The sequence below is a fragment of the Streptomyces sp. A 4/2 genome, assembly GCF_940670765.1.
In the GTDB taxonomy this organism is placed as follows: domain Bacteria; phylum Actinomycetota; class Actinomycetes; order Streptomycetales; family Streptomycetaceae; genus Streptomyces.
This window is the reverse complement of sequence record NZ_CALNVW010000062.1, coordinates 1-57671: the sequence shown is the minus strand read 5'-3', so window position 1 is coordinate 57671 and position 57671 is coordinate 1. Positions and strand designations below refer to the sequence as shown.

Below are 57671 nucleotides of genomic sequence, written 5' to 3'. Positions count from 1 at the left end.
GAACGACCCCTGTTCCCCGGCGGTCCGGACGCGGGCGCCGACCGTCTCGCGCGGGTCGTCGGCCCACAGCCGCCAGGGCCGGGGTTCGTAGGCGTCGCGTACCGCCGCCGCCAGTTCGGCCTCGCCCTGCGGGGTGGCGGGGAACCGGCCGAGTACCGGCTCGGCCAGGGTGCGCAGTCCCGCGTCGTCGTCACGCAGCGCGAGTTCGTCGAGCGCCCAGGCCCAGTTGGCCCCGGTCGCCGCGTACCGCCGCAGGAGCGCGAGGGCGTCCGCCCTGTCGTACGAGGCGAGGTGGCCCAGGACGGCGAGCGCGAGCCCGGTCCTGGTGTCCTCGGTGACGATGTGGTCGTCGGCCAGGAAGAGGTGCTGCTCGATCTCGTCGAGCCCGCCGTCGAGATCGAGATAGAGACGTGCGTAGTAGAGCGAGCGGTTCTCGACCTGCCAGTCGTGGCGGGGGTCGCTCAGTACGCAGTGGTCCAGGGCAGCGAGTGCTTCCTTGCGCGGTGCGGCGAGCGCGTGCAGCGTGCCGTCACCACGGCCCCTCTGGAGGAGACCGAGCAAGGTGCCGCTCGGCGCTATGACTGGATCGATCATGGAAGAAGCCTCACATCAAGCTGTAGACGCGACCGGGAACGTGGATTACCTGGCCGCGCAACAACATGTCCGGCCGCCCGTTGTCTTCTGCTCGGTGCAGTCCATCTTCCTCTGCCTCTCGTCGGTGGCCCGATATGGACCCGCGACGTCATGATGACCCAGTCATTTCGCCACCGCGACCACATTTACGACAGCCCGTTCAGCGGGTGCCGAACAGCTCCACCAGCTCTGTCTTCCCAAACATCCGCGCGGTATCCATCGCTGACGGGGTGCCTGCGGCCGGGTCGGCGCCACCGGCGAGCAGGGCGCGGATCACCGCGTCCTCACCCTTGAAGACCGCCCCGGCCAGTGGGGTCTGGCCACGGTCGTTGGCGCGATCGGCGTCGGCGCCCCGTGCGATGAGGGCCTCCACCACCGGGGCGTGGCCGTGGTAGGCGGCAAGCATGACGAGCGTGTCCCCGCGGTCGTTGGTGAGATTCGCCGGCACGCCCGCGTCGACGTACGCGGCCAGCGCTTCGACCTCTCCCTGCCGGGCCAGGTCGAAGACCTTCGTCGCCAGTTCGACCACCTCGGGGTCCGGAGCCTCGCTCATCACGCGTACCGCCTTCCACACCGTTGACCTCGGGGTACGGCATGACAGCCGTACGAGTGAACCGACAGGGTACTGCCCGGCGGTTCCAGCTCGACGCGCAAGTCGATGTACGCCAGTCCAGTGAAAATGAGGATAATTCACCCATTTGCACCTTTTATCGCATAGATACTTTCTGTGAATCTGGAAGAACTCATGGTGACTGTCCCCCCAACCAGGAGAACACTCATGATCCTTTCCATGTCCGGCGTGGTACTGCTCGGAATCATCGTCTTCCTCTTCTTCCGGAAGGACGGACTCAAGGCGTCCCACGGACTCGTCTGCGCCCTCTTCGGCTTCTATCTCGCCGGGACGGCCATCGCCCCGAGCATCACGGCAGGCGGCGCAAGCCTCGCCAGCATGCTGGGCGGAATCAAGTTCTGACCCTCAGTAACCGCTCTCATCGACCCAGGAGACAGATGTGGCCCGGCGACCGCTCCCCCGCATTCTGAGCAGCAGCAGCGCATCGATCACCCGCAGCCGCGAGATCGCGCGGACGGCCGCCGACAGTGCCACCGATGTCCTCCATCCGCTGATCACCATCGGGCGCGGCCTGCGCAGGCTGGCCTCGACGGGGCGCCGACGGTGGGCCGCGACGCCCAAGGACCGGCGCGGTCCCGTGCTGTTCCTGGTGGCGGCCTGCGTCCTGGTGGTCGCGCTCATCCCGTACGGGCCGCTGCTCGCCCTGATCACGGTGATGGCCGCGGCTGCCTGGAAGGGGCACGAGCGGGCAGCGGTGAAGACCGGGCCCGACGAGGCGGAGACCGCCAGGCTCCAGGCGCTGTACGAGGCCCTGGTGCCGTACTTCTCGGTACCGGACGACCCGGCTCCGCTCTTCGCCCACGGGGGCGAGTGGGACGCCGTGTTCAGTGACTACGCGTTCGACGACGACGGGCGGCTCACCGCGCTGCACGTCAGGTACCCGGCGCACTTCACCGATGGGGAAGCCGCGTCCCGCACCCGGATCGAGCAGTTGCTGCACGCCAAGTCCGGTCGCGGACGCGAGTACCACTTCGACTGGGACGAGGAGGGCAACCGGCTCGCGATGAGCGTGCTGCCCGCCCTGTCCACCTCGATCGCGGCGCAGCCCTTCGTCACCTCCCCCGGCGAGACGGTGCTGGGTTTCACGGACGCGGGCTCGGTGCAGCGCACCGTGCCGGTCCGGTCGGGCGAGGAGAGAAGTGACGCGCCGCCGGTCGTCTGGCGGACCGGAGGCCGTTCGACGGAGCCCCATCTACTGGTCGTGGGCGAGCCGGGCAGCGGAACCACCACCCTGCTGCGCTCCATCGCACTCCAGACCCTCCGGTACGGCGACGTGGTCGTCATCGAGGGCAGCGGCACGGGCGAGTACGCCTGCCTCACCGGACGTACGGGAGTTCTCGCCGTCGAATGCGGGCTGGCGGGCGCCCTGGCCACCCTGGAGTGGGCGGCGCACGAGACCGAGCGCCGACTGATCGCCGCGAACCGCGCGAGGCAGTCCGGGCATCCCGCGCCCGCCGACACCCGGCGCCCGCTGTGGATCCTGTTCGACCGGCCCGGCGTCCTCGGGCATCTGGCCGCGGCCGACGGCCGGACCGACCCCCAGGAACTGCTGCAGGTCCCCCTGCGGCACGGCCGGGCGGCCGGGGTCACGGTCGTCGTGGCCGAGCAGTTCGACACCCTGGACGCACTCACCGAGACCGTCCACCGGCACACCCGTGCCCGTGTGGTGCTCGGCTCCGCGACCCACACGCAGATCGAGGCCGTGCTCGGGGCCCCGCCGCACACCACACCGGCCCCCGGAACCCCGCCGGGCCGGGGCTACGCACGGCTGGGCTCCGGGTCCGTACTGCGGCTCCAGGTGCCGGCCACCCCCGACCCGTACGACGACGCGACCAGCGAGGCGCACCGCAAGGCCGTACTGGACCTGCTGCCCGGCCGCCAGGGCGTGGCCGGGGCGACGCCCGCTCCGGTGGACGCGGTCCCCGGTCCGGTGGAGGCCGAGCCCCGGCCGATGGAGGCGGCGGATCCGGTGGCGGCCGAGAACTGACCGGGGGTCAGGCCACGAAGGTCCGCGGGGTGTCGGCGCCGGTGCCCGCGCCCGTCTCGACCAGCCGCGCGGCAGCCGCCAGCCGCTGCGCCGCCTCCTCGGCCACCGGACCGCCGACCGTGAACGGCAGCCGGACGTACCCCTCGAAGGCCCCGTCCACCCCGAAACGGGGCCCCGAGGGAACCCGGACGCCCACCCGCTCGCCGACCTCGGCGAGCCGCGAGCCCGACAGCCCGCCCGTCCGCACCCAGAGCGTCAGCCCGCCGTGCGGGACCTCGAACTCCCAGCCGGGCAGTTCCCTGCGCACCGCGGCGACCAGCGCGTCGCGGTTCTCCCTGGCCTGAGTGCGGCGGATCCCGACGGCTTCCTCCCATCCCCCGGTGCTCATCAGCCAGTTGATGGCGAGTTGTTCCAGCACCGGGGTGCCCAGGTCGGCGTAGGCGCGCGCCGACACCAGGCTGCGGATCACGTCCGGCGCGGCCCGCACCCAGCCGATGCGCATGCCCGCCCAGAACGCCTTGCTCGCCGATCCCACGGTCAGCACCGTGCTGCCCGCCGGGTCGAAGGCGCAGACCGGGCGCGGCATCTCGGTGTCCTCGTCCAGGCGCAGTTCGGTCATGGTCTCGTCGACGACCAGGACGGTCCCCGCCGAGCGTGCGGCGTCCACCAGCCCGCGCCGCTGGTCCTCGTCGGCCAGCGCGCCGGTGGGGTTGTGGAAGTCCGCCACGACGTAGGCGAGCCGGGGAGCGGCGTCGCGCAGCACCTGCCGCCACCGGGGCAGGTCCCAGCCGCTCAGCCCTTCCGCCATCGCGACGGGGACCAGCCGCGCACCGGCCTCGCGCATGAGCTGGAGGATGTTGGCGTACGACGGCGATTCGACGGCGATGCGTTCACCGCGCCCGGCGAAGAGGTGGCAGATGGCGTCCATGGCCCCCATCGCGCCGGTGGTCACCATGATCTGCTCGGGCATCGTCGGGATGCCGCACCCGGTGTAGCGGTCGGCGAGCTTCTGCCGCAGCGCGGGCAGGCCTGCCGGGTAGTCGCCGTGGGTGTGCGCGTACGGCGCCAGCTCACCCAGCGCGCCCTGGACCGCGCGGGTGAGCCAGGGCTCGGGGGCCGGGAGCGCGGCGGTGCCCAGGTCGATCATCGAGCCGAGGGCCTCGGGCGGCAGTGGTTCGAGGCCCCGGGCGGGCAGCGGGTTGCCGGCCGGAACCGCGGTCCAGCTGCCCGCGCCCCTGCGGGATTCCAGGAAGCCCTCGGTGCGCAGCGCCTCGTACGCCGCGGCCACGGTCGTACGGCTGACCGCCAGGGCCACCGCCAGCTCCCGCTCCGCGGGCAGCCGCGCGGCCACCGGGACCCGGCCTTCGAGGACCAGCAGCCGGACGCCGTCGGCGAGTGCCCGGTAGGCGGGGGGCCTGCGGGTGCCCGGCCCGGCGGGCCGGGACTGCTGGGTGCTGAGCTGACGGGCGAGCTGAGCCGCACCCACCGCCGAAGTCCACTGCGCCATGGAATCCAGTCCACCTTCCTGGAATTGGCCATGGTTGGCTCTCAATTCCACGCCACAGAGTGTCATGCATCAGTCCACTACCACCACCACTCGGGGGAAATTTTGTCCAGGAATCTGATATTTCGACTGGTTCAGCTGTACGTCGGCCTGGCGTTGTACGGCGCGAGTTCGGCCCTGCTGGTCCGGGCGGGCCTCGGTCTGGAGCCCTGGGGCGTGCTGCACCAGGGCCTGGCGGAGCTGACCGGCCTGTCGATCGGCACCGTCTCCATCGCCGTCGGCGCGGTCGTCCTGCTGGTGTGGATCCCGCTCAGGCAGCGGCCGGGGCTCGGCACCGTCTCCAATGTCTTCGTCGTCGGCATCGCCATGGACGGTGTACTGGCCCTGGTCCCGGACGTGCACGGCCTCTTCGGCCGGGTCCCGCTGATGGCGGCCGGGATCCTGCTCAACGGCGCGGCCACCGGTCTCTACATCTCCGCCCGCTTCGGCCCCGGCCCGCGGGACGGCCTGATGACCGGGCTGCACCGGCTCACCGGGCGCTCGATCCGGATCGTGCGCACGGCCCTTGAGATCGCGGTCGTCGCCACCGGCTTCGCGCTGGGCGGGACGGTCGGCGTGGGCACGGTCGCGTACGCCCTGGCGATCGGACCGCTCGCCCAGGTCTTCCTGCGGATGTTCACCGCCCCGCCCCCCGGCGACGACACCGGTCCGGCAGCGGCGCGCGTCCCGGAGCGGGTGATACTGCCGGAGTGACTCGCACCCGACACCCCTATCTGGACCACGAGGGCCCGATCCCGTTCGCCCACCGCGGCGGCTCGGCGGACGGCCTGGAGAACACCGCCGCCGCCTTCGGGCGGGCGGCCCGCACCGGCTACCGCTACTTCGAGACCGACGTGCACACCACCTCGGACGGCCGGCTGGTCGCCTTTCACGACGCGACGCTGGACCGGGTCACGGACGCACGGGGCCGGATCGCCGAACTCCCCTGGAGCGAGGTGCGCCGGGCACGGGTGGCGGGCAGCGAACCCCTGCCGCTGTTCGCGGACCTGCTGGAGGAGTTCCCGGAAGCCCGCTGGAACGTCGACGTCAAGGCCGAGCGGGCGCTGGCCCCGCTGATCGAGCTGATCCGCCGGGCCGACGCCTGGGACCGGGTGTGCGTGGGCTCCTTCTCCGAGCGCCGGGTGACCCGGGCACGCCGTCTCGCGGGCCCCCGCCTCGCCACCTCGTACGGGGTGAGCGGCGTCCTGGCGCTGCGACTGCGCTCGTACGGGATCCCGGCCGCCCCGCGCGCGAGCGCCGTGTGCGCCCAGGTCCCCGAGTACCAGGGCCGGATCCGGGTGGTCGACCGCCGCTTCGTACGGGCCGCCCACGCCCGCGGCCTCCAGGTGCACGTCTGGACGGTCAACGATCCGGCGCGGATGGCGGCCCTCCTCGACCTCGGCGTGGATGGCATCATGACCGATCATCTCGAGTCACTGCGCACGGTTCTGACCGAGCGGGGGGCGTGGAACTGACGATCAGGGGGCGCGGGTTGAGCGCTGATACCGCGGTACGCACGGCTGGAGCGGCCGACCGCAGACGCGAGCAGCACGGCTGGTACTTCTACGACTTCGCGTGTTCGGTCTACTCGACGAGTGTGCTCACCGTCTTCCTCGGCCCGTACCTGACGTCGGTCGCCAAGGCGGCTGCGGACGCCGACGGATACGTCCATCCGCTGGGCGTCCCCCTGCGGGCCGGTTCGGTCTTCCCCTACACGGTTTCGGTGTCCGTCGTCGTCGCCGTGGTGCTGATGCCGCTGGCGGGCGCCGTCGCGGACCGTACCGGGCGCAAGAAGCCGCTGCTCGCGACGGCCGCGTACATCGGCGCCACCGCCACGGCCGGAATGTTCTTCCTGGACGGCCACCGCTATCTGCTGGGCGCGCTGCTGCTGATCGTGGCCAACTCCTCGCTGGCCGTGTCGATGGTGCTCTACAACGCCTTCCTCCCGCAGATAGCCGAACCGGACGAGCGCGACGCGGTCTCCTCGCGGGGCTGGGCCTTCGGATACACCTCCGGCGCCTTCGTCCTCGTCCTGGACCTGGTGCTGTATTCGGGTCACGCCCACTTCGGGATCCCGGAGTCCACCGCCGTACGGATCTGTCTGGCATCGGCCGGGGTCTGGTGGGGCGCGTTCACCCTCGTGCCGCTGCGCCGGCTGCGTGACCGGACGGCGACCACGGGCGGCGGGCGCGCCACGGTCGGCGCCGGGTGGCGGCAGCTGACGGCGACGCTCCGGGACATGCGCAGATATCCGCTGACGCTGTCGTTCCTGCTCGCGTACCTGGTCTACAACGACGGCATCCAGACGGTGATCTCGCAGGCCTCCGTGTACGGATCCGAGGAGCTGGGCCTCAGCCAGACCACGCTGATCACGGCCATCCTGCTGGTGCAGGTGCTGGCCGTGGCGGGCGCCCTGGGCATGGGCCGGCTGGCCAGGACGTACGGCGCCAAGCACACCGTCCTGGGCTCGCTCGCCGTCTGGACGCTGATCCTCGGGGCGGGGTACTTCCTGCCCCGAGGCGCACCGGTCTGGTTCTTCCTGCTGGCCGCGGCGATCGGGACGGTGCTCGGCGGGAGCCAGGCGCTGTCCCGCTCGCTGTTCTCGCACCTGGTGCCGCCGGGCAAGGAGGCCGAGTACTTCTCGGCGTACGAGATGAGCGACCGCGGACTGAGCTGGCTGGGACCTCTGGTGTTCGGGCTCGCGTACCAGCTGACCGGCAGTTACCGGGTGGCGATCATCTCATTGCTGATCTTCTTCGTACTGGGTTTCTTCCTGCTGGCGCGGGTACCTGTGAGGGAGGCCGTGACAGCGGCGGGAAACGCGGTACCGGACCGGGTTTAGGCATTGAAGTCAAAGGCCGGTAGTGTACGCCTTTGACTTACCAGGCGGACCGTTACTGCGTGATCATCAATCGAAAACGCAGGGTGACGTCTTTGACCAGATGTGACAAACAGGGCACTGGTGGGTACAACAAGGGGCGGCACGACGGGCGACGCATGACCCGCAACGGGAATCTTTACCGCCGACCGGACGTTGACCGGATGACGACGACAGCGACACCTGTCCTGTGGGCGACAAGCCCGGGAGGCACGATTCATGAGTGAGCGAGCTCTTCGCGGTACGCGCCTCGTGGTGACCAGCTACGAGACCGACCGCGGCATCGACCTGGCCCCGCGCCAGGCGGTGGAGTACGCATGCGAGAACGGACATCGCTTTGAGATGCCGTTCTCTGTAGAGGCGGACATTCCGCCGGAGTGGGAGTGCAAGGCGTGCGGCGCCCAAGCACTCCTGGTAGACGGGGACGGCCCTGAGGAGAAGAAGGGCAAGCCTGCGCGCACACACTGGGACATGCTCATGGAGCGGCGCACCCGCGAGGAGTTGGAGGAGGTGCTGGCCGAGAGGCTGGCCGTTCTCCGCTCCGGCGCCATGAACATTGCTGTGCATCCGCGGGACAGCCGCAAGTCCGCGTAACGCCCAGGCGTTTCGCGTACTGCTACAGCACGGACAAGAGCCACGGGCTCCGGCACACTTCAGGGTGTGCCGGAGCCCGTGGCTCTCCGTGTTGTACGCGTGGCCCGCTTCCGCCGGTACGGCGGGGCGGGCCACGGTTTTCGTCGCTACGACGGGCAGGTCACGGGGTGAGCGGCGGGCGCGGACCGTCGTCCTTGCGGGGCTCCGGCTCGTGGTCGTGGATGACTTCGCCCTGGACGACCTTGCCGTCCGGACGGTGCATCCGGGCCTGCTGGAAGGCGCCCCCGAGGGTGCCGGGCGCCGCCTTGTTCATCCGGCGCTCCAGGGAGCGCTCCGCGTACCGGCTCAGCAGTGAACGCACCGGCGGTACGAGCAGCACCAGCCCCACCACGTCGGTGATGGGTCCGGGCAGCATGATCAGCAGGCCGGCGAGCATCAGGAAGCCGTTCCCGTCGCTTCCCCGGTCCTTGGCGGGCTCCGCCCCCGACTGCTGCTGCTGAAGCGTCTCGGTCAGATTGCGGAAGGCCCGGCGCCCCGCCCGCTTGATGACGGCGGCGCCGAGCACGACGCCGCCGACCAGCAGGAAGAGCACCGTGAGTCCGCCCGCCGCGCCGGCCACCAGGATCAGCAGCCAGATTTCGAGTACCAGCCAGGCAGCGATGCCCAGCGGTACGTAGGTGCGCGCGCGGGAGCGCCTGGAAGCAGTCGGGGGCTGTGTGCCGGTCGTCATGCTCCCAGTGTGCCTGGCGGCACGCGCGGGCGGCGGACGGAGGGGTTCAGGAAGGCTGCCGTCCCAGCAGACGGCCGGCCCGGGAGCCGACGCCCCAGGCCGTCACCCGCCACAGCGCCTCGACGACGATGTCACGGCTCATCTTGGAGTCGCCGATCTCTCGCTCGACGAAAGTGATCGGAACTTCCACCACGTGGCAGCCCGCCTCGACGGCGCGGCGGGCGAGGTCCACCTGGAAGCAGTACCCCTGGGAGGACACCTCATCGAGTCCCAGCTCTTCGAGGGTCTCCTTGCGGAAGGCGCGGAAACCGCCGGTGACGTCGCGGATCGGTACGCCCAGAAGCAGCCGCGAGTACGTGCTGCCGCCGCGGGAGAGCATCTCGCGGGACTTGGGCCAGTTGACGACACGTCCGCCGGGCATCCACCGGGAGCCGAGCACCAGGTCGGCGCCCTTCAACGCGGTGAGCAGCCGGGGCAGTTCCTCGGGCTGGTGCGAACCGTCCGCGTCCATCTCCACCAGAACGCCGTACTCGTGCTCGATGCCCCAGCGGAAGCCTGCGAGATACGCGGCGCCGAGACCTTCCTTGCCCTGCCGGTGCAGCACGTGGACCTGGTGGTCCTCCGTGGCGATCTCGTCCACGATCTTTCCGGTGCCGTCCGGGCTGTTGTCGTCGGCGACCAGAATGTCCGCCTCCGGCACCGCGGCGCGCACCCGGGCAACGATCGGCTTGATGTTCTCGGCCTCGTTGTAGGTCGGAATGATGACCAAGGCCTTGCCGAGCGGACCGAAACGCCGCTCACCGCCGTCGTTCACTACTGCCCCTCACTGTGTCCCAACGCAGAGACATCACCCTATCGACCGCGCGGGCAGCGAATTGCAGCCGACTCGGTCGGTCGGACTGCCGCAGGAGGGAAGGAACTTCGGATCGGGGCCCGGTGTCCTTCGGGCCGACCTGGGGCCCGCTGGCTGCGGGTCGACCGAGAGCCGTTGTCTACTGAACGTCCGGGCCCCACCCGGGTCACACCTTCCGGCCGGGCGGAATCTCCCTCGCCCCCGAGGCGCGGGCGCTGAACCTGGCTCCCGGTGGCGGCGCACCTGCCGGCGCGCCGCCCCATGACCCAGCGGCGTTCGACGACTGCGTGGAGGTTTCCCGGTCGGACGTCCTGTGGTGGACTCGGCCGAACCTACCCGCCGGTGGCCGCTTTCTGTCAACAGTCGTCCGACCTGCGGTGTTCTGACGAATCAGCAGGTCAGTGCCGAAGATCCGCAGGTGACGGGAGAGCCCTCGGCGCATCGATCGGCGGCAAGAAATGCCCGGATGTCATTCGTTCGGCCTCACGTAGACCGTTCGTCCGAGGACCACCGTCCGCAGACAGACCGGGAGTTCGGCTCCGGGGGTGAGGTCCGGCAGTCCGGGGGTACCGGAGCGCGGGTCGGTCGACCAGCGGGCCACCCGGTCGTCGGGGGCCTGCACCACCAGGTCCGCGGTACGCCAGACCGCGTAGTCGGCGGGGGCGCCGGGCGCCAGAACCCCCGCGTCGTCCCGGCCGATGGACCGCCAGCCGCCCCGGGTGTGGGCGGTGAACGCGGCCCGTACGGAGATCCGGTGGTCCGGGGTCCGGTGGAAGGCCGCGGCGCGCACCGTACCCCAGGGGTCGAGCGGGGTGACGGGGCTGTCGGAGCCGAAGGCCAGGGGGACCCCGGCGCGCAGCATGGCCGCGAACGGGTTGAGGGTGCCGGCCCGTTCGGCGCCCAGGCGCTGTGCGTACATCCCGTCCGGGCCGCCCCAGGCCGCGTCGAAGGCCGGCTGCACGGAGGCGGTCAGCCCCAGCTCGGCGAAGGCGGCGATCGTTTCGGGGGTGAGCATCTCGGCGTGCTCGACACGGTGCCGGGCGGCGCGCACCCGGGCCGTACCGAGCTTTTCAGCGGCGGCCCGGACCCCGTCGACGACCGCGGACACCGCGGCGTCACCGATGGCGTGGAAGCCCGCCTGGAGCCCTTCCTCGGTGCAGGCGGTGACATGCGCGGCGATGTCGGTGGCGTCCAGGTGGGCGGTGCCGGTGTGGGCGGCGTCCGCGTACGGTTCGTGCAGGCAGGCGGTGTGCGAGCCCAGGGAGCCGTCGACGAAGAGGTCGCCCGCCGCACCGATCGCGCCGAGTTCCCTGATGCGCCGGGCGTCCTTGGCGTCGGCGACCCGGTCGGCCCAGTAGCCGAAGACCCGGGGCCCCTGCTCCTGTTCGGCGAGCCGGAGCAGGCCGGTGAAGTCCTCCTCGTCGGAGATGTCGGGACCACCGCACTCGTGGAGCGCGCCGATGCCGAGGGAGGCCGCCCTCCGGCGGGCGGCGCGCTGCGCCTCCGTGCGCTGCTGCGGGGTGATCTCCGCGTAGGCGGCGGCGCGGACGGCGTGGTGCTCGGCGCCGGTGAGCGGGGCGTCCGGGTGGTATCCGGCCATCGAGGTGATCCGGGGCACCAGATCGAGCATGGCGGTGGAGGCCACGGCCGAGTGGACGTCGACGCGCGGCAGATAGACCGGCCGGCCGCCTGTCGCCTCGTCGAGTTCCGCGCGCGACAGCGGCTGCTCGCCGGGCCACCGCGCCGCGTCCCAGCCGTGGCCGAGCAGCACCCGGTCGCCGGGGCGGTCCGCCGCGTGGGCGCGTACGAGCGCGAGCGCCTCGCCCGGTGTGCGGGCGGCCGACAGGTCGAGGCCGGTGAGGGCGAGACCGGTGGCCGTGGTGTGCACATGCGCATCGGTGAACGCCGGGGTGACCAGGGCGCCTTCGAGGTCGACGACCTCGTCGACCCCCTTCGCGAAGGCGTCCGCCGCCCCTTCGGAGCCCACCCAGGCGACGTGCCCGCGTTCCACGACCATTGCGGTGGCGAAGGGGTCGGCGGGGCTGTGGATGTCTCCACCGCGCAGCAGTACGGTGCGGTGTTCGGCCTGGGGGGCGGTGCTCTCACTCATGGGAACAGTCTCCCGCCTGCGGGCCGGTGCCCGGCGCAGGGGGGGCCGGTACGGCGTGGATCAGGGACCGGGAGCAGGCGGGGAACGCGTCAGATCTGCGGTGGCCGGGCTTCGTACGGGGTGGACAGGACGACGGTCGTACGGGTCGAGACTCCGGCCAGTGACCGGATCCTGGTCAGGAGGTTCTCCAACGCCAGCGGGGTGGGGACACGCACCTTGAGGATGTAGTTCTCGTCACCCGCGACGCTGTGGCACGCCTCGATCTCCGGGACCCCGGCGAGCCGTTCGGCGATGTCGTCGGGGGCGCTGGGGTCGAAGGGCTTCACCGAGATGAACGCGGTGAGCGGCAGCCCCACCGCCTCGGGGTCGACGACCGCGGCGTACCCGCGGATGACACCGCGCTGCTCCAGCCTGCGTACACGCTGGTGCACCGCCGATGTGGACAGGCCCGTGGCCTTGCCCAGGTCGGTGTAACTCATCCGCCCGTCCTTGACGAGCAACTCCACGATCCGGCGATCCAGCTCCTCCATACGGATCAACCTATGGCCCCAGGTCACTCCAGGCACAGCCGGAGCGGCCGGTAAGGGGGAACTGCGGCAGCCATGTGACGAAGACCACAGGCCTGGAGCCGTGTCTGCGGGGAACGCGCGATTACCGCGCGGACGGGGCGGGAAGTGCTTGCTGTGGTCGAGACCACAGTTTCTGGTCGGCCCACCCGAGGGGGAGATTCTCCATGCAGAAGCTTAAAAGCGTTGATTCCATCGAGCCCGCCGAGCTCGCCGCCATCGAGGACGGTGTCGGCTCCGACGCCTACGACACCTGTGAGATGTACCGGGTGATCTGCCCTGACTGTGCCCAGCCGATCGCACTGCTCGCGGACGAGGACGTCCTGCCGGAGCACGCGCTGTGCGCCAGCCCCTGGAATCCGTTCGGACTCACCGTGTGCGCGGGAACCGGCCGCGCGGCCTCGGAGGCCGTGCCCGCCGACGACTCCCTGGATGCCCAGGAGCAGGACACCGCACTGCTGTTGACGCTCCCCCAGGGCCTCGACTGGCGCAAGCAGCCCTTCTCGCATGTCGGCGGTCCCGGCTCACGTCCCGTCAGGGTCCCGCGGCTGGGCCGCGAAGCCGCCTGACCAGTCGTACGTTCCCCGCACCAGGGCGTCCAGAGAGGCGCGGTGCAGGATCAGCCCATCCGGGTCCTCCGGGACCCGGACCTCACCGAAGTACACCTGGCGGTAGGCGATCCGCAGCATCACGATCGCGTGCCGCAGGGCCGCGTAGAGCAGATGGAACTCCATGTCGCGCGGTGTGTGGCCGGTGAGTTCGGCATAGCGCCGCTCGATGTTCTCCCGGCACAGGAAGTCCGGCAGTCCGCGCTGTCCCGTCCCCTCGGTCAGGTCCTGGAAGAAGCGGTGCAGATAGACGGTCCAGCCGAGGTCCAGCTCGCACGGGCCGTATGCCGCCATTTCCCAGTCGAGCACGGCGGCGGGCGCGAAGCCGTCGTACATGATGTTGCCGATCCGGGCGTCTCCCCAGCAGAGCACCGCCGGGCCCTCGTCCAGCGGCCACAGCGACTCCAGGCGGTCGAAGGCGCTCTCGATCAGCGGTGAGCGGGGCAGCCCGTCCACCACCCAGGCGTAGTAGGCCCGTTGCTCCTGTACGTGCCGGCGCAGCGGGCTGCCGGTGCCGTCCGGGAGCAGGAACTCCGCCTCCGCCGCGGGGAACTGCCCGTGCAGCCCGGACAGGACGCCCAGCGTCGCCTCCTCCAGGGCTGCCCGGTCGGCGTCCGTGGCGGAGTGCAGCCAGTTCCCCTCGTACGTGTAGGGCATGACGTCGGGAGGGACCCGGCCCTGTGCCTGCTCCATCACGAAGAACGGCGCACCCAGCGGGCCCGGATCCGTTTCGAGCCAGAGCGCCCGCGGCACCGGGACGCCGGTGTGCTCGGCGACCAGGCGCATCACCCGGTACTGACGCTCCATGTCGTAGGCGGGGAAGACCGTGTACGCGGCCGGGTCGGCGGCCAGGCGCAGCGCGCAGGCGCGGACCGGCGCCGCCGGGTGGTCGACGGTGAAGAGCAGCGTCTCGCTCGACATGCCGTTGGAAGCGGGCGTGGAGAGGTCCGTGACCCGGACGCCCGGCAGCCGGGCGTCGAGCCACCGGGTGATCCTGCGGCCCAGGTCCTGCGGATCGCGGGTGGTGGTGCGGGGGCGTGGTGCCGTGGTCATGGCGGTGCTCCTCGCTCGGGGACGGGTGCCGCGGCTCCGCTCAGGGCGCGACCGATTCGTATCCGGTGAATCCGCTGGGGTCGTGGCGGCCGAAGCTGCCGTGCTCGAAGATGCCGTGGCCCACCTGCCCGTCGAGGGTGAAACGCGCGGCGTGATCGGTGACGCCGAAGGCCGCCGCCGGGTGGGCCGACGGGTCGCTCAGGTCGTAGGCGCGCCGGTCGGTCCAGCCGCGCCCCTGCCAGGTGCCGTGCTGCCAGTCGGTGGCCGGCGGGTAGCCCGCACCGAGCGCCAGCGGCGAGGAGCAGAGGATCTCGACGCCCAGTTCCAGTGGTTCGCGGCCGGGGCCGGTGAGATGGATGACAGCGCGTTCGGGGTGGCGGGTGCCCGGCCGGTAGCCGATGTCGGCCTGTGGCCAGCCGAGTTGGACGTCGCGCCGGCCGTTCCGTACGAGCAGTGCCTCGCTCAGGGTGCGGTAGCCGTCGGCGTCCTCCTGGGCGATGACCATCATGAATCTGTCCTCGAACCGGACCGGGGCCCAGATCCAGTGGAAGCCTTCGGGGCGCTGCTCGGCGGCGGCACGCCCGCCCTCCTCGCCGGGGATGGGCCGCACGCCCCAGCTCCGGTCGCGGGTGCCCGTCCACTCCCCCGCCGCGAGCCGGATCTCCGTACCACCGGCCCGTACGGTCCCGGTACAGCTGCCCGCCTGGACGAAGCGGCGGCCTTCGAGCATCAGCCGCTCGCCGCGCCGCTGGACGTGGTGCGGCTCCCAGACGGCGGGGAAGTCGGCGGTCCACTCGATGTCGAACGAGAGCGAGTCCGGGTCGGCGGGATCGGCGTCGCAGTGCAGGGACAGCCGGCGCAGCGGGGTGTCGACCGTGATGCGCAGCGGGCCCACGGCGAGGTTCGTCCGGTCGTCGGTGAGGGCGTCCGACGCGCGCACCGCGAGGAGCCGGTCGCCGCTGCGCAGCGTGGCATAGGCGTCGATCACACCCGTGTTGGGGTAGACGCCGAGGCCCACGATCAGGAGCGCCGTGCCGTGATGGTCGAAGACGTGGAAGATGCACCGGTCGTAGGCGTTGCGGTCGCCCGTCGCGACATGCTTCATCGACAACGGCACCTGGTGGACGGGGTATTCGTCGAGCGCTACCGGACGGTCGTCGGTCACGGCATCCTCCTGGCGGCAGGGGAGATGACGGTACGTCAGAAAGCGTGCGGGCGGCCATACCCGGACCGCCACCGGAATCACCGGCGCGGGCGTGGGCGCCGGATCGCGCGAGGGCGGACGGGTCGCTCCGTCGCGCACCCTCACCGCGCGAACAGACGCCCGACGCGGGCGGGCGGTGACCCGGCGCCGCCGTCCCCCGTTGACCCGGCATGACTCTTCTGCACTACGGGGCCGGGGCAGGACGGCGCCGGCTCGTCGCAGCCGCGCCTGAAGAATCGCTTCCGCAGGTCGTGGACGCGCCCATCTACCAGGCGCTGGTCAGCCAGTGGGGGCGCGCGGGCAGGACCCTGCCGGGCCGCCGGGACCAGGAATGGGCACGCCTGACCGCGGCCGGTGTGCGGCCGGGGCAGTTCAGTGCGACTCCGGACCCGCGAGATGGCGGGCGATGACCATCCGCTGGATCTGATTGGTGCCCTCGACGATCTGCAGCACCTTGGCTTCCCGCATGAACCGCTCGACCGGGAAGTCCGCCGTGTACCCGTAGCCGCCGAGCACCTGAACGGCGTCGGTGGTGACCCGCATCGCCGCGTCCGTACAGAAGAGTTTGGCCATGGCGGCCTGCCGGGAGAAGGGACGCCCGGCGTCCCTCAGCCGGGCCGCGGCGAGGTAGAGCGCGCGGCCCGCCTCGATCTGCGTGGCCATGTCGGCGAGCATGAAGCGCAGGCCCTGGAAGTCCGCGATGGGGCGGCCGAACTGCCGTCTCCCGGTCGCGTACTCGACCGCCTCGTCCAGTGCCGCCTGGGCGACGCCGATGGCGCAGGCGGCGATGCCGAGCCGCCCGGAGTCGAGCGCGGACAGCGCGATGGCGAAGCCCTGGCCCTCCTCGCCGATCCGCCGCGCATCGGACACCCGGACCCCGTCGAAGTGCAGTTGGGCGGTGGGCGAGCCCTTCATCCCCATCTTCTTCTCGGGAACCGCGGCGTCCAGTCCGTCGGCATCACCCGGCACCAGGAAGGCCGAGATGCCCCGGGCCCCGTCTCCGCCGGTACGCGCCAGGACCGTGTAGAAGTCCGCGATTCCGCCGTGGGTGATCCACGCCTTGGTCCCGGTGATGATCCATTCGTCGCCCTCGCGCACGGCCTTCGTCCGCAGCGAGGCGGCGTCGGAACCGGATGCGGGCTCGGAGAGGCAGTACGCACCGAGGAGCCCGCCGCCGAGCATCGCGGGCAGCTGGGCGGCCTGCTGCTCCTTGGTGCCGTACCCGGCAAGCGCGTGGCAGGCGAGGGAGTGGACGCTGACACCCAGACCGATCGTCAGCCGCGCCGAAGCCAGCTCTTCGAGGACCTGGAGGTAGACCTCGTACGGCTGGTCACCACCGCCGTGGGCGGAGTCGTAAGGGAGGCCGAGCAGCCCGGCTTCGGAGAGCAGCGTGAAGATCTCACGCGGGAACCGGCCGGCTTCCTCCTCGGCCGCCGCACCGGGCGCGATCTCCCGCTGGACGATGTCGCGCACCAGCGCGATCAGGTCTCGGGACTCCTCGGTGGGCAACTGCCGGTCCACCAACTGCGGGGCGCGGTCGGACATGGCGACGCTCTCCTCCCTGTCGGGCACTGCGGCGTACGCGCGGCCAGGGTGTGGCGACGCCGCCGGGTCTCACCTTCGGCCGATGCTGCCCTCCCGGATCGCGGAAGGGGCTGACCAGAGGCTGTGGCGGCTTGAGTATGCCCGATCGGCGGACTTCCGTCACGGGGGCCAGATTGGTCCGAACCATTGACCTCACTGGTCTAGTCCTTCTACCTTCCCCCTAGCGGCTTTTCGCGTTCATGCCAAAACGGCGCTACCGCTCAGTTCCCCCACCTTCCGTTCCCCTCCCCCACGAGGAGACAGCATGTTCGGACGATTCCATCCACGGGCCCGGTTCCGGGCCCTTCTCGCCGCCACCTGTACGGCGGCTCTCGGCTTCACCCTGCTCGCGGGCGCCGGCAGTGCGTCGGCCGGCGAGAACACCGCACCGGTCGCCGCCAAGGCCCCCGCGGGCAGCAAGGTAGCCACAGGCAGCAAGGTCGTCGGATACTTCGCCGACTGGGACGTCTACCAGCGCAACTACCAGGTCAAGAACATCCAGACCTCGGGCTCGGCCGACAAGCTCACGCACATCAACTACGCCTTCGGCAATGTGACCGGCGGCAAGTGCGCGATCGGCGACGCCTACGCCGACTACCAGAAGACCTACGACGCGTCCTCCAGCGTGGACGGCACCGCCGACACCTGGGACCAGCCCGTCGCGGGCAACTTCAACCAGTTGCGCGAACTCAAGAAGCTGCATCCGAACCTCAAGATCATCTGGTCCTTCGGCGGCTGGACCTGGTCCGGCGGCTTCGCACAGGCAGCCCAGGACCCGGCCGGCTTCGCACAGTCCTGCTACAACCTGGTCAAGGACTCGCGGTGGGCCGATGTCTTCGACGGCATCGACATCGACTGGGAGTACCCCAACGCCTGCGGTCTCACCTGCGACACCAGCGGGGCAGCCGCCTTCAAGAACGTGATGGCCGCCCTGCGCGCCAAGTTCGGCTCGTCCAGCCTGGTCACCGCGGCCATCACCGCTGACGCCTCGGACGGCGGCAAGATGGACGCCGCCGACTACGCGGGCGCCGCGCAGTACGTCGACTGGTACAACCCGATGACGTACGACTACTTCGGAGCCTGGGACGCCCAGGGCCCCACGGCCCCGCACTCCCCGCTCACCTCCTACACCGGCATCCCGAAGGAGGGCTTCAACACCGACGCCACCATCACCAAGCTCAAGGGCCTCGGCGTCCCGGCGGACAAGCTGCTGCTCGGCATCGGCTTCTACGGCCGCGGCTGGACCGGCGTCACCCAGGACGCCCCCGGCGGCACGGCCACCGGACCGGCCCCCGGCACGTACGAACAGGGCATCGAGGACTACAAGGTCCTCAAGAACACCTGCCCCGCCACCAGCACCGTCGCCGGTACCGCGTACGCCAGGTGCGGCTCGAACTGGTGGAGCTACGACACCCCGGCCACCATCGCCGGGAAGATGGCCTACAAGAACCAGCAGGGCCTCGGCGGGACCTTCCTCTGGGAGCTCAGCGGTGACACCTCCAACGGTGAGCTGATCCACGCCATCAGCTGACACCGCTCACGCAGAACGAGGGGGTGGGGAGCCCGACGGCTCCCCACCCCCCTTCCGCTCACGCCGTGCGCGGCCCGTCACTCCGCGGGTGGCGGCGAGGGGCACTCGGGGACGAACTCGCCAATGGTGTCGAGGGTGTTGCGCAACATCCTGACCAGCAGTTCACGGACCGTCTCCCGGACCATGTCCGGCTGCCCCAGCCAGTCGAGCGCGATTCCCTCCACCGCGTTGAGCCAGCCCAGCAGCGCCAGCCTGGCCAGCGGCGGGATGTTCCGGTGCCCGTACGCACCCTCCGCGATGGTGGCGATCAGCTCCTCGCGCACCGCGCCGCGCAGCGCCTGCACCTGGGTGTCGAAGCCGACTCCCCCGGTCACGATGGTGCGGAAGGCCGCCTTGTTGTGCTGGGCATAGAGCAGATAGCCCTCGATGGTGCGGTGCACGCGGTCGGCGCGGGGAAGGTCGGTGCCGCCGGCCGCGCGGGCCACCAGATCGGCCACCGAATCCTCGACGATGGCGAAGTAGTAGCCGCGTTTGCTCTTGAAGTAGTAGTAGATGAGCCCTTTCGCGACTCCCGCGTGCTGGGCGATGTCATCCATCGACAGCACGTCGTAAGCCGTGTCGGCGAACAGTCTCCGGCCGATGACGATGAGCTCCTTGCGGCGGAGCTGGGACCGCTCGGTCGGTACGCGCTGTTGAAGGGGGAGTCCACTCTGCTTCACATTCGGCCCCAGTCTGCCGCCGTCTCGGAATCCCGAAGTATGGCAGACCTCACCTCTGGCCAAACATGCACGTCCGCAGGGCTGTTGGCCGGGATCCCCGGGCGTTCCGACGAGCGAGCAGCACCTCACATCCGAAGAGGCGGCAACGGGAAGGCATACCCCGCCCGTGAGCGAATCTGTTGGAAAGTATTGAGATCAGTGCGGATCTGCGCTTCAATTTGCGCGCGACGAGTCCATCTCATGTGCCGCGGACCACTCATCCCCTGAGGGTGTAGGGCCGCAGGCCCGCGGCGACGACGGGAGCGTGCACATGCGGATGATCCACGGATCGACGCGGCCGGGTGCGTCGATCAACGCATCCTCGCCGTAACTGCTCACGGAGCAGGGCGCGTTGTTCGCCACCGGCGTCTCGCCGGCGTACGCCTCAGCGTTCGGCTCTCTTTCGTCGCCTTTCCCACGTACCGCGTCGACGAACTCTGATCGCTCCTGATTCCGCGGCACCCAAGCAGGGGCGCTTCACCGTGTTGTGACCCATCTAGTGGAGGTTCCCATGAGCTCGAGAGGTATAAGACGCCGGCTCCTGCACCGCTGTCTGGCAACCGGTACGGCCGTCGCCCTGCTCGGCGGCCTGAGCGTGGCCGCGGGTACGACGGCGGCGTCGCAGCCCACGGCGGCCCCGACCGGCCGGTCCGCGAGCCCTGCGGGTGCGGCGCATTCGGTGACGTACGACCGTTACTCGTATCTGATCGACGGCAAGCGGACCTATCTGTGGGCCGGTGAGTTCCACTACTTCCGGCTGCCCAGCCAGGGCGAGTGGTTCGACGTGCTGCAGAAGATGAAGGCGGCCGGCTTCAACGCGGTGTCGCTGTACTTCGACTGGGGCTACCACTCGTCCGCGCCCGGGGTCTACGACTTCACCGGCGTGCGTGACGTGGACAAGCTGCTGGACATGGCGGACCAGCTCGGCATCTACGTGATCGCCCGTCCCGGCCCGTACATCAACGCCGAGGTGGACGGCGGCGGATTCCCCGCCTGGCTGCACAACAAGGTCGACGAGACCCGTACCACCGACCCGAAGTGGCTGAAGTACTCCGACGAGTGGATGACGAAGATCGACCGCATCATCGCCCGCCACCAACTCACCAACGGCACCGGCACGGTGATCCAGTACCAGGTCGAGAACGAGTTCTACGACAGCGGACCCGGCGACCGCGCGTACATGAAGCACCTGGAGGACAAGGCCAGGGCGGACGGCATCAGCGTGCCGCTGGTCGGCAACAACAACGGCACGTTCAACTCCGGTACGGGCGCCCTGGACGTGGACGCGGTCGATTCCTATCCGCTGGGCTTCGACTGCTCCAACCCGTCGCACTGGGAGGGCGTGCCGGACATCAGTTACGACCACCCGGCCGGAAAGCCGCTGGTGACCGCGGAGTTCCAGGGCGGCGCGTTCGACTGGTGGGGCGGCCCCGGCTACGACAAGTGCGCGCAGCTGGTCAACGACAAGTTCGCCGACGTGTTCTACAAGCAGAACCTCGCGGTCGGCGCGACCATGCAGAACCTCTACATGACCTACGGCGGCACCAACTGGGGCTGGCTGGGCATGATGAGCCACTACACGTCGTACGACTACGGCGCCGCGATCCGCGAGACGCGCCAGCTCGACCCGAAGTACGACCAGGACAAGCTGATCGGCTACTTCACCCAGGCCGTCGCCCCGCTCACCAAGACCGACGCGCTGCCCGCGGTCCCGACCGACAATCCCAAGGTGCTGGACACCGCTCGGGCCAATCCGGACACCGGTACGCAGTTCCACGTGCTGCGGCACACCGACTCCACCGCGACGAGCACCGACAGCGCGCATCTGAAGCTCGACCTCGGTGCGCACACGTACACCGTCCCGCAGCAGTCCGGCACGTCCCTGACCCTGAACGGCCGTGAGTCCTCGATCGTCGTCGCGAACTACGACCTCGGCAGCAACAACCTGATGCGCTACTCCACCTCTCAGATCATGACGAACGCCACCATCGGCGGGCGCGAGGTCGCGGTCCTCTACGGCGACCACGACTCGGACGGCGAGACGGTCCTGCACTACGACACGAAGCCCACCGTCACCTCCACCGGCGGCAGCGTCACCTCCACCTGGGACGCGGACACCGGCGATCTGCGGCTCGACTACCGGCACACCGGCCTGACCCGGGTCCAGATCAGCGGCGGCGGCCGCCCGCTCCAGCTGCTGCTCGCCGACACCGCGACCGCCAAGACGTTCTGGCGGCAGGACACCGCGGCCGGCCCGGTCCTGGTCCGCGGTACCCACCTGCTGCGCGGCGCCTCGCGCGAGGCAGGAACCCTCGCCCTCAACGGCGACATCGGCAGCGACGGCTCCGTCGAGGTCTGGTCCACGGCCAACTCCCTCACCTGGAACGGCCGGAAGGTCCACACCGGCGTCGGGAAGGACGGCAGCCTCACCGCCACGCTCCCCACCGCCGCCGATGTCTCTGTGCCCGCGCTCACCGGCTGGAAGCACACCCAGGAGTCGCCGGAATCGCAGCCCGGCTTCAACAACTCGTCCTGGCAGGTGGCCGACAGAACCACGTCGAAGATCACCACTCCGGCCACCCTTCCGGTGCTGTCCGCCGACGACTACGGCTTCCACACGGGATCCACCTGGTACCGCGGCCGGTTCACCGGAGACGACGGGACGACCGGCGTCACCCTGTCCACCCGGAGCAGCGGCGCGGCGGCGGCCTCCTCCGTGTGGCTCAACGGCACCTTCCTCGGCAGCTCCACCGCCGACGGCCCGAAGACCTACACCTTCCCGCCGGGCACCCTCAAGAACGGGGGCGACAACGTTATCTCCGTCCTCACCGTGAACATGGGACATGACGAGAACTGGGGACGGTCCGACCCCAGTACCGTCCGCGGGCTGACCGGCGCCACTCTGGTCGGGGACGCACCGAGCACCATCACCTGGCGGCTGCAGGGCGTACGCGGCGGGGAGACCCCGGTCGACACCGTGCGCGGCCCGCTGGCCACCGGCGGTCTGTACGGCGAGCGCGCCGGCTGGATGCTGCCCGGCTACCCGACCGACCAGTGGAAGCCGACCACCCTGCCCGCCAGCGACACCACCCCCGGCGTCTCCTGGTACACCACCGACGCGAACCTGCACCTGCCCAAGGGCCAGGACACCTCGCTCGGCCTCACCCTCACCGACGATCCGTCCCGCAAGTACCGCGCCGAGATCTACGTCAACGGCTGGCACATGGGCAACTACGTCAACTACCTGGGCCCGCAGCACAGTTTCCCGATTCCCAACGGGGTGCTCGACCCGAACGGGAACAACCGGATCGCCATCGCCGTGTGGAACCTCGACGGGAGCACCGGCGGCCTGGGCAAGGTCGAGCTCACCAAGTACGGCAGCTACGCCTCCTCACTGGCCGTCGGGCAGAACGACAGCCCCCGCTACGACAAGACGCGGTACGCCATGCCCTCCGCGCACCAGCCCTCGGTCGCCCTCCAGGTGCCCGGGTCGGTGGCGGGCGGCCAGTCCTTCACCGCGACCGCGACCGTCAGCATGCCTGCCGGCGCACCCCCGGCCACCAAGGTGACCGCCGCGCTCGCGGCGCCCGACGGCTGGACCGTCGGCCCGCCCAGCGCGGTCGCCGGCCCCGTACGGATACCCGGCGGGAAATCGGCCACGTACACCTGGCACGTCACCGCCTCTGCCTCCCCCGGTCAGGTGAACCCGCTCATCGCCACCGTGCGCTTCGTCCGGGGCGGCCGGTCGCAGACCGTCACCGACGAGCGGATCATCGGGCCGTTTCGGCTCCCGCAGTCGAAGATGTCGGTGGTCCACGCGGACAGTCAGGAGACCTCCGGCGAGAACGCCCCGGCCACCAACGTCCTCGACGGCGACCCGGGCACCTACTGGCACACCCAGTGGTCCGGCACGGTCGCACCGATGCCGCACGAGATCCAGCTCGACCTCGGCGGCGACAACACCGTGTCCTGCCTGTACTACCTGCCACGCCAGGACGGCGCCAACGGCCGCATCGCCACGTACGAGGTGTACACCAGCAAGGACGGCGCCACCTGGGGCAACCCGGTCGCCACCGGAACCTGGACCAACACCTCCGCGGAACAGAAGGCCTGCTTCACCCCGGTCGGCGCGCACTACATCCGGCTTCGCGCGCTCAGCGAGGTAAACGGCAATCCGTACACCTCGGCGGCCGAGATCAACGTCGGCTGAGCGGGTCCTCCTGGTAGATCCAGGGGCTGCACGACGACGGCCTGTACGACCCCGCTCGGGTCGTACAGGCCGTCGTCGTCCGTGGTGGGTTCCGTGTCGTCAGGGCCGGTGACGGCCGGCCCGGACAGACACCGGTCTAGACACCGGTCTAGACACCGGCCGAGACCGGATCAGCTCGGCGAGCCGTACAGGGTCACCTCGGCGATGCCCGCGACCGACTGCGCGCCGCCGCCGACGACGTCGGTGATGTTGATGCGGACGTACCGTGCGCCTGGTGCGGTGAAGGTCTCCGGCAGCGTGTACTGGCCGCCGCGGGTCAGCCCGGGAATCACCGTTGTCCATGCATTCCCGTCCCCGGAGACCTGCAGGTCGTACGTGTACCAACTGCTGTCCTTGCCCCAGTGGATGAGAGCTCCGACCAGGTCGTGGGCGGCCGACAGCTGCGCGGTCAGCGTCTGCGGCAGCGCTGCCGACTCGGCGACCCATCCCGTACCGAAGGTGATGTCGTCGTCGAACGCCTTGGCGGGTTCGAAGCCGCTCGCGTGACTGGAGGCGCTCACCTCACCGATCTGGCCGCGAGGAACCTTCGGCCCGGGGTCAGCCGGCTGACCCCCGCCCGTGCCACCCGGCGGAACGACACGGAACTCGCGCATGCTCGGCCACCACCCGCCGCCCGACAGCACGTTCACCCGCACGTACCGCGCCTTCACGGACACGCGGTGGTCGGCGGTGCCGCCCGTGGTGGTGTTCGACTCCTCGTCGACCACCTTGGTCCAGTTCGTCGCGTCGTCCGATGTGAGGACGGCGTACCGGTAGGTCGCCTGGTCGGACTCCCAGACGATCTGGAACTCCGAGATGTCCGACGGCTGACCGAGATCGACCTGCCACCAGGCAGGAATGTCGCCGCTCGCGACCCACTTGGAATCCGAGTCGTCGTCGACAGCGTTGCCGGGGATGTTGCCCTCCTGGAAACTGGAGGCGGTGGCCGGCATGTTCAGAGCGATGTTCTGCGCACCCTGGGACTCCAGCGTCGAGATGTCCTTCCACTCCGGATGACGCCCGTCGGGCATGTACCTGCCGGAATAGCGACTTGTCGCCACCGTCCAACTGCCGGACTCCAGCCCGTCGGCCGTCGCGGTGAGCGTGATGTCGCCCGGCTCCGTGTCCACCGCGAGCAGGGCGTAGCCGATGCCGGCCCTGGCCTTCTGGGTCTGTACCGCGAGACGGGGGATGTCGTGGCCGACGAGGCTGCCCTTCCCGGTCACCGCGAGCTCGATTTCCGCGGTCGACGTCGGAATGACGGTGCCGTCCACGTCAACGACCTTGATGTATACGGGGATCAGGTCCGAGCCGTCGGCCACCGGTTGGATCCGCGGGCGCGCACGCGCATAACGGCGGAGCGTATCGGCCGCCACTGCGGGCAGCGGACTGCCACGCTTCGCGCTCAGCTTCCCGATCAACGATTCGACCGTACCGGGCTGCACTTCGTCGGCCAGCGCAGCAGCGGCCTTCACCGCAACCGGTGACACGTTCCCCAGGTAGTACGCGAGCAGGTCTCGCAGTGCCGACCGGACACCCGCGTCGTCGATCTCGATCTGGATGTGGTGCGGGGCTCCGGGGGTTTTCACGATCTGAGTGGCGGCCGGCTTTCCGTCGATGCAGCCCTCCGCCCTCAGCTCGCCCGCGACGAACGAATCCAGCGAGAAGGAGTAAGAGGGACTGCCGCCTTTCGCGGCGATGTTCTTGGCGGTGCCGGCGTTCTGGCTCCGGCTCTTCTCACCGACCAGGGTGCCGTTCTGGTACAGCTTCACGTGATCGGTGTTGCTGAAGACCGTTACCTCCCGGCTGGATTCCGCCGAGTAGCTGCTGGCGATGAACACCATCGGGCCGCCGTGGTTGGGGTTCTCCGGCGACTGCATCCCCTTGAGCCAGTAGTAGCAGTACTTCGGGTACCGGTCGATGTCCACGGCCCCGGACTTCTGATAGGGCGAGTTCGTTCCGTAGTCCTCGAAGACCCAGAGAAAATAGCCACCGATCCGGGGGTTGGCGTCCAGCCCGCCCCAGTCCCAGTACCCGGAACCGTTGAGGTAGCGCTGCCGGGTCTCCACCTGCCGGACGAGTGCACCCTCGCCGCTCTCGCGGCCCACCCGGCCGGGGTCCTCCCAGTCGCCCCATTCCCGTGTGAAGAAGGGCTTTTCCGGATCGGGGTCCGAACCGTCCGAGTTGACGACCTTGTAGTTCACGTCGTAGTACTGCTCACCCCACAACCCGTAGTCGGCCGCGGTGAACATCTGGTCGTTGGGAATCTCCGCGTGGGCCAGCGCGGTGACTTTCTTCGACCACCACTCCGGGTACTGCGTCTCGTTCAGCGCGGTTTCCCAGAGAATCATCGACGGACGGTTGCGGTCCCTGCGGATCATCTGCACGGCGTCCGCGTAGGTGCGATTCACGAACGTCTCGTCATCGCTCCAGAACTGCCAGCCCGGTGCGCATGCGACGACGAGCAGTCCGAGCTCGTCGGCGGCGTCGAGAAATGCCGGATCGTGCGGATAGTGCGCGGCACGTACCGCGTTGAACCCGCCCAGCTTCAGCCTGAGTGCCTCGCGCCATTTCATCGAGGCCGGTGCGGCGTCGCCGACGTAGGCATAGTTCTGGTGGATGTTCGCCCCGCGCAGGAAGAGGCGCTCACCGTTGATGTAGAGACCGTCCGCCCGATATTCGATGCGGCGGATCCCGATGCGCGTGGTGAGTGAATCCAGCACCTGGTCACGGTGGAAGACCTCGCTGACGAGCTCGTACAGGTGCGGTCTGTCCGGGTGCCACAGGTCCGGACGGATCACCTCCAGACTCTGCTCGAAGTCGTGAGGGGCGCCGCTCGCGATCGTCGCGGTCCGGCTCTCCCGGGCGACGATCTCTCCCCGAGGATCGCGGATCGTCGTCTGCAGCCGGATGACGGCAGACGCATCGGAGCTGTTCACCAGGTTGGTCCTGGCCTGGACGACAGCCCGCCCGGTGTCGGCATGCGGGTAGGTGACGAACACCCCGCCACCGGCTACGCGGTCGGCCTCCAGTGGATCCGTGATGTGGATGCGCCCGGTCGTCTCCACCGTGACGTTGCGGTAGATGCCGCCGTACGTGAGGAACCCGAGCTGGTTTCGGGGTTTACCGGGGGGCGTCTGCGGATCATCGAGATTCGAGACCCGCACGGCGAGAAGATTGTCGCTGTCCCGGTGGAGCTTGTCGGTGACGTCCACGGAGAAGCCGAGATAGCCACCGTGGTGTTCGGCGAGCTTCTCACCGTTGAGGTACACCTGGCAGTTCGTCTGCACGCCATCGAAGCGGATCACCACCCGGCGGTCCCTGTCCCCGGGATCCGGGCGGAAGTACCGCCGGTACCAGCCGATACCGGCGAAGACGTCGTAGACGACCGGCTCCTTGCGCTCCAGCCGCATGGTGTGCGGAATCGACACACCCGCCCAGGCGGAGTCGTCGAAGGACAGCTCCTGCGCGCCCTGGACATCGTCGCGCCAGAATGCCCAGTCCGTGTCGAGGTTGAGGGTGCGCCGCCCTGGTGCCCTGTTCGCACTTCCCCGCGATGCGGCACTCGCCAACCCACCGGGTACCAGCGTCATGCCGGCGCCGGCGAGGCCCGCTATCAGTACATTGCGGCGTCCGGGGCCGCCCGTGTTCCCGCCCATCTGCAGTGACCTCTTCCGTCTCGTGAGGCGCGTCCTCCGCGACCTCATCTGGTATTCGATCCAGTTGCAGCGGTTGTTCTGACGGCTGTCCGGTTCGGAGCAGTTCGACTCGAACGGCACTGTGCTGCCGACGGCACTACCCGAGCCCCTGAAGAAGCTGACATCGTTGTCCGTCGTCGTCCCGGCACCCAACGGGCCGGAGCGGGCCCGAGGCAGGGCGAGGGACCACATCAGTCAGCAGAAATGAGGGCGAACTGCTCGCCGCCTGGCGAGAGCCCGGAATCAGGTGGCGCAATCGGAACAGCGAAAGAAACGGAAACTCCCAGAAACCGACATCCATTTGCAACGTAGGTCAACAGGTGTCACGAGTCAACATCCCGTCAGCTACTCGGTATCCGCCGGATCCATCGGCCTTCCGACCGCATGGAAGTCAGAAGGGAGAAGTCCAGAACCTCCAGAGGTCCCGAGCTTCCGAGCGGGCCTGCAACTGCGGGCGCTGTCCCCTCCGGCGTCCGCACAACGGCCCTGGACGGAGTCAGGACCGGTCGTACGTGGCGAGGCCCCCGCCGAAGGACGTAGCCCTCGTCTGACGGCGCCACGCCCAGCCGGTGAGTACGGCGGCGGCAGCGACCGCGTAGGCGGTGGTACTCACCGTCGCCCCGTCGTCGAAAGCGTGGCTGGTGACGTACGTGACGGCTCCCGCCGCCGCGACGGCCAGCCACTCCCAGCGGCCGTCCAGGGCGACCAGGGCGACGAGCAGCAGTGCGTACCAGGAGTAGGCGGGGGTGAGCAGCAGGAACGCGGTACCGGTGACGAGGAGAGCACCGCTCCAAGGACGTTCGGGGTCGCCCCGCCACAGTACGTACCCGGTCACGAGCAGCATGATCACCACCAGGGCCGGGACGGTCCACGCCTCGGGCAGGAGCAGGCGGAGCACCGCGTAGCGGTTGCGGGCGGTGGCGTCCTCGTAGCCTTCTTCCTGGACGTAGCCGCCGAGGTAGCCGAAGACAGAGGCGTGGGAGGCCAGGACGTACGGGACGTAGGCGAGGACCGTGACGGCGGTGACGGGCACGAGCACGGCGGCTGCGTCTCGCACCCTCCGCACGCCGGACAGCGCCCCGGGCAGGACCACGGCGGGCATCAGTTTGGTCGCCACGGCGGCGCCCAGGAAGGCACTGCCGGAGAGTCGGCGTCCGGCGGCCAGGAGTCCCAGCCCCACGACCGTCAACAGCACCCCCAGTACGTCCACGTGTGCGTTGTTCACCGCCTCGACCGGCACGGCCGGGCACCAGGCCCAGTAGGCGGCAGTGAGCGGACCGACGCGCCGCAGCCGGGTCGAGATCAGGACGAGGGCAGCGGTGACCGCGACCGAGAGCAGCGCTCCCGCGATCTGGAAGAGCTTCAACCGGGCACCGGACGGGGAGAGTTGCTCGACTCCGTAGAAGTACGCCTCGGCGACCGGCGGGTAGACGGTGTGCACGGCCGGGCGGTTGAGACGGGTGCAGTGGGGTGTGTCACCGGGCGACGGGACAGGTGCGCGGTCGGGGCCCGCACACGCTGGACCGGTGGGGAAGAGCCAGCTGTCCCGGAGCCGGGCGAGAGCCGGATCCGCCGGGGCGTGGTCGTACGGCGAGATGCCAGCCGCCTGGACCCGGCCGTCCCACGCGTAGCGGAAGGCGTCGGTACTGGTACGTGGCGGCGCGACGAGTCCAGTGGCTGCCACCATCGCCGATCCCGCGAGGACGAGAGCGGCGGCCTGGCGTCCGGGGACCTTGCGCAGCGACCCGACGGCGGCGGCGAAGAGCAGCCAGGACGCCGCGTACCACCAGGACAGTCCCGCCGGGTCGGCGTGGTACCCGTCATAGCCGATGGTGAACACCAGGGCCGCGGTGAGGGCTGCCAGCAGGAGTCCCGCGCGTACGGTGCGGGGGCAGAGGCTGCGAAGTCCGGCGGTACGGGGGGTGATCACGCTGCTCAGCCTCTCAGCGTCCCCGGCCATCAGCGGTGCGACGCCCCGACGTCCGCGTACCGCAGGAATCCGCATGCCCTGGCGGTACTCCCTGAGACCCGGCTCACGAGGGCCGCCGGCGCTTCAGCGGGGCCGCAGTTGAAGGAAGGTGCGGCCTGCCGCCCGCCACTGGTCCTCGGCGATCCAGCCGGTGGCCTCGGCGTAACCGAGCAGCGCCGGGGTGCCGACCCTCGCCCAGGGGAAGGCCGTCGTGCCCCGGGTGACGCGGCCGTCGCAGAAGCGGACCTCGACGCGTTCGTCGATGTCCTGCGCCACTGTCTCGACGATCAACGTGCCGTTCGGGTCGATGAGTTCACAGACCCGGCCCAGCAGGGCCTCGGGGGCGCCTCCGATACCGATGTTGCCGTCCATCAGCAATACGGTCCCCCAGCGTCCCTCGTCCGGCAGCGGATCGAAGACGGAACGGCACAGTGCGGCCCCGCCCTCCCGCACGGTGCGGTCGACTGCCTCCTGGTTCACATCCATGCCGAGTGCGGTGGTGCCCAGCGCGGCGAGTGCCGCGACCAGACGTCCGGGACCGCAACCGATGTCGAGCACCGGGCCCCGGCAGCGTGCCAGCACGGTGACGTCGGCGCTGTCCGGCGCGGCGCACCAGCGCTCCACCTCCAGAGGCAGCAGCCAGCCGTCGTCCCGTCGAAGGAAGAGCGGCCCCTGCCCGGTCAGCAGCGCCTCACGGTACGGATCGGCCCGCCAGGCCCGCACGCTCACCGGACCCCGGCTCCCGCCCGGTCCGTGGTGAACACGGCGTGCAGGGCGCCGAATCGGCTGCCCGGGATCACGGAGGCCACAGCGGCGGCATCGGCAGCGGTGTCCACGTCCCGGAGCACCGGCAGATCGCGGACGGCGAGACCCGCCGCGGTCAGCCGCCTCCGCTGGACGGCTCCCGTGTGCGCCGTCGACATGGGCACGCCGCGCAGGAGCTCCGGGTCGGGGGCCGCGAGACCGAGCGCCCAGAAGCCACCGTCCTCCGCAGGCCCGAACCAGGCGTCCGACCCGCTGAACTCCAGCCCCTGCGCCAGGAGTCCGGGTGTCACTTGCGGGGTGTCCATGCCGATCAGCAACGCGGGCCCGGTGCAGATCGCGAAGGCCCCGGCCAGTCGGATGTCGAGGCCGCCCGCGCCTTGTTCGGCCACCTCGAAGCCGGGTGGCAACCAGGGCCCAGGAGCCCCTGCGAGCACCAGAACCCGACGATCGGCCGGCGTGGCCAGCACGGCCTCCAGGGTGTCGGCGAGGGCGGCCTCGGCCAGCCGGGCCGACTCTTCCGGCGTGAACGGCGGGGTGAGCCGAGTCTTCACCCGACCGGGCAGGGGCTCCTTGGCGATGACGAGGATCGTGGTCGCGCGGGTCACCCCACGGCCGCCCGGGGTGCCTCGGCGAGAACCTTGCGCATGTCCCTCACGGCCTGCCAGGTGCCCCGCCAGGTGCCGGTGACCTTGGACTTCCCGGTGCGCGGCAGATACGGCACGTCCCTCTCCCGCACCCGCCAGCCCGCGTCGGCCGCCCGGACCACCATCTGGAGCGGATAGCCGCTGCGCCGGTCCGTGAGGCCGAGGCCCAGCAGCGCCTCGCGCCGGGCGACCCGCATCGGCCCCAGGTCGTGCAGCCGCAATCCGGTCCTGCGCCGCAGCATTCCGGCCAGCGCCAGGTTTCCCGCTCGGGCATGCGCAGGCCAGGCACCGCTGCCCTGCGGGCGGCGCCGCCCGAGCACCAGGTCGGCGTCCCCCGAGGCGACTTGAGTCACGAAGGGGACGAGCAGCCCGGGGTCGAGCGAGGCGTCGCAGTCGCAGAAGCAGAGGAGCTCCGCGTCCGACGCGAGCAGCCCCGCATGGCAGGCCGCACCGAAGCCCCGCCGGGTCTCGGTCACCACGGTGGCACCGAGCGAACGGGCGAGGTCCGCCGACCCGTCGGTGGAACCGTTGTCGACCACGATCGCGCGCCAGCCGGCCGGGACGCGCTCCAGTACCCAGGGCAGGGCCGCCGCCTCGTCCAGACAGGGCAGGACGACATCCACGGAGGCCGGCCGCGGTACCACTGAGAAGTTCAGATCGGTCACAGCTTCACCATACGAATCAAAAGGCGACAAAGGGGTACAGGTGCCTTGCGAAACGCGGACGCCGCCCCCCGGGTGCGCTCCGGCGTCAGCCCGGCGGGCGTACGGGACACGGCCGGGTGCGGCGGGCTGAAGGCGTGCACAGCCGTCGGACGGCTGCCCTTTCGAGCTCACCTTCCCGGCAGGTGCGGGAGCACGCCCGGCCCGTCACATCCCCCGGACGTGTGGCCGGGTACGACGGCGCCGGCGGACCGTGTTGATGAGCGCGGCAAGAGCCGAGGCAGCGAACAGGCCTGCCGTGATCAGTAGCCATCGCCCCAGATAGACGTGGTCCGAGAGCCCCGTGTCCCCGTGGTACGGGGCCGACTTGCGCAGGATCAGCGGAAACCAGACCAGGAACAGCAGCGCGGACAGCGCGACGGGCGCACGCAGATAGTTGATCCAGCCCGTGCCCGGCGCACGCCCGCTGCGGAGCGGCATGGCTGCCTGGGCCGTGCGGTCGGCACCGCTGTAGAGGGGCAGCAGAACCAGGTCGTGCAGGAGCGCGGCGCCGATGAACCACACGGCGACAGCGACGGTACGGCCGTTGAGGAGCTGGACCGCTGCGTAACCGGCGACCAGGAAACAGCAGGCCATGGCGAGCAGGTGGAAGGGGTGGGCGCCGTAGCGGCGGGAAAAGAGGCTCATGGTCACGTCCGGAAGGTGAGGCGGCGGACCCATTTGGTGTTGTTCACGCCTGGGTTGGCGGGAACGATGACGCGCGCGGGATAGCCGTGGTCGACGGAGAGTGGTGCCCCGTTGACGTGCAGGGCGAGCAGGGAGAGCGGGTTACGGATCTGGTTGCCGGCCAGGAGCACCTGGCGGAAGGAACCCTGCCGCTGCACCGACTCCACCAACACTCCGGCGGCACGGGGCACTCCGGCGAGCGCCGCGAGGTCGGACAGCCGAAGGCCGGACCAGCCCTGATCGTCGGTGGACCAGCCTTCCACACAGGCGATCGGCAGTTCCGCCGTGTGCTGAGCCATGGCGAGCAGCTGATCGCGGGTGAAGGAGAGTTTCCGTGCCCCCCGCAGTTCCAGGCGCCAGTCGGGACCGATGTCGGTCGCCGTGATGCCGACGGCCGTGGCGCTCTTGTTGATCTGGAAGCCGTTCGGGCCGGAGCCGGGGTTGCGGTTGTGCGGGGCGAGCAACGCGGTACGGCGCAGGGAGCCACCGATGCTCTGCCCTGCGGTGACGACCAGCAGGGCCAGCGACCCGGCACCGACCAGACCCAGCGCACCACGTCGGCTCACCGTCGCCCGGGCCGGGGCGGCGGCGACGAGACCGTACGGATCGCGAGGTTCCGGCTCGGTGTGGGCGGTATCGGTGGCCAGCACCGAGCGAAGGCTGCGCGAGCGCACCGCCCGCCACATCCGGCCCAGGCGCAGCGCCACATGGGCGGCGAAGGCGGCGATGAACACCCAGGCGCCGTAGAAGTGCAGGGTGTAGAAGGAACCGGGAAAAATGTAGTCGAGCTGGATGTTGAGCACACCGGTCGCGAACTCGAACAGGACGCCCCCGACCAGCAGGATCAGCGACAGCCGCTCCAGGGCGTGTGCGGGGCTGCGTGCCGGCGGCCACTCGAAGAGCTTGGGGACCACCGACCACAGCTTCGCGAGCAGGACGGGGATGAGGACGATCCCGAGGGTCACATGCACGCCCTGGGTCAGGCGGTAGAGCCAGTACGGGTGAGTGGGCCAGGTGAACAGGTAGAAGCCCAGCAGGCCCTTGTCGGGGGTCTTGTCGTTGAGTACGCCCAGGTTCGGGTTGTACGCGGCGTACGACAACAGCCCGGTGACGAACAGGATCGTGATGCCGAACAGAAGGATCAGACCGAGGACCGCGGTCAGCCACGCTCCGCGGATCGGACTGCGCCAGAACCCGGGCCGGAACGGGCCGGGCGGCGCGACGGCGGCCAGGGACCTCGCCCGCCCGCGCAGTCCGACCACGCCGTCCGTACGCGGGTCAGGTGGCTTCCGCCAAGGGGTGGCACCCGTTGCCGGGGCGGACTCCCGCGCATCGCCGTCACTGGTTCCTGCCACCGTGGCCACCCGTTTGTCTCGCTGCCGAAGAGAGTCTGATCCTCGCTTCCGTCTGCCGCATCGGTCCGGTGCACGCGGTCGGCTGAGGCATACATCAGTCGCACGGCCCACAAGCGGCAGGTGAGGAGGTCCCGCACGACAGCGGCCGCACCCGCCGGTACCCCGTTTCCGAGAACTCGCGGCACGACGACGGGCGGTCCTCCGTGTCCAGGTCTGCACCGAAAGTCGTGGGCGCGCGTCATCGAGCGACTTGGACTCCTTGAACGCGATCCGCACGACCTGCGTCACAGATGGCCCCCGTTGGTCCACCGTGACCTCGACGAGCGGAGTGTCCAGCCACGAAGTGTCCCGATGGCTCGGACATCGCCCGGTCGAGGTCACGGTGGACGGGTACGGCCACCCCGCACAGGACGGTCAGGAACGCTGCCGTCAGGTCGTCGAGGCAGCCTTCGCGCCGCACATGCTCACAGCAGGCCGAACGACTTCAGAACCCGGTGCTGACTTGGTGCTGGGTTAGCAGGCCAGTAGAGGTAGCAGACACCACCCGTACCGCTTGTGACCTGGCCTTTTGCGTCGTAACGCTTCGTCCGGAGCCAGATGTTCTCCCACTCCGACCGCTTGTAGACGTGCCGTACGGCGTCGTCGTCCGGTGAAGCGGGGTCGTTGGCGATCACATCGCCTTCGGGCGTGAACCCGATCACGGTCATCAGATGGCCGGAGGTCCCGTACCCGGCGCCGGTCAGTTCCTCCTTGAGGAAGGACTGCGAGGTGATCGCCGGGATGCCCGCCCCGATCAGCGTCTCCAGGTCGTCGAGCGAGGCCAGCCGGGTGACCACCGCGCTCATGTCCTGGTACGTCGCGGCGTAGGCGGCGTTGAAGGGCCAGTTCCCGCAGCCCTCGTACTGGTAGTCGTAGGTGTAGCGGGCCGCCTGGCAGACCTCGGGGTCGGCGTACGACGGATCGATCCAGGCGAGGTCCTGGGCGCTGGGCCCGCGCCCCCAGTACTTGATGATCATCGAGGACGAGGTGGGGCTGCACCATGCCTCTCCGCCGTTGTCGTACTCGGGGTACTGACCGGCGTGCACGTTCTGCGAGAAGCGGGGGACCGTCAGCTCGCGGGCGAGCCGGGGCACCGAGGCCGGGACGGTGAAGCGGTCCGGGATGTCGGAGGCCATCGCGCCGAGCCGCCAGACCGTGGGGGTGAGCCGGGTGCCCGGCTTGCGGTAGAGGGTCAGCCGGAGCCGGTACGAGACCACGCGCAGCCCGCTCGCGGCGTCGTCGATGGAGAACGTGTCGGTCCAGACGGAGCTCTTGCCGTCGCTCTGGCCGTCGACGGAGGTACGCCGGATGTCCCCGTCGCCGGACGCCCAGCGGCCCATCACGTACCAGGGGGTCCGCCCGCCGCCGGCGTAGTCGCCGCACAGTTCGACCTGGAGCCAGGTCCCCTCCGGGGTGTGCGCGTTCCAGGAGGCGATGACCTCGGTGGCCGGGACGCGGGAGCGGTGGACCGGCGAGGTCCAGGTCGCGTACTCCCAAGTGGCCGTCTGCTGGGTGTGCGGGTCGGTGTAGTCGGTACGGCCGGCCGGTGCGCCGATGGTGAGCCCGGGACGACGTCCCGCGACGGCCCTGGTCCCGGCGGCGTCGCCGGAGCGCCAGTCGGTGGAGGAGGTCCAGACGCCGTTGTCCACGAGCGGGCGTGCCGGAGCTCCCGCGGCTGCGGACGGAGTGTCGGACGGCGGGGCCGCAGCGGCGGCGGGAGCGACGGAAGCGGCGGATGCCGCCGCAGTGCCCGCAGCGGCCGCGAGCGCGGCGGCGAGCACGGTTCTGCGCGGAGTGGAACTGGTCACAGTGGTGGACCCCCAGTCGAGTACGGATGGGGCGGCAGGTGCACGACAGTGGGCCAACTATCGCGGCTCCCGACGGTTTTCTGCCAGTGATTCCCCTCGCGTCCTGCCACCAATATTGGTATCGACCACTGACGTGACCTGCATCGGGGCCCGCTGCTCCTAGGCTGGCCCCATGAAAGACCTCGACCGCCTCGCCGCCGCGATCCGTACGCTGCCCGTCTCCTGCGGGCCTGTGCGGCTGGTCGCCGTGGACGGCCACGCGGGCTCGGGGAAGAGCACCTTCTCGGCCAAGCTCGCCGGTGCGCTCGGTGGCGCGCCCGTACTGCATCTGGACGATCTGGCCACCCACCAGCAGTTGTTCGACTGGACGGACCGGCTGCACGCCCAGGTGATCGAGCCGTTCACCCGCGGTGCACCCGCGCGGTACGCACCGTACGACTGGACCCTGCGCGACTTCGGCCCGGAGCGGACCATGGACCCCGCTGACGTCGTCGTTGTCGAGGGGGTGGGCGCCGGGCGCCGGGCGCTGCGCCCGTATCTCGCGCGGCTGCTGTGGATGGACCGGCCCGCCGGATCCTCCTGGTCGCGGGGGCGCCACCGCGACGGGCCGGCGCTGGCGGACTTCTGGGACGGCTGGACCCTCGCCGAGATGCGCCACTTCGCCGGCGACCCTTCCCGGCCATTCGCGGATGTGATGGTCCGTGAGTGCAAGGAGGGATACGAGTGGTTCCAGGCCCCTGCTGTGACAGCGTGAGCGATCCGGTCCGTCACCGACCGTAGCGATCTCTCCGCGTCACTCGCGCCCGGCGCAAAACCACCCTCCCAGTGCGCCAACTCCGCTTGACCCAGGGCCCGTACAGGTCTTACGTTCTCAATGTGCGGCTTTTCGGAGCCGCCGCAGACGCGAAGCCCCCGGTTGTTCCCCCGTGATCGGGGGCTTCGTTCTGCCCACTCCGTCCTCAAGTGGACACTCCAGCTCTCCGATCGCTCACCCTCGGTCACCACGGAGCAACGTGTGACGCGCGTCGATCGGCGCTCCGCCGCCCTTCGGTCCACGGCCTCTGCGCAGGTACGATGCCCTATGGGCGGCACCGGTCAATTCCCGTCCGCTGCACAGCGGTTCACAGGCCGCAGGACGCTCTCGGCGCCCGGCGGCACGGTACGGGGGCACGGTCTGTGGGGGACGTGATGGATTTCGGCATGCAGGGCTCGCACGCCCCGGCCGATCTCGCCTGGCTGCGAGGCGTGGACGCCTACACGATGGGCGCGTATCCGCAGGCGGAGGAGGAGTTCAGGGCCGCGGTGCGGCTCGATCCGGGGATGGCGGACGGCTGGCTGGGGCTGCACGCGCTGCGGGTCGACACCACGACCGCACTCCTGCGGATGTTCCGCCACCGGGAGCGCTTCGGCGAACAGCGCGGCAGACTGCGCCGCACCCTCAACTCCTGGTACTGGCTGGGCTGGTGGGTGCAGCCGGTGCTGGAGAGCCCGCGCGATCTGCTGCTCGCGCACGCCTCGCACTGGCTCGACGGCCGCCACGTGCCGGAACTCGACCGGGCGCTGGCGGGGCTGCCGCCGGTCGACACGGACCCGCAGGTGCGGTTCCTGCACGCGTGTCGCGCGTACCTCGCCAAGGACTGGGAGCGGCTGGTCCGGCACACCGCCTCGCTGGTCGACGACCCGGTGCTCGGGATCGAGGCGGGCCTGTTCGGCGGGATGGCGCGGGTACGGCTGGAAATGTACGGGCAGGCCGAACCGCTGCTCTCCGCCGCCCTGATGCGCTGCCGCAGCGAACAGCCGCAGCGCAAGGAACTGCGGTACTGGCTCGCCCGCGCCCACGAAGGCACCGGCCGCAGCGCGGCGGCGCTGCCCCTGTACCGGGCCGTGCACCGGGTGGATCCTGCGTTCATGGACACCGCGGCGCGGCTGGCGGCCATCGCCGAGGGCGACGGGTTCGACGACTCGGTGGACTACGCCGCCGTGTCACTGACCGGGTTCGGCCAGGACACGGTGGACGGCCAGAGCGAGGGTGTGGTCCTGGAGAGCGACCTCACCGAGGGCCGGGAACTGCGCCTCGGCAACGACCCGCTCGGCGCCCCCGCGGCGCCCGATCCCGTACGGAACAGGGAGGCCGTTCCGGTGGAGCCCTTCCCACCGGAGCTGCCGACCGGCCCCACCGATCCGGAACTGCTGGCCAGGGCGCTGGCCGAGCTGGAAGGCATGGTCGGCCTCGAACCCGTGAAGCGTCAGGTCAAGGCGCTCTCGGCGCAGCTCAACATGGCCCGGCTGCGGACCGGCCAGGGGTTACCCGTCCAGCCGCCGAAGCGGCACTTCGTCTTCTCCGGGCCCTCGGGGACCGGCAAGACGACGGTCGCACGCATCCTGGGGCGGGTCTTCTACGCGCTGGGGCTGCTCGGCGGTGATCATCTGGTCGAGGCCCAGCGGGCCGATCTGGTGGGCGAGTTCCTGGGCCAGACGGCGGTCAAGGCGAACGAACTGATCGACTCGGCGCTCGGCGGGGTGCTGTTCGTCGACGAGGCGTACAGCCTCTCCAACTCCGGCTACAGCAAGGGCGACGCGTACGGCGACGAAGCCCTTCAGGTGCTGCTGAAGCGTGCCGAGGACAACCGCGATCACCTCGTCGTCATCCTGGCCGGCTACCCCGAGGGCATGGACCGTCTCCTCGCCACCAATCCGGGCCTGTCGTCCCGTTTCACCTCCCGCGTGGACTTCCCGAGCTACCGGCCGCTGGAGCTCACCTCGATCGGCCAGGTGCTGGCAGCCGAGAACGGGGACGTCTGGGACGAGGAGTCCCTCGACGAACTGCGCTCGATCGCCGGGCACGTGGTGGACCAGGGCTGGATCGACGAGCTCGGCAACGGCCGCTTCCTGCGGACGCTGTACGAGAAGAGCTGCGCGTACCGGGACCTGCGGCTGTCGGGATACGCGGGAACACCGGACCGGGACGATCTGTCGACCTTGCGGCTGCCGGACCTGATGCAGGCGTACGGCGAAGTGCTGTCCGGGCGGGGACCGGCGGACCGGCGGGAACCGCCACCGCTCTGAGTGGGAACGGGAGCGGCACACGCTCCGGGCCGTACGGGCCCGGACCGGCCGTGCCGTGTCCGGGCCCGTACGGGCGGTCGAGGGGCGGGGGCTACCCGGCCAGGGCCTGCTCGCTGCGCAGCGTGCGCGGCTCCGACACCCGGGCCAGCGGGCCCGGCTCGACCCCGCGGTGCGCCGGGTCGCGTACCTCACCGACCAGCATCTCCAGCACGTCCTCCATCGCCACCAGGCCGAGCACCTTGCCCGACCCGTCGGCGACCTGGGCCAGATGGGTGGCCGCGCGCCGCATCACCGTCAGCGCGTCGTCCAGCGGCAGCTCCGCGCGGAGCGTGGCCATCGGACGCCAGATCTGCTGCGGCACCGCGCGTTCCCGCTCCTCCAGGTCGAGAACGTCCTTCACGTGCAGGAAGCCCATGAAGGCGCCGCCGTCCGCGCACACCGGGAAGCGCGAGTAGCCGGTGCTGACGGTCAGTTCCTCGATCTGCCGGGGGGTGACCGAGGGGGCGACCGTGACCAGTTCGGCGCGGGTGATCAGCACGTCGGAGATCGGCCGGCTGCCGAGCTCCAGCGCGTCCTCCAGGCGTTCCTGCGCCTCCGAGTCCAGCAGCCCGGCCTGGCCCGAGTCCTCGACGAGCCGGTTGAGCTGCTCGCTGGTGAAGACGGCCTCGACCTCGTCCTTCGGCTCGACGCCGAAGACCTTCAGTACGAGACGGGCGCAGGAGCCGAGTGCGACGGTCACCGGACGGCACAGCCGGGCGAAGCCGACCAGGCCGGGACTGAGCCAGAGCGCCGTCTTCTCGGGGGCGGCCATGGCCAGGTTCTTCGGGACCATCTCGCCGATGACGAGGTGCAGCGAGACCACCAGGGCGAGGGCGATGACGTAACCCAGCGGATGGATCAGGCCCTCGGGCAGCCGGGCCGCCTCGAAGACCGGTTCCAGGAGCCGGGCGACGGTCGGCTCGGCGACCGCGCCGAGCGTCAGTGAGCAGACCGTGATGCCGAACTGTGCCGCTGCCATCATGCGGGGCAGGTTCTCCAGGCCGTACAGCACCTTGCGGGCCCGCGCCGAGCCCTCGGCGGCGAGCGGTTCGACCTGGCTGCGGCGTACCGAGACGAGGGCGAACTCGGCGCCGACGAAGAACCCGTTGGCGAGCACCAGAAGGACCGCGAAGAGGAGTTGGAGGACGCTCATCGCACACCCTCCAGGACCCCGGCGGGCACATCCGCGGTGCGGACCAGCCGCACCCGCTCGGCCCGGTAGCGCTCGACCCTGCGGACCGAGAGCCGCCAGCCGGGGAGTTCGGCCCGGTCACCGGGGACGGGGATGCGCCCCAGCAGATCGGCGACCAGCCCGGCCACCGTCTCGTACGGCCCTTCGGGGACCTCCAGCCCTATCCGCCGCAAGGTCAGGACCCGGCAGCTGCCGTCGGCCTCCCAGGCCGGGTTACCGTCCTCGGCCGGGGCGGGTGACAGCTCGGGCCGGGCGGCGTCCGCGCCGTCGTGCTCGTCCCGGACCTCGCCGACCAGCTCTTCGATGATGTCCTCAAGGGTGACGACCCCGGCGGTGCCGCCGTACTCGTCGACCACCACGGCGATCGGCTGCTCGGTCCGCAGCCGCTCCAGGAGCTGCTGCACGGGCAGGGTCTCGGGCACCAGGAGCGGTGCGACGGCGACGCGTCCCACCGAGGTCCGGTGCCTGTCGTCCGGTGCCACGGCGAGGGCGTCCTTGAGGTGGACCATGCCGACGATCTCGTCGATGCGCTCCCGGTAGACGGGGAAGCGGGAGAGGCCGGTGGCCCGGGTGAGGTTGAGTACGTCGGCCGCGGTCGCCGAGTACTGGAGTGCGCTGACCTTCACCCGCGGTGTCATCACGTGCTGGGCGGTCAGCCGGGCCAGGGACAGGGTCCGTACGAAGAGGTCCGCGGTGTCCTGTTCCAGCGTCCCGGCCTCGGCCGAGTGCCGGGCCAGTGAGACGAGCTCACCGGGGGTGCGGGCCGAGGCCAGCTCGTCGGCGGGCTCGACGCCCAGCGCCCGGACCAGCCGGTTGGCGACGGTGTTCAGCAGGGTGATCACCGGCCGGAACGCGGTCGAGAAGCGGTGCTGGGGGCCGGCGACGAACCGCGCGACCTGGAGGGGCCTGGAGACCGCCCAGTTCTTCGGGACGAGTTCACCGATCACCATCTGCACGGCGGCGGCGAGCATCATGCCGAGGATCACGCTGATGCCGGACACGGCGCCCTCGGGCAGCCCGGTGGCGGCGATCGGTCCGTCGAGCAGCTGGGCGAGCGCGGGCTCGGCGAGCATGCCGACCACCAGTGAGGTGATGGTGATGCCCAGCTGGGTGCCGGAGAGCTGGAAGGAGAGTTCCCGCAGGGCCTTGACGACGGTACGGGCCCGCCGGTCGCCTTCGGCGGCGGCGCGTTCGGCGTCCGGCCGCTCCACGGTGACGAGGCCGAACTCGGCCGCGACGAAGAATCCGTTGGCGAGAATCAGAAGGAAAGCTGCACCGAGGAGCAGCAGAGGGATGGTCATGCCGCCGCCTCCAGGAGGGGGGCGGCGTACGTACTACCGGATGATCCGTCCATTGCTGGAAGGAATCACTCCTCATGTCGCAGGGGTGCCCCGCGGACCGCGAGGGTCACAGGTGCGGGGCGGGGCGCGCTTGGCGCCCCGCCCCAGAGTAATCAAACAGCGGCCGTTAGCGGCAGTGGAGCAGCGCCCTACCCGGCGTGCGCACCGTGGGACTCCGCGAGTGCGCGCAGCGCGCGGGCGTCGCGGATCGCCTGGGCCTTGCCGATGCCGGGCTGGATACCGAGGGCCGGGAGGCTGGTGCCGTCGCTGAGGTCGAGAAAGACCCAGGCGTCACCGGGGCGGAGGTTGACCCGCAGGATCTCGGGCCAGGCCAGCCGGCGCCGGGAGGTGAGATTCACGACAGTGACCCCGTCCGCGTCGGCGACGACCTTGGGGCGGCTGAGCAGTGCCAGTACACCGAAGAAGATCAGCGCGGTCAGGATGAAGCTGGCCCGCTCCCCCGGAGTCAGTGTCTCCAGGATCAGGGAGATCACCGTGAGGACCACGAACAGGACGGTCCCCACGCTCAGCAGCACCACCCGGGTGCGGGTGGGCCTGAAGGTGACCGGGAGGGCGGGGAGTTCGGCGGCGGTCATGATCCGTGGGTCCTTCGGGCTGGTCAGAGGCGGCAGGCGTGGATGGCCGTGGTGAGGATGGCGCGGGCGCCGAGGTCGTACAGATCGTCCATGATCCGCTGGGCTTCCTTCGCGGCGACCATGGAGCGGACGGCCACCCAGCCCTCGTGGTGCAGCGGGGAGATCGTCGGTGACTCCAGGCCGGGCGTGAGGGCCACGGCGCGCTCTAGGTGCTCGACCCGGCAGTCGTAGTCCATCATCACGTAGCTGCGGGCCACCAGGACGCCCTGGAGGCGGCGGAGGAACTGCTGCACCTTCGGCTCGTCGGCGGCGGCGCCGACCCGGCGGATGACGACGGCCTCGGACTTCAGGATGGGCTCACCGATGACTTCGAGTCCGGCGTTGCGCATCGAGGTCCCGGTCTCCACGACGTCCGCGATGACCTGGGCGACGCCCAGTTCGATCGCCGTCTCGACGGCGCCGTCGAGGTGGACGACGGATGCGTCGATGCCCTGGTCCGCGAGGGCCTTGGCGACGATTCCCTCGTACGAGGTGGCGATCGTCATGCCGCCGAAGTCCGCGGGACCGTTCGCGGTACCGGGCTTGGCCGCGTACCGGAAGGTCGAGCGGGCGAACCCGAGCTGGAGGATCTCCTCGGCATCGGCCCCGGAGTCCAGCAGCAGGTCGCGGCCGGTGATGCCGATGTCGAGCTTGCCCGAGCTGACGTAGATGGCGATGTCGCGCGGGCGCAGATAGAAGAATTCGACCTCGTTGACGGGGTCGACGAGGACGAGTTCCTTCGACTCCTTGCGCTGCTGGTAGCCGGCCTCATGGAGCATCGCCATCGCAGGCCCGGAGAGTGAACCCTTGTTGGGTACGGCGATGCGCAGCATGAGGTCGGCTTCCTTTGTGCGGAGGGAGTCTTGGGGTCTTCGGAGTGATGTGCGGAGGTGCTGCTCAGAGATGGGCGTAGACGTCGTCGAGTGAGATCCCGCGGGCGACCATCATCACCTGGACGTGGTACAGCAGTTGCGAGATCTCCTCGGCGGCGGCTTCCTTGCCCTCGTGTTCGGCTGCCATCCAGACCTCGGCTGCCTCCTCGACGACCTTCTTGCCGATGGCATGCACGCCCTTGCCCACCAGTTCGGCGGTGCGGGAAGTGGAGGGGTCGCCGGTGGCGGCCTTGAGCTGGAGCTCGGAGAAGAGCTCTTCGAAGGTTTTGTTCGCCATGATGCTGCTAAGAGTACGGGGTCCGGGTCCGCACTCAGCGCCAGGGTTCGCTGACGGTGCGCAGTGTGGTGGCGGTGGCGACGGCCGCGGTGACCGCTTCGTGCCCCTTGTCCTCCCGGGAGCCCTCCAGGCCCGCCCGGTCCAGGGCCTGCTCCTCCGTGTCGCAGGTCAGGACGCCGAAGCCGATCGGTACCCCGGTCTCGACGGAGACCTGGGTGAGGCCGCCGGTGACGCCCTGGCACACGTACTCGAAGTGCGGGGTGCCGCCCCGGATGACCACGCCGAGGGCCACGATCGCGTCGTACCCGCGGCCCGCGAGGACCTTGGCGACCACCGGGAGCTCGAAGCTGCCGGGGACCCGCAGCAGGGTCGGTTCGTCGATGCCCAGGTCGCCGAGGGCGCGCAGCGCGCCGTCGACGAGGCCGTCCATGACCTTCTCGTGCCACTGGGCCGCGATGACGGCCACGCGCAGGTCGCCGCAGTTCTTCACGGTGAGTTCGGGTGCGCCCTTGCCGCTCATGTCTCTCCCTCTGCCTGTACTTACTGGTTGCCGCAGGCGGACGTGGTGTCCAGCCAGGGCAGGTCGTGTCCCATCCGGTCGCGTTTCGTCCGCAGGTACCGGAGGTTGTGCTCGCCCGCCTGGACGGGCATCGCCTCCCGGCTGTTGACCTTCAGGCCGTGCCGGACGAGTGCGGCGGTCTTCTCGGGGTTGTTGGTCATCAGCCGCACGCTGTGGACGCCGAGGTCCACCAGGATCTGCGCGCCCGCCCCGTAGTCACGGGCGTCGGCGGGCAGCCCGAGTTCCAGGTTGGCGTCCAGGGTGTCCCGGCCCCGCTCCTGGAGTTCGTAGGCACGCAGCTTCGAGAGCAGCCCGATGCCGCGCCCCTCGTGACCGCGGAGGTAGACCACGACGCCGCGGCCCTCCTCGGTGATGCGCTCCATGGAGGCTTCCAGCTGGGGGCCGCAGTCGCAGCGCAGCGAGTGGAAGATGTCCCCGGTGAGGCATTCGGAGTGGATCCGGACGAGGACGTCGTCGCCGTCGCCGATGTCGCCGCGTACCAGGGCGACATGCTCGATGCCGTCGGCGACCGAACGGTAGCCGTACGTGGTGAACTCCCCGAAGGACGTGGGGAGCTGGACGGTGGCCTCACGGCGGACGGTCGGCTCGGAGCTGCGGCGGTAGGCGATCAGGTCCTCGATGGAGATGATCGTGAGGCCGTGCTTACGGGCGAACGGGATCAGTTCCGGCAGCCGCAGCATCACCCCGTCCTCACCGGCGATCTCGACGATCGCACCGGCGGGGCGCAGGCCCGCGAGCCGGGCGAGGTCGACGGCCGCCTCGGTGTGACCGTTGCGCACGAGCACCCCGCCGGGCCTGGCGCGCAGCGGGAAGACGTGTCCGGGGCGTACGAAGTCGCCTGCGCCGGCCCGGCCGTTCGCGAGGAGCCGCAGGGTGGTGGCGCGGTCGGCGGCGGAGATCCCGGTGGTGACGCCGTGCGCGGCGCTCGCGTCGACGGAGACCGTGAAGGCCGTCTTCATCGACTCGGTGTTGTGCGCGACCATCTGCGGGAGGTCGAGCCGTTCCAGCTCGCTGCCCTCCATGGGCGCGCAGATCAGTCCGCGGCACTCGCTCATCATGAACGCGACGATCTCGGGGGTGGCCTTCTCGGCGGCGATGACGAGGTCGCCCTCGTTCTCGCGGTCCTCGTCGTCGACGACCACGACGGGGCGGCCCGCGGCGATGTCGCGGACGGCCTTCTCGACGGGGTCGAGAGAGAGGTCCTCGGCGTTGTCGGTCGAGTACCGGACGGGTTGGGCAGTCATACCGCTGCTCCTTCCAGGGCGGGCTCGGCAGTCGTACGGGAACGGAGCCACCAGTCGCGCATGCCCCACAGGACGAGCGCGAAGTAGACCACGTAGACCAGGCCGGAGAAGGCCAGGCCGCTGTGGAAGGCGAGGGGGACGCCGACGAGGTCGACGAGCAGCCACGCGAACCAGAATTCGACGAGTCCGCGTGCCTGGGCGACCATCGCGACCAGGGTGCCGACGAAAATGTAGGCGTCGGCCCACGGGCTCCAGGAGAGCGTCGGGAAGGCCAGGAACAGTCCGGCGACGGCGAGTGTGCCGACCACCGCGCCGCCCAGCAGCAGGCCGCGCTCGCGCCAGGTGGCGAACCGCACGGCGATGCTGCCGTCCTGGGCCTGCCGCCTGCCCTGTGTCCACGCCCGCCAGCCCCACAGCGCGATGCCGATGACCAGGAGCTGCTTGCCGATCCCGCCGCTGAGGTGGGCGGAGTAGTAGGCCCCGACCAGGACGACCCCGGACAGGAACTGCGCGGGCCAGGTCCATATGGAGCGGCGCCAGCCGAGGGCCAGGGCGAGCAGGCCGATCGTGTTGCCGATCATGTCGGACCACATGATGTGCTGCCCGAAGACGGCGAACGCCTCGGTGTTCAGCCAGGACAGGGCGGTCACTTCGACGGCTCCCCGGTCCCGGGATCCCCGGGCGTGGGCGCGGGGGCCACGCCGGCCCCGAGCAGCCGCTCGACGTACTTGGCGAGTACGTCCACCTCCAGGTTGACCGGTTCGCCCGGCTGCTTGATGCCGAGCGTGGTCAGCGCGAGGGTGGTCGGGATGAGGCTGATGGTGAAGTAGTCGGGGCCCGCGTCGACGACCGTGAGGCTGACGCCGTCGACGGTGATGGAGCCCTTCTCGACGACGTAACGGGAGAGACCCTCGGGGAGGGAGATCTTCACGATCTCCCAGTGTTCGGAGAAGGTGCGCTCGACGATGGTGCCCGTGCCGTCCACGTGCCCCTGGACGAGGTGTCCGCCGAGTCGGCCGCCGAGCGCCATGGGCCGTTCCAGATTGACCCGGGAGCCGACGTCGAGCGCCCCGAGGCTGGAGCGGTTGAGGGTTTCGGCCATGACATCGGCGGTGAACGCGCCGCCGCCGAAGTCGACCACCGTGAGACAGACGCCGTTGACGGCGATCGAGTCGCCGTGCTTGACGTCCTCGGTGACGACCGGTCCGCGCAGGCGGAAGCGGGAGGCGTCGCCGAGGTGCTCGACGGAGGTGACCTCACCCAGTTCTTCGACGATTCCGGTGAACACGGCGCTCAGCGCTCCTTCGGGGTGGCGGTGATCCGCAGATCGGGGCCGATGCGGACGGTCTCGCTGACGTCGAGACGCAACGCTTCGGTGAGAGTGGTGATTCCGGCGTCGGCCAGGGCTGCGGGGCCCGCGCCGAGCAGCACAGGGGCGAGGTAGCCGATGACCCGGTCGACGGCGCCCGCCGCGACGAAGGCCCCGGCCAGCGTCGGCCCGCCTTCGAGGAGTACGGAGCGGACGTCGCGCGCGTGGAGTGCGGCGAGGAGCGCCGGGATGTCCAGCCCCTGCTCGGTGCGCGGGAGGCGTACGACGTCCGGCAGGTCGGTGGTGACGTCGTCGGCGACCGCGACGAGGGTGGGCGCGGCGTCGTCGAGGATCCGTGCGCCGGCCCGGACCGCGGTGCCGTTGGTGTCGACCACCACCCGCAGCGGCTGGCGGGTGCCGTCGATGCCGCGGACGGCGAGGTGCGGGTCGTCGGCGCGGGCCGTTCCGGAGCCGACCACGACCGCGTCGGATACGGCCCGCAGCCGGTGCACGTCGGCGCGGGACTCCGACGAGGTGATCCAGCGGCTGGTGCGGTCGGCTGCCGCGATCCGGCCGTCGAGCGTCGCCGCGTACTTCCAGGTGACGTGGGGGCGGCCGAGGCGTACGGAGGTCAGCCAGGCGGCGTTCCCCGCTTCGGCTTCGGCGGCGAGGACACCGGCCGTGACCTCGACCCCGGCCGCGCGCAGGGTGTCGCCGCCACCGGTGGCCTGCGGATTCGGGTCTCCGACCGCGTACACGACACGGGCGATCCCGGCGTCGACGAGCGCCTGGGCGCAGGGGCCGGTGCGGCCGGTGTGGTTACAGGGTTCGAGGGTGACGAAGGCGGTGCCGCCGCGTGCCCGGCCGCCTGCGGCGGTCAGTGCGTTCACCTCGGCGTGCGGGCCGCCGGCCCGCTGGTGGAAGCCCTCGCCGACGGTCTCGCCCGAGGCGTCGAGAATGACGCATCCGACGACCGGGTTGGGGCTGGTGGAGCCGAGTCCGCGCGCGGCGAGCCCAACGGCCCGGCGCATGGCATTCACTGCCTGCGCGGATGGTGCGGCTGCGGTGGCCACCGGGTCTCCTGCCTCTTCGGGCACGGACTCCGGGGCCTGTCGATGACGACAGAGAGAGCGGAACACACGGGGACGCCGAGGCCGGAAAAGGAGTACGCCCGAAGGACGTACCACCGACTGCGACGTACCTGTACGGCCCGCCGCGCACTGCCTCCCATCCGGACTTTCACCGTCGGTCCAGGAGTTTCACCTGGTCAACCGGCCGCTGGATGCGGACGGGTCGCGGACTATACCGCCGGTTCGGAATTACACCGACCCCGGAGTGCGCTGCTGCTGATACAGAACAAGTCTGCCACGTCCGGCCGTCGGCCATGCGGGGACCCTGCTGTGGGCTGGCTCACAGGGAGGCGACACGCGGTCACGGCCTGTGCGGAGCTGCCGGTCAGCCGCTGAACAGTTCGTCCTGGGCGGCGTCGCGTGCGGTCAGCAGGGCGCCGCGCAGCACGGCGCCACCGCCGAGCGTCCCCGCGCGTACTTCCGTGCGCAGCGGGGAGAGCAGGGCCACCCGGCGTTCCACGCGGGTGGCGAACGCCGCGCCCCCGGCACGGCCGACCTCGCCGCCGAGCACCACACAGCCGGGGTCGAGCACAGCGGCGACGGCGGCGACACCGACGGCGATCCGCGCGGCCAGCGCCTCCAGGAAGTCCTCGCCGCGCGGCCCGGCCGACGGCGCTTCCCGTACGGCGGCGGCAGCGGCCGGTTCCTGCGGCCGCGGGACCGCGTCGATGCCGTGCCGGGCGGCGAGCGCGCAGATTCCCGCGCTGCCCGCGAGCGCGTGGAAGCCCTCGTCGCAGCCGGTGGCCGACGGGAGTCCGCCGGTGCCGGGTACGGGGAGGAAGCCGAGTTCCCCGGCGCCGCCGGAGGCCCCGCGGCGCACCTTCCCGTCGAGGACGACGGCGGCGCCCACCCCGTCGCCCAGCCACAGCAGGAGGAAGGTGTCGAGTCCGCGGGCCGATCCGGTGCGCTGCTCGGCGACGGCCGCCAGGTTGGTCTCGTTCTCCACGAGGACGGCGGCGGGCAGGCGCTCCTGGAGCGCGCCGACGAGCCTGCGGTGCCAGGCGGGCAGGCCGGTGGTGTCGCGCAGTTCACCGGTGGCCGGGTCGATCAGGCCGGGAGCGCCGATGCCGACGCTGTGCAGGCGGGCGGCGCCCGCCTGCCGCGCGGTGCGCTCCAGCAGTGCCACCGCCTGTTCGACGGCGGGTTCGGTGCCGGTGTCGTGGCCGATGGGCAGCGTGGCCTCGGCGAGGGTGGCGCCGAGCAGGTCGGTGACGACGACGGCGACGCTGCCGGTCCGTACGTCGAGGGCCGCGAGATGGGCGCGGTCGGCCACGATCCCGTAGAGCCGCGCGTTCGGCCCGCGGCGTTCCGCGCCCACCTCGCCGACGACGGAGATCAGTCCGGCCCCCTGCAGCCGCTCCACGAGGTCGGCGACGCTCGGACGGGAGAGGCCGGTCAGTGTCTTCAGCTGACCGGCCGTCAGCGGGCCTTCTCCCTGGAGCAGATCGAGGGCGACCCGGTCGTTGATGGCCCGAGCGGTGATCGAGGATGCGGGCATGCCTGGATCCTTCCAGATCTATTTATCAGGCAGGTTCCCTGATAGTTTACGGTGCGCGTTCGGGGCCCGCTCCCCGATGCCGCGGAAACACCAGGGATACGACGCTCGGGGAGGGCGCATGGCCGGGGACACGGGCTTCAGTCCGCAACGCTTGAAACGGGCTCGGTACGCCCTGGCCGCGGTGTTCTGCGTGCACGGCGCGGTGACCGGCAGCTTCGCCACCCGGATCCCGTGGATCCAGGACCACATCGGGGCGAGCGCGGGACAGCTCGGCCTCGCGCTGGCCTTCCCCGCGATCGGCTCGTCCCTGCTGATGCCGGTGTCCGGGGCCATCAGCCACCGCTTCGGTGCACGCAACGCGCTGCGCGGGCTGCTCGCCCTGTGGACCCTCGCGCTGGCGCTGCCCGCGTTCGCACCCAATCTGCTCACCCTCTGCGCGGTGCTCTTCGTCTACGGCGCCATGGCGGGCACGTCGGACGTGGCGATGAACGCCCTCGGCGTCGAGACCGAGAACCGGCTCGGCCGGTCGATCATGTCCGGGCTGCACGGCATGTGGAGCGCGGGTGCGCTGATCGGGTCGGCCGCGGGGACCTTCGCGGCGCACCTGGGCGCCGATGCCAGGCTCCACCACTGCATCGCCGCCGTGGTGCTGACCGTGCTGGGGTTCGCCGCCTGCCAGGGCGTACTCGATCTGCGCAGTACCCACGAGGAGCCGTCGCCGCCACGGTTCGCCCTGCCGCCCAGGTCGGCGCTGATCATCGGCGCGGTCGGCTTCTGCGCGGTCTTCGCGGAGGGCGCGAGTCTCGACTGGTCCGCGGTCTTCCTGCGGGACACCCTCCACACCTCGGCGGGGCTGGCCGCCGGGTCCACCACCGCACTCGCCCTCACCATGGCGGTGGCCCGGCTCGCCGGGGACCGGGTCGTCGACCGGTTCGGCGCGGTACGCACGGTGCGCGCGGGCGGGGTGCTGGCGACGCTCGGCGGTCTGCTGGTGGTCCTGGCGCCCAACCCCCCGATAGTGATTGCGGGGTTCGCACTGATCGGTCTCGGGGTCGCGGTCGTCGTTCCGCTGGCGTTCGCCGCCGCCGGACGCAGCGGCCCCAACCCGAGCCAGGCCATCGCGGGCGTCGCCACCATCACGTACACCTCGGGACTCGTCGCGCCGTCGGCGATCGGCGGGATCGCCAACGCCACCTCTCTGGTGGGGTCGTTCGTCCTGGTGACGGTGCTCGCCTTCGGGCTGGTGCTGGGCGGCGGTGTGCTGCGCTCGGCGGGCCGGGTGGCGGCGAAGGCGGATTCCACGGGCGCGGAGGTTCCCGGGCCACTGAGCTGAACCGGTCGGCGGGTGCGGCAGGACCCCCGGGGCTCCTGCCGCACCCGTCGCAGAAGTACATCCCTGCGGGTTCAGCCCGCGATCGAGTCCAGCTGCTCGGCCGCCGGGCGCAGCGCCCACAGGTCCCCGCCGGGCGGCGCCTGGAGTTCCGGCAGCGCGGCGCGGGCCTCGGCGTCCCCGGCGTCGGCGGCGGCGTGCACGATGTCGCTCGCGGCGTACCGGTAGAACTCCAGCTCCGGGTAGGGCCAGTCGGCCTTGCCCGTGGCGGCGGGCAGCAGCAGGTCGACCGCCTTGAACAGACTCTGCCCCTGCGGACCCCGGTAGCCCCAGAGGTCCACCCCGACCTGCTTGCCGATGGCCGCGAGCCGGGTGTAGGCGACCAGGTCGAAGGTGGAGTAGTGCCAGCTGCGGGTCCGCGCGAGCTCCTGCGGCTGGGTGCCGTCGCCCGCTATCTGGGCGTCGATCCGCCTGGTACGGGAGTCGAGGACGACCTTGCGGGCGAGCGCCCGGTCACCGGTGGTCAGTGCCAGTCCGGCGACCTGCATGTCCATGAAGGTGCCGTGGTTGTTCTCGGCCGCCGACTCCTGCTTGCCGAAGTCGGAGTCGACCAGCCAGCCCAGGAAGTCCTTGTTCCAGGCGGACATGCCTGCGCTGTCACTCCTCGTCCAGCCGGGCGCACCGGTGTCGAGGAGCGCGACGGCGTCGACGACGCTCGTGTACTGCTGGGAGAAGTCGATGATTCCGATCGCCCTGCCGTCGTACTTGCAGGGGATGAACTGCCCGTGGTCCAGGTTCGGATTCATCCGGGTCGCCGGGTCGACGAACCAGGTGCGCAGGATCTCGGCGGCGTGCTCCGCGTACGCCTTCCTGCCCGTGTAGTACCAGGCCAGGCTGAGGGAGGTGACGGAGTTCATCACCTTGCCGACGTCCGGGCGGTCGGTCCCGGTGTCGACCTCGGGGTTGCGTTCGCCGTCGCGCTGGACGTACGGGCAGCCCCAGGGGTTGTCGGCGGTCTTCGGCTGGGAGGGCCACCAGTAGGGCGCCTGGCTCAGGTAGTCGTGCGGATCCCCGCCGGGCGCGGGCTTCGGCTTGTCGACGACCGTCCACGGCCCCTGTCCGAGCCAGCTGTCCGCCGTCGCGGTCAGCTGCTTGAGCGACTTACGGAGTGCCGGGTCGCCGTGGTCGAGACGGATCCGGGCCTGCTGGAGCCGTTTGCCGTCGATCACGGACGTCCGGGGAACCTTCGGCGTGGGGCTGTGCCGCGGGGCCGCAGCGGAGGACGCGGCCGGGACGAGCACGGCGGCGACGGTGGCCGCGGCGGCGATCAGGGCACCCAGACGTCGGCGGGATCTTCCGTTCATTGGAACGCTCCCATCAGATATATGAACTGAGTTCATAAGCGAGACCGTGCGAGCGTAGAGGCGCCTGCTCCGGCTGACAATGCTCCGCGCACGATTCACGGATGGGATCCTGACCGCCTCACCGGACCCGTGGATCCGACCGGCAGGGGCGCGTCATCGAAGGCGGGGTCGACCAGCGAGGGTGCGTCATCGAAGGCGAGGCCGCGCAGCGCCGGGGAACGATTCGCGCGCAACGGGGTGACTCGTACGACTCGCCGTCAGGAGCCTGCCGGGGAGCGGACATTCGGGCCCCGGGCGGCCGAAGTCCCTTGCTTACGGGCAGAGTTCTGCCCCATCGGCACGGCGTCCCGGAGGTTGCCCCCGCAGGAGGACCGGGGTGTCCGGGGCGGACGCCGGCCGGAGCTTGATGTCGCCACGGCTGCGCGCGGGGCTGTCGGCACACGCGGCTGACCGACCGCGGCGCCGACACCCCGCGTTCGGCACCCCGCGCTCGGCACCCCGCGTTCGGCACCGGCCCTACTCGGTCCGCTCCGTGCCGTCGCCGTAGCCCGCGGTCCCGCCGTCCAGCAGCGGCGGCTGCGGCGTACCGGCCGTCTTCGAGAGCCAGCGCAGGGCGTGGTAGCCGGTCAGTACGGTGATGGTGCCCAGGGAGATACCGCTGAGGACGAAGTTGTCGGTGATCTTCAGCGAGACGTCACCCACGCCGATGACGACCCCGGCCGCGGCGGGGACCAGGTTCAGCGGCTGGGAGAAGTCGACCTTGTTGCGGATCCAGATCTGGGCGCCCAGCAGGCCGATCATGCCGTAGAGGATCACGGTGATTCCGCCCAGTACGCCGCCCGGGATGGCGGCGACCAGCGCGCCGATCTTCGGGCAGAAGCCGAACAGCAGGGCGAAGCAGGCGGCTGCCCAGTACGCCGCCGTGGAGTAGACCTTCGTCGCCGCCATGACGCCGATGTTCTCCGCGTACGTCGTGGTGGCCGGTCCGCCGAACCCGGTGGACAGCATGCTCGCCGCGCCGTCCGCGATGATCGCGGCGCCCATCTTGTCGTCCAGCGGGTCGCCGGTCATCTCACCGACGGCCTTCACGTGTCCGGCGTTCTCCGCGATCAGCGCCACCAGCACCGGCAGCGCGACCAGGATGGCCGCACCCGAGAAGTTCGGCGCGTGGACGTGCGGGAGGCCGATCCAGTCGGCATGGGCCACGTCGGAGAAGTTGATGCGCCAGTGATCGACCGTCCGGCCCGAACCGTCCGGGGAATGGATCTTCCCCGTCGTACGGTCGAGGACCCAGGACAGTACGTAGCCCAGCAGCAAGCCGAGGAAAATGGCGATCCGGGACCAGAAACCGCGCAGCACCACGAGGGCCAGGCCGGTGAAGAGCATGGTGGCCAGCGCGGTCCACTGGTCCTGCGGCCAGTACGTGGACGCGGTGACCGGCGCCAGGTTGAAGCCGATGAGCATGACGACCGCGCCCGTCACGGGCGGTGGCAGCACGGCATGGATGATCCGCGCCCCGACCACCTGCACCGCGATGCCGCAGCCCGCCAGGCAGGCGCCGACGACGAACATCGCGCCCGTCAGGGTCCCGGCGTCCCCGCCCTGCCCCGCGATGACGGCGGAGACCCCCACGAACGAGAGGGAGGAGCCGAGGTAGCTCGGCACGCGTCCCCGCGTCGCCAGCAGGAAGATCGCGGTGGCCACGCCGGAGGCCATGAGGGCCAGACTGGGGTCGAGGCCCATGAGGACCGGCGCGACGAAACACGCACCGATCATGGACACCACGTGCTGGGCGCCGAGCCCGATCGTGCGGCCCCAGGTCAGCCGCTCCCCCGGCTTGACCACCTCTCCCGGCCCCAGGTGCTTGCCGTCACCGTGCAGCTTCCACCCGAAGCCCGCCATGGCCACTCTCCAGTTCCTCGCTCGCTTCGCACAGGCGGAGCCGCATCGTCCCTACCCACCGACCGCCACGCGTGCGAACCGGCCCGCTCGTAGGTCGAAGCGGGTCCGGACGCAGGTCGAAGGGCACGCGGCTCATCCGCCACGTCGACGATCAGAAGGACTCATTAATATCCGAACGGCCGGCTGCCGACCAATCCGGTACGAGGGGGCAGACGAGTGATCGTGCCGGCTGCGGGCGTACGGCGCTGCCGCGCGCCTGTCCCGGCAGGGCCGGAGGACCCGCGAAGTCCACCGGGGCGGTCCGCCGCCTCCCTCGTTCTGAGGAAGTCCGGTGCTGACCGCGTCCGGCGGGAGTGCCGGGTGCCAGGCTGCCTCCATGGCGCAGACGGAACACTTCGCAGCCCGCTCGGCCCGCAGCGGACCGCCGGTCGACGGACTGTCGGTCGACGGACTGTCGGTCGACGGCCCGCCGGTCGACCGGCTGTCGGCACGGATGCGGGCGGTCGGTGCGTCGTGGCCTCCTGCTGACGGTGTCGCGGTCTTCGACGGGATGTACCGGAGGTGTCTGACAGCCGCCCAGGAGAGCGTCGGACACCAGCGCGGCACAAACCAGCGCGGCGGGCGACGGCACGGCGGGCAGCAGGCGTTCACCGATCCTCGCTGTGCGTCGACGCTCGACGTGGTGTTCGCCGGGCGGTATCTGGCGGCGGTCGACGCGGTGGCCGACGGGCGCCGGCCGCCCGCCTGCTGGCGCCCGCTCTTCCAGTACCGGCACCACCCCGGTGTACGCCCGGTGCAGTTCGCGCTCGCCGGGCTCAACGCCCACATGGGGCACGACCTGGCACTGGCCGTCGTCGACACCTGCCGCCTGCTCGACTGCGGACCGGACGACCTGGAAGGGGACTTCGACCGGGTGGGCGAGACGCTCGTGCTGCTGGAGGAGCGGATCCGCGAGGAACTGCTATCGGGGCCCGGTCTGCTGGAGATCGTCGACCCGCTCACCCATCTGATCGGCTCGTGGAGTCCGGAGCGGGCCCGCGACGCCGCCTGGTCGGCGGCCAGGATTCTCTGGGAGCTGCGGGAACTTCCGGTGCTGGCCGGAGAGTTCACGGAGAGGATGGACGCGGACGCCGGCCTGGTCGGCCGGTGCCTGCTCACTCCCCTGCAGCAACCTCTCGCGACGAAGGAGCACACGAATGGCGATCCCGCTCGGTCTCGGACTGCCCCAGATGAAGCAGTACGCCATCGGCCGTGACGTGCCCGCAGTCGCCCGCGCCGCCGAAGAGACCGGCTACGAATCCCTGTGGGTGTTCGAGCGGATCCTCTTCCCGGAGCCCGCGACACAGGGTCTGTACGGCATACCGGGACTGCCCTGGCCGGACCACTACCGCTCGGTGGCCGACCCGTTGGTGACCCTGACACTGGCTGCCGCGGCGACCGGACGCGCCCGGCTGGGCACGAGTGTGCTGGTCGCACCGCTGCATGTGCCCTTCCAACTGGCCCGTTCACTCGCCTCGATCGACGCGGCAAGCGGCGGCCGGGTGGTGGCGGGGATCGGCACGGGCTGGTCGAGCGACGAGTACGCGGCGGCCTCGGTGGCCCCGTTCGCCAAGCGCGGGGCGTTCCTGGACGAGCTGCTGGATGTGTTCCAGGCGGTGTGGGGCCCCGACCCGGTGTCGTACGAAGGGGAGTTCACGACCATCGCGCCCTCGGTGGTCGGACCCAAACCGGCCAGGCCGATCCCGGTCCATCTGCCGGCCAGCGGTCCGCGTGCGACGCGGCGGCTGGTCGATCGCGCGGACGGCTGGATACCGGTCGCCATGGGCCCGGCCCAACTGGCCGATGACTGGCGGAAGGTGCAGGACCTGGCGGCCGAGCGGGGCCGGGAGCGTCCGCTCGCCGTGACGGTGCGCCTCAACGCGAGCCACAGCGCCAAGCCGTACGACGGCGACGACCGCAAGCCGTTCCAGGGCAGCACGGAGCAGATCGTCGAGGACCTCGCGGCCCACGCGGAGGTGGGGGTGGCGAGCGAGTTCCTGCTCGACCTCCAGGGCACCATGCGGGACGCGCAGGAGCTGACGGACGTGGCCGCCGAGGTGTACGCGGCAGCGCGCGCGGCCGGGGTCTGACCCCGACGAGGGCCCGTCCGGTCTGATGGGGCCTGCCCGACCCGGCTGTCCTCGCCGGTCCGGCAGGCCCCCCGGGGTCAGAACGAATCGCCGTACCAGTACGTCGCTCCGGCCGCCGTGACCGTTTCGCGGATCGCTTCGGGCGTGCCCGTGAGGGGACGGGTCATGCCCACCCACTCCTCGTGCGTCCGCGCGTCGCTGAGCAGCCGGGGCAGCGCGGCCCGGCTGTCGGGGGTGTCGGGCAGCCGCACGCGGGCGACGGTCAGTCCGTCCGCGCGGGCCCGGTCGCCGACCGCGGCGAGCAGTTCGCCGAGCGCCTCTCCGGGGTCGGCGGCGAGCGCGCACTCCGTCACCGCCACGGCCGGTGCCGCCGCCGCGTCCCGCTGGGCGACGTACCGGGCGACGATCCACCCGACAGGGTCGCCGGACACGGGGTCCTCGGCGATCAGCGCGTGCGTGTCCCGTCCGTACCAGGCGGGGACGCGGACGGCCCAGTCCTCGGGGGTGCGTACGGAGGTGAGGGGCCGGGTCGCGTTGTACACCGCGTGCAGTGAGGCCACCGCGGGCAGGTCCTCGGGGAGCGCCGGCCGGATCCGGAACCGGGGTGCGGCGGCAGTGGTAGCCGGAGCGATGGTGCCCTCCGCGTAGGTCCTGCGGAACTCCTGCCATCCCGAGCTCCGGTAGACCCCCGGGGTGCCGGTGAACAGCAGCGACCAGGCGCAGCCGTCCGCCCTCATGACCTGTTCGGCCTCGACGAGGAGCCGGCGCACCAGGCCCTGCCCCCGGGCCTCGGGCCGGGTGGCGACGCTGCCGATGCCGCCGACCCGTTGCGGGGTGCCGTACGCGTCGCGGATCAGCCGTGGCACGTACACGACGACCGCGTCGATCCCGCCGTCCGTCTCCGCGACGAAGGTACGCCGGTGCCGGTCGGCGTCCATGGTGTAGAGGTCCGGGAGGTGCGAGGCGGCGAAGCACTGGTCCCAGAGCGCGAACAGGGCGGGTTCGTCGGCGGCGGTGGCCGTCCGGAATGTCGTGGTCACAGGGTCAGGTTTCCATCCGTGCGTGCCGTGCCGCCGTTCGCCGGCATGGCGGTGCGACGGGTGCCCTGCTCCACACAGGAGGTGTGCAGAGCGGAATCGAGGGCGGCGGGGAGCAGATGCAGCGTGCCGCCGGTGAAGCGGCACCCCGTCGCCGCGTAGTGGTTGGTGCCGTCCTGGATCCGTACATGGGCGGTGCCGGCGCCGCTGGTAGTGCTGCTGACCGCCGAGAGGTCCCAGATGACGGTGCCGCTGCCCGCGGTCCGGCCGAGCAGGGCCCCGGCCTTGTTGGTGCCGGTGAGGCGGGCACCGCCGGTGACCGTGATGCGCTGGTCACGTGCGGCGCTCAGCTCGATGCCGGTGTCCGTGTACGTACCTCCGTCGATCCGCAGGTCGGCCGAGCCCACGGAGAGCGGGGCGGCGCCGTCCGTGCCGGTGAGCGTGCAGTCCGTGAAGTGCACCGGGCCGGCGCCGCGCAGGACGGCTCCGTCGAGCCCGGTGAAGGTGCAGCGGACGAAGTGGACCGGCGCGGTGACCGGAGTCTGCACGAGGACCGCTTCGGCGGGCGGCTCGAACGAGCAGTCACTGATGACCGTGGGGCGGGTGGAGCGCGCGGAGCGCTGAGCGACCGCGAAGGTCTTCGCGGTGCACCCGCGCACCTGGGCGCCGTCGGCGTTGACGGTGAGGGTGCCCGCCTGGTCGAACGTCGGACGGGCGATGACCGTGACGTCCTCAAGGGTCAGATCGGTGATCTTGGTGTTGGCGGTGAACCAGGAGCAGACATGTCTGCGTACCGTGATCCGCTTGGCGGATATTCCCCACTGGGCGCCGGAGTTGGCGATGTCCATGAGCCCGGAATTGCCGTCGAAGAGCAGATCGTGCTCGTACTGGCCGTGCGTGGTGAAGGGGTTGCCACCCTCGTCGTCGCCGTCGCCGTGGCAGTTGACCACCGTGCAGTAGGCGGAGGCGGTGAGGTCGTTGAGGTGGCGGACATTGCTGGTGGTGCAGTCGGCGACCCGGCCGTAGAGGCAGTAGATCTGCTGGGTGAGATAGCCCGCGCCGCCGTACATCACGGTGGGCGGGTTCTTCAGCGAACACTCCTCGGTACGGAAGCGGGTGCACCAGCGCCGCATGATCACCGGCCAGAACGTGCCGGTGGCGTGGATGCCCGAGACGTCGCAGCCGACGGCGTACTCGTAACTGACCGGGTGCGAGCCGGTGTACTCGTCGTCGCCCGCGCCCTCGAAGAGCATGTTGCGGACATGGGTGTCGCGCACCGGCTCGACGCGGGTCCAGGTGAGGGTGCGGCCCGCGGCGAGTTCCCAGCCGTTGAGGTAGCCGACCCGCACGTGGGTGGCGTCGATGATCTCGGTGATCTCGACGAGCTTCTGGAGCTCCCGCTCGTCCCCGCCGCCGCCCTCGACCGGGGCCACCTGCACGGCCCACCACTGGCCGACGGTGAAGGCCTTGGCGTCGGGGACCGGGAAGTTGTCGGTGAGTTCGATGACCTTGCCCGGGAGGGCGTACG

The 57671-nt window shown here is 70.7% G+C and carries 48 protein-coding genes and 1 riboswitch (1 of these 49 running past the window's edge); of the genes, 14 read left to right on the top strand and 34 right to left on the bottom strand.

Going from position 1 to position 57671, the window contains the following annotated elements:
- Window positions 1–594, bottom strand: the 5' portion of a protein-coding gene (locus tag NBY69_RS36210) for a HEAT repeat domain-containing protein (RefSeq protein WP_250306531.1). The gene continues 825 nt to the left of window position 1, outside the view; 594 of the gene's 1419 nt are visible here — the first part of the coding sequence; it begins with the start codon at window positions 592–594; its stop codon lies beyond the left edge, outside the window.
- A 199-nt stretch (window positions 595–793) separates the two neighbouring features.
- Window positions 794–1186 carry an ankyrin repeat domain-containing protein gene (locus tag NBY69_RS36205; protein WP_250306530.1) on the bottom strand — a complete coding sequence of 131 codons (393 nt, stop codon included), beginning with the start codon at window positions 1184–1186 and terminating at the stop codon, window positions 794–796.
- Window positions 1187–1411: 225 nt separating this feature from the next.
- Here NBY69_RS36205 and NBY69_RS36200 point away from each other — a divergent pair, with 225 nt between their 5' ends.
- Window positions 1412–1606, top strand: coding sequence for a hypothetical protein (locus NBY69_RS36200; protein WP_250306529.1), 195 nt, complete (start codon window positions 1412–1414; stop codon window positions 1604–1606).
- Between the two features lie 37 nt (window positions 1607–1643).
- Window positions 1644–3251 carry an ATP-binding protein gene (locus NBY69_RS36195; protein ID WP_250306528.1) on the top strand — a complete coding sequence of 536 codons (1608 nt, stop codon included), beginning with the start codon at window positions 1644–1646 and terminating at the stop codon, window positions 3249–3251.
- Between the two features lie 7 nt (window positions 3252–3258).
- Here the strand turns inward: NBY69_RS36195 and NBY69_RS36190 are convergent, their stop codons facing one another.
- Entirely contained in the window at window positions 3259–4758 is a 1500-nt protein-coding gene (locus tag NBY69_RS36190) for a PLP-dependent aminotransferase family protein (RefSeq protein ID WP_250306527.1), read from the bottom strand.
- A 126-nt stretch (window positions 4759–4884) separates the two neighbouring features.
- Between NBY69_RS36190 and NBY69_RS36185 the strand changes: the two genes are divergently transcribed.
- The 4 genes from NBY69_RS36185 (at window position 4885) to NBY69_RS36170 (ending at window position 8266) form a co-directional block, all read left to right on the top strand.
- On the top strand, window positions 4885–5508 hold the full coding sequence (locus NBY69_RS36185) for a YitT family protein (protein WP_250306555.1): 624 nt from the start codon (window positions 4885–4887) through the stop codon (window positions 5506–5508).
- Window positions 5505–6269 carry a glycerophosphodiester phosphodiesterase gene (locus NBY69_RS36180; RefSeq protein WP_250306526.1) on the top strand — a complete coding sequence of 255 codons (765 nt, stop codon included), beginning with the start codon at window positions 5505–5507 and terminating at the stop codon, window positions 6267–6269. The genes NBY69_RS36185 and NBY69_RS36180 overlap by 4 nt, the downstream gene beginning before the upstream one ends.
- Before the next feature lie 17 nt (window positions 6270–6286).
- On the top strand, window positions 6287–7636 hold the full coding sequence (locus NBY69_RS36175; protein ID WP_250306525.1) for an MFS transporter: 1350 nt from the start codon (window positions 6287–6289) through the stop codon (window positions 7634–7636).
- Window positions 7637–7891: 255 nt separating this feature from the next.
- Window positions 7892–8266, top strand: coding sequence for an RNA polymerase-binding protein RbpA (locus NBY69_RS36170; RefSeq protein ID WP_161311542.1), 375 nt, complete (start codon window positions 7892–7894; stop codon window positions 8264–8266).
- 160 nt (window positions 8267–8426) lie between these two features.
- On the opposite strand, the gene fxsA is transcribed toward NBY69_RS36170, so the two are convergent.
- The 4 genes from fxsA to NBY69_RS36150 all read right to left on the bottom strand — a co-directional run bounded on the left by fxsA (window position 8427) and on the right by NBY69_RS36150 (window position 12489).
- Window positions 8427–8996 (bottom strand): FxsA family membrane protein, encoded by a 570-nt coding sequence (fxsA, locus tag NBY69_RS36165; protein ID WP_250306524.1) that lies wholly within the window; start codon window positions 8994–8996, stop codon window positions 8427–8429.
- A gap of 46 nt (window positions 8997–9042) precedes the next feature.
- Window positions 9043–9810 (bottom strand): polyprenol monophosphomannose synthase, encoded by a 768-nt coding sequence (locus NBY69_RS36160; RefSeq protein ID WP_250306523.1) that lies wholly within the window; start codon window positions 9808–9810, stop codon window positions 9043–9045.
- Between the two features lie 508 nt (window positions 9811–10318).
- On the bottom strand, window positions 10319–11959 hold the full coding sequence (locus NBY69_RS36155) for an amidohydrolase (protein WP_250306522.1): 1641 nt from the start codon (window positions 11957–11959) through the stop codon (window positions 10319–10321).
- Window positions 11960–12048: 89 nt separating this feature from the next.
- Complete coding sequence (locus tag NBY69_RS36150) at window positions 12049–12489, bottom strand: Lrp/AsnC family transcriptional regulator (RefSeq protein ID WP_250306521.1); 441 nt, start codon at window positions 12487–12489, stop codon at window positions 12049–12051.
- A 203-nt stretch (window positions 12490–12692) separates the two neighbouring features.
- Here NBY69_RS36150 and NBY69_RS36145 point away from each other — a divergent pair, with 203 nt between their 5' ends.
- Window positions 12693–13094: a hypothetical protein gene (locus NBY69_RS36145; protein WP_250306520.1), complete on the top strand. Its 402-nt coding sequence runs from the start codon at window positions 12693–12695 to the stop codon at window positions 13092–13094.
- Here NBY69_RS36145 and NBY69_RS36140 read toward each other — a convergent pair.
- From NBY69_RS36140 to NBY69_RS36130, 3 genes are all read right to left on the bottom strand, one after another.
- Entirely contained in the window at window positions 13050–14186 is a 1137-nt protein-coding gene (locus tag NBY69_RS36140; protein ID WP_250306519.1) for a phosphotransferase family protein, read from the bottom strand. The genes NBY69_RS36145 and NBY69_RS36140 overlap by 45 nt on opposite strands.
- A gap of 40 nt (window positions 14187–14226) precedes the next feature.
- Window positions 14227–15351 carry a hypothetical protein gene (locus tag NBY69_RS36135; RefSeq protein ID WP_250306518.1) on the bottom strand — a complete coding sequence of 375 codons (1125 nt, stop codon included), beginning with the start codon at window positions 15349–15351 and terminating at the stop codon, window positions 14227–14229.
- 411 nt (window positions 15352–15762) lie between these two features.
- On the bottom strand, window positions 15763–16935 hold the full coding sequence (locus NBY69_RS36130) for an acyl-CoA dehydrogenase family protein (RefSeq protein WP_250306517.1): 1173 nt from the start codon (window positions 16933–16935) through the stop codon (window positions 15763–15765).
- Window positions 16936–17239: 304 nt separating this feature from the next.
- Here NBY69_RS36130 and NBY69_RS36125 point away from each other — a divergent pair, with 304 nt between their 5' ends.
- On the top strand, window positions 17240–18505 hold the full coding sequence (locus NBY69_RS36125) for a glycoside hydrolase family 18 protein (protein ID WP_250306516.1): 1266 nt from the start codon (window positions 17240–17242) through the stop codon (window positions 18503–18505).
- Window positions 18506–18582: 77 nt separating this feature from the next.
- Here the strand turns inward: NBY69_RS36125 and NBY69_RS36120 are convergent, their stop codons facing one another.
- A complete protein-coding gene (locus NBY69_RS36120; RefSeq protein ID WP_250306515.1) occupies window positions 18583–19224 on the bottom strand; it encodes a TetR/AcrR family transcriptional regulator in 642 nt (213 codons plus the stop codon).
- A gap of 550 nt (window positions 19225–19774) precedes the next feature.
- Here NBY69_RS36120 and NBY69_RS36115 point away from each other — a divergent pair.
- Entirely contained in the window at window positions 19775–23473 is a 3699-nt protein-coding gene (locus NBY69_RS36115; RefSeq protein WP_250306514.1) for a beta-galactosidase, read from the top strand.
- Between the two features lie 170 nt (window positions 23474–23643).
- On the opposite strand, the gene NBY69_RS36110 is transcribed toward NBY69_RS36115, so the two are convergent.
- The 8 genes from NBY69_RS36110 to NBY69_RS36075 form a co-directional block, all read right to left on the bottom strand.
- On the bottom strand, window positions 23644–27171 hold the full coding sequence (locus NBY69_RS36110) for a discoidin domain-containing protein (RefSeq protein WP_250306513.1): 3528 nt from the start codon (window positions 27169–27171) through the stop codon (window positions 23644–23646).
- A 535-nt stretch (window positions 27172–27706) separates the two neighbouring features.
- Window positions 27707–29140, bottom strand: coding sequence for a glycosyltransferase 87 family protein (locus tag NBY69_RS36105; protein WP_250306512.1), 1434 nt, complete (start codon window positions 29138–29140; stop codon window positions 27707–27709).
- Window positions 29141–29263: 123 nt separating this feature from the next.
- Window positions 29264–29908, bottom strand: a complete 645-nt coding sequence (locus NBY69_RS36100) for a methyltransferase domain-containing protein (RefSeq protein WP_250306511.1) — start codon at window positions 29906–29908, stop codon at window positions 29264–29266.
- The gene (locus tag NBY69_RS36095; RefSeq protein ID WP_250306510.1) at window positions 29905–30549 is read right to left on the bottom strand and encodes a DUF2064 domain-containing protein; all 645 of its coding nucleotides are present in this window, start codon (window positions 30547–30549) and stop codon (window positions 29905–29907) included. The genes NBY69_RS36100 and NBY69_RS36095 overlap by 4 nt, the downstream gene beginning before the upstream one ends.
- Window positions 30546–31253 (bottom strand): glycosyltransferase family 2 protein, encoded by a 708-nt coding sequence (locus tag NBY69_RS36090; protein WP_250306509.1) that lies wholly within the window; start codon window positions 31251–31253, stop codon window positions 30546–30548. The genes NBY69_RS36095 and NBY69_RS36090 overlap by 4 nt, the downstream gene beginning before the upstream one ends.
- Before the next feature lie 204 nt (window positions 31254–31457).
- Window positions 31458–31937 (bottom strand): hypothetical protein, encoded by a 480-nt coding sequence (locus NBY69_RS36085; RefSeq protein WP_250306508.1) that lies wholly within the window; start codon window positions 31935–31937, stop codon window positions 31458–31460.
- A gap of 2 nt (window positions 31938–31939) precedes the next feature.
- Entirely contained in the window at window positions 31940–33238 is a 1299-nt protein-coding gene (locus NBY69_RS36080; protein ID WP_374211381.1) for a molybdopterin-dependent oxidoreductase, read from the bottom strand.
- 557 nt (window positions 33239–33795) lie between these two features.
- Window positions 33796–35178 carry a peptidase C39 family protein gene (locus NBY69_RS36075; protein WP_250306507.1) on the bottom strand — a complete coding sequence of 461 codons (1383 nt, stop codon included), beginning with the start codon at window positions 35176–35178 and terminating at the stop codon, window positions 33796–33798.
- Between the two features lie 172 nt (window positions 35179–35350).
- On the opposite strand from NBY69_RS36075, the gene NBY69_RS36070 reads away from it, so the two are divergent.
- Both NBY69_RS36070 and NBY69_RS36065 read left to right on the top strand, forming a co-directional pair.
- Window positions 35351–35932, top strand: a complete 582-nt coding sequence (locus NBY69_RS36070) for a hypothetical protein (RefSeq protein ID WP_250306506.1) — start codon at window positions 35351–35353, stop codon at window positions 35930–35932.
- Between the two features lie 434 nt (window positions 35933–36366).
- A complete protein-coding gene (locus NBY69_RS36065; RefSeq protein ID WP_250306505.1) occupies window positions 36367–38244 on the top strand; it encodes an AAA family ATPase in 1878 nt (625 codons plus the stop codon).
- Between the two features lie 91 nt (window positions 38245–38335).
- Here the strand turns inward: NBY69_RS36065 and NBY69_RS36060 are convergent, their stop codons facing one another.
- From NBY69_RS36060 to NBY69_RS36010, 11 genes are all read right to left on the bottom strand, one after another.
- Complete coding sequence (locus NBY69_RS36060; protein WP_250306504.1) at window positions 38336–39436, bottom strand: hemolysin family protein; 1101 nt, start codon at window positions 39434–39436, stop codon at window positions 38336–38338.
- On the bottom strand, window positions 39433–40776 hold the full coding sequence (locus tag NBY69_RS36055; protein WP_250306503.1) for a hemolysin family protein: 1344 nt from the start codon (window positions 40774–40776) through the stop codon (window positions 39433–39435). Before NBY69_RS36055 ends, NBY69_RS36060 begins: the two co-directional genes overlap by 4 nt.
- Window positions 40777–40964: 188 nt before the next feature.
- Entirely contained in the window at window positions 40965–41411 is a 447-nt protein-coding gene (locus tag NBY69_RS36050; protein WP_250306502.1) for a PH domain-containing protein, read from the bottom strand.
- A 23-nt stretch (window positions 41412–41434) separates the two neighbouring features.
- A complete protein-coding gene (gene hisG, locus NBY69_RS36045) occupies window positions 41435–42283 on the bottom strand; it encodes an ATP phosphoribosyltransferase (RefSeq protein ID WP_250306501.1) in 849 nt (282 codons plus the stop codon).
- Between the two features lie 64 nt (window positions 42284–42347).
- Entirely contained in the window at window positions 42348–42620 is a 273-nt protein-coding gene (locus tag NBY69_RS36040) for a phosphoribosyl-ATP diphosphatase (RefSeq protein ID WP_250306500.1), read from the bottom strand.
- A 34-nt stretch (window positions 42621–42654) separates the two neighbouring features.
- Window positions 42655–43140 carry a 6,7-dimethyl-8-ribityllumazine synthase gene (gene ribH, locus NBY69_RS36035; protein ID WP_250306499.1) on the bottom strand — a complete coding sequence of 162 codons (486 nt, stop codon included), beginning with the start codon at window positions 43138–43140 and terminating at the stop codon, window positions 42655–42657.
- Window positions 43141–43160: 20 nt separating this feature from the next.
- Window positions 43161–44444, bottom strand: coding sequence for a bifunctional 3,4-dihydroxy-2-butanone-4-phosphate synthase/GTP cyclohydrolase II (locus NBY69_RS36030; protein WP_250306498.1), 1284 nt, complete (start codon window positions 44442–44444; stop codon window positions 43161–43163).
- Entirely contained in the window at window positions 44441–45094 is a 654-nt protein-coding gene (locus NBY69_RS36025; protein ID WP_250306497.1) for a nicotinamide mononucleotide transporter family protein, read from the bottom strand. Before NBY69_RS36025 ends, NBY69_RS36030 begins: the two co-directional genes overlap by 4 nt.
- Window positions 45091–45732 carry a riboflavin synthase gene (locus tag NBY69_RS36020; RefSeq protein WP_250306496.1) on the bottom strand — a complete coding sequence of 214 codons (642 nt, stop codon included), beginning with the start codon at window positions 45730–45732 and terminating at the stop codon, window positions 45091–45093. The genes NBY69_RS36025 and NBY69_RS36020 overlap by 4 nt, the downstream gene beginning before the upstream one ends.
- A gap of 5 nt (window positions 45733–45737) precedes the next feature.
- Window positions 45738–46784: a bifunctional diaminohydroxyphosphoribosylaminopyrimidine deaminase/5-amino-6-(5-phosphoribosylamino)uracil reductase RibD gene (gene ribD / locus NBY69_RS36015; protein WP_250306553.1), complete on the bottom strand. Its 1047-nt coding sequence runs from the start codon at window positions 46782–46784 to the stop codon at window positions 45738–45740.
- Between the two features lie 182 nt (window positions 46785–46966).
- Window positions 46967–47096, bottom strand: a riboswitch (FMN riboswitch).
- A 112-nt stretch (window positions 47097–47208) separates the two neighbouring features.
- Window positions 47209–48381, bottom strand: coding sequence for an ROK family transcriptional regulator (locus tag NBY69_RS36010; RefSeq protein ID WP_250306495.1), 1173 nt, complete (start codon window positions 48379–48381; stop codon window positions 47209–47211).
- Window positions 48382–48499: 118 nt separating this feature from the next.
- On the opposite strand from NBY69_RS36010, the gene NBY69_RS36005 reads away from it, so the two are divergent.
- Window positions 48500–49714 carry an MFS transporter gene (locus NBY69_RS36005; protein WP_250306494.1) on the top strand — a complete coding sequence of 405 codons (1215 nt, stop codon included), beginning with the start codon at window positions 48500–48502 and terminating at the stop codon, window positions 49712–49714.
- Window positions 49715–49785: 71 nt separating this feature from the next.
- Here NBY69_RS36005 and NBY69_RS36000 read toward each other — a convergent pair whose 3' ends face one another.
- Together NBY69_RS36000 and NBY69_RS35995 are read right to left on the bottom strand one after the other, a co-directional pair.
- Window positions 49786–51075 carry an alginate lyase family protein gene (locus NBY69_RS36000; protein WP_250306493.1) on the bottom strand — a complete coding sequence of 430 codons (1290 nt, stop codon included), beginning with the start codon at window positions 51073–51075 and terminating at the stop codon, window positions 49786–49788.
- Window positions 51076–51591: 516 nt separating this feature from the next.
- Entirely contained in the window at window positions 51592–52977 is a 1386-nt protein-coding gene (locus NBY69_RS35995) for a uracil-xanthine permease family protein (RefSeq protein WP_250306492.1), read from the bottom strand.
- 376 nt (window positions 52978–53353) lie between these two features.
- Here NBY69_RS35995 and NBY69_RS35990 point away from each other — a divergent pair, with 376 nt between their 5' ends.
- Window positions 53354–54232 carry a DUF5995 family protein gene (locus NBY69_RS35990; RefSeq protein ID WP_284350326.1) on the top strand — a complete coding sequence of 293 codons (879 nt, stop codon included), beginning with the start codon at window positions 53354–53356 and terminating at the stop codon, window positions 54230–54232.
- Window positions 54174–55106, top strand: a complete 933-nt coding sequence (locus NBY69_RS35985; protein ID WP_250306491.1) for an LLM class F420-dependent oxidoreductase — start codon at window positions 54174–54176, stop codon at window positions 55104–55106. The genes NBY69_RS35990 and NBY69_RS35985 overlap by 59 nt, the downstream gene beginning before the upstream one ends.
- A gap of 77 nt (window positions 55107–55183) precedes the next feature.
- Here the strand turns inward: NBY69_RS35985 and NBY69_RS35980 are convergent, their stop codons facing one another.
- Together NBY69_RS35980 and NBY69_RS35975 are read right to left on the bottom strand one after the other, a co-directional pair.
- Window positions 55184–56146 carry a GNAT family N-acetyltransferase gene (locus NBY69_RS35980; protein ID WP_250306490.1) on the bottom strand — a complete coding sequence of 321 codons (963 nt, stop codon included), beginning with the start codon at window positions 56144–56146 and terminating at the stop codon, window positions 55184–55186.
- A partial coding sequence (locus tag NBY69_RS35975) for a peptidase C14 (RefSeq protein WP_250306489.1) occupies window positions 56143–57671 on the bottom strand: 1529 nt, incomplete at its 5' end. The genes NBY69_RS35975 and NBY69_RS35980, both read right to left, overlap by 4 nt.

Bases quoted from the DNA above. Each gene is read 5' to 3' on its own strand.
- fxsA (WP_250306524.1), bottom strand. From the start codon at position 8,996: ATGACGACCGGCACACAGCCCCCGACTGCTTCCAGGCGCTCCCGCGCG.
- NBY69_RS36065 (WP_250306505.1), top strand. From the start codon at position 36,367: ATGGATTTCGGCATGCAGGGCTCGCACGCCCCGGCCGATCTCGCCTGG.
- NBY69_RS36140 (WP_250306519.1), bottom strand. From the start codon at position 14,186: ATGACCACGGCACCACGCCCCCGCACCACCACCCGCGATCCGCAGGAC.
- NBY69_RS36110 (WP_250306513.1), bottom strand. From the start codon at position 27,171: ATGGGCGGGAACACGGGCGGCCCCGGACGCCGCAATGTACTGATAGCG.
- ribD (WP_250306553.1), bottom strand. From the start codon at position 46,784: ATGCGCCGGGCCGTTGGGCTCGCCGCGCGCGGACTCGGCTCCACCAGC.
- NBY69_RS35995 (WP_250306492.1), bottom strand. From the start codon at position 52,977: ATGGCGGGCTTCGGGTGGAAGCTGCACGGTGACGGCAAGCACCTGGGG.
- NBY69_RS36030 (WP_250306498.1), bottom strand. From the start codon at position 44,444: ATGACTGCCCAACCCGTCCGGTACTCGACCGACAACGCCGAGGACCTC.
- NBY69_RS36190 (WP_250306527.1), bottom strand. From the start codon at position 4,758: ATGGCGCAGTGGACTTCGGCGGTGGGTGCGGCTCAGCTCGCCCGTCAG.
- NBY69_RS36200 (WP_250306529.1), top strand. From the start codon at position 1,412: ATGATCCTTTCCATGTCCGGCGTGGTACTGCTCGGAATCATCGTCTTC.
- NBY69_RS36205 (WP_250306530.1), bottom strand. From the start codon at position 1,186: ATGAGCGAGGCTCCGGACCCCGAGGTGGTCGAACTGGCGACGAAGGTC.
- NBY69_RS36010 (WP_250306495.1), bottom strand. From the start codon at position 48,381: ATGCCCGCATCCTCGATCACCGCTCGGGCCATCAACGACCGGGTCGCC.
- NBY69_RS35985 (WP_250306491.1), top strand. From the start codon at position 54,174: ATGGCGATCCCGCTCGGTCTCGGACTGCCCCAGATGAAGCAGTACGCC.
- NBY69_RS36000 (WP_250306493.1), bottom strand. From the start codon at position 51,075: ATGAACGGAAGATCCCGCCGACGTCTGGGTGCCCTGATCGCCGCCGCG.
- NBY69_RS36005 (WP_250306494.1), top strand. From the start codon at position 48,500: ATGGCCGGGGACACGGGCTTCAGTCCGCAACGCTTGAAACGGGCTCGG.
- NBY69_RS35990 (WP_284350326.1), top strand. From the start codon at position 53,354: ATGGCGCAGACGGAACACTTCGCAGCCCGCTCGGCCCGCAGCGGACCG.
- NBY69_RS36125 (WP_250306516.1), top strand. From the start codon at position 17,240: ATGTTCGGACGATTCCATCCACGGGCCCGGTTCCGGGCCCTTCTCGCC.
- ribH (WP_250306499.1), bottom strand. From the start codon at position 43,140: ATGAGCGGCAAGGGCGCACCCGAACTCACCGTGAAGAACTGCGGCGAC.
- NBY69_RS36060 (WP_250306504.1), bottom strand. From the start codon at position 39,436: ATGAGCGTCCTCCAACTCCTCTTCGCGGTCCTTCTGGTGCTCGCCAAC.
- NBY69_RS36130 (WP_250306517.1), bottom strand. From the start codon at position 16,935: ATGTCCGACCGCGCCCCGCAGTTGGTGGACCGGCAGTTGCCCACCGAG.
- NBY69_RS36150 (WP_250306521.1), bottom strand. From the start codon at position 12,489: ATGGAGGAGCTGGATCGCCGGATCGTGGAGTTGCTCGTCAAGGACGGG.
- NBY69_RS36085 (WP_250306508.1), bottom strand. From the start codon at position 31,937: ATGAGCCTCTTTTCCCGCCGCTACGGCGCCCACCCCTTCCACCTGCTC.
- hisG (WP_250306501.1), bottom strand. From the start codon at position 42,283: ATGCTGCGCATCGCCGTACCCAACAAGGGTTCACTCTCCGGGCCTGCG.
- NBY69_RS36145 (WP_250306520.1), top strand. From the start codon at position 12,693: ATGCAGAAGCTTAAAAGCGTTGATTCCATCGAGCCCGCCGAGCTCGCC.
- NBY69_RS36055 (WP_250306503.1), bottom strand. From the start codon at position 40,776: ATGACCATCCCTCTGCTGCTCCTCGGTGCAGCTTTCCTTCTGATTCTC.
- NBY69_RS36070 (WP_250306506.1), top strand. From the start codon at position 35,351: ATGAAAGACCTCGACCGCCTCGCCGCCGCGATCCGTACGCTGCCCGTC.
- NBY69_RS36170 (WP_161311542.1), top strand. From the start codon at position 7,892: ATGAGTGAGCGAGCTCTTCGCGGTACGCGCCTCGTGGTGACCAGCTAC.
- NBY69_RS36050 (WP_250306502.1), bottom strand. From the start codon at position 41,411: ATGACCGCCGCCGAACTCCCCGCCCTCCCGGTCACCTTCAGGCCCACC.
- NBY69_RS36115 (WP_250306514.1), top strand. From the start codon at position 19,775: ATGAGCTCGAGAGGTATAAGACGCCGGCTCCTGCACCGCTGTCTGGCA.
- NBY69_RS36040 (WP_250306500.1), bottom strand. From the start codon at position 42,620: ATGGCGAACAAAACCTTCGAAGAGCTCTTCTCCGAGCTCCAGCTCAAG.
- NBY69_RS36155 (WP_250306522.1), bottom strand. From the start codon at position 11,959: ATGAGTGAGAGCACCGCCCCCCAGGCCGAACACCGCACCGTACTGCTG.